Source organism: Lentzea californiensis, from assembly GCF_024648825.1.
GTDB classification, from domain to species: Bacteria; Actinomycetota; Actinomycetes; order Mycobacteriales; family Pseudonocardiaceae; genus Lentzea; species Lentzea californiensis.
The window spans coordinates 288,358-342,909 of record NZ_JANBBE010000009.1 but is presented as its reverse complement, the minus strand read 5'-3'; the positions used below and the strand labels follow the sequence as shown (position 1 = coordinate 342,909).

General features: G+C 70.7%; 61 protein-coding genes (2 of these 61 cut by a window edge). 30 read left to right on the top strand and 31 right to left on the bottom strand.

The features are described 5' to 3' along the window. A protein-coding gene (locus LX88_RS30455) for a hypothetical protein (protein ID WP_258951205.1) crosses the window boundary here: on the top strand, nt 1-64 show its final stretch. The gene continues 110 nt to the left of window position 1, outside the view; only the last 64 of its 174 coding nucleotides appear in the window; the start codon falls outside the window, past its left edge; the stop codon is at nt 62-64. Here the strand turns inward: LX88_RS30455 and LX88_RS30450 are convergent. From LX88_RS30450 to LX88_RS30435, 4 genes are all read right to left on the bottom strand, one after another. Next, a complete protein-coding gene (locus LX88_RS30450; RefSeq protein ID WP_090073606.1) occupies nt 61-336 on the bottom strand; it encodes a hypothetical protein in 276 nt (91 codons plus the stop codon). The genes LX88_RS30455 and LX88_RS30450 overlap by 4 nt on opposite strands. Before the next feature lie 105 nt (nt 337-441). Then, complete coding sequence (locus tag LX88_RS30445) at nt 442-858, bottom strand: DUF6292 family protein (protein ID WP_258951204.1); 417 nt, start codon at nt 856-858, stop codon at nt 442-444. A gap of 265 nt (nt 859-1,123) precedes the next feature. Next, complete coding sequence (locus LX88_RS30440) at nt 1,124-2,509, bottom strand: hypothetical protein (protein ID WP_258951203.1); 1,386 nt, start codon at nt 2,507-2,509, stop codon at nt 1,124-1,126. Nucleotides 2,510-2,521: 12 nt separating this feature from the next. Then, on the bottom strand, nt 2,522-3,505 hold the full coding sequence (locus tag LX88_RS30435) for a TDT family transporter (RefSeq protein ID WP_258951202.1): 984 nt from the start codon (nt 3,503-3,505) through the stop codon (nt 2,522-2,524). Nucleotides 3,506-3,614: 109 nt separating this feature from the next. Here LX88_RS30435 and LX88_RS30430 point away from each other — a divergent pair, with 109 nt between their 5' ends. Both LX88_RS30430 and LX88_RS30425 read left to right on the top strand, forming a co-directional pair. Continuing rightward, nucleotides 3,615-4,544, top strand: coding sequence for a LysR family transcriptional regulator (locus tag LX88_RS30430; protein WP_258951201.1), 930 nt, complete (start codon nt 3,615-3,617; stop codon nt 4,542-4,544). Further along, nucleotides 4,528-4,911, top strand: a complete 384-nt coding sequence (locus tag LX88_RS30425) for an HNH endonuclease (protein WP_258951200.1) — start codon at nt 4,528-4,530, stop codon at nt 4,909-4,911. Before LX88_RS30430 ends, LX88_RS30425 begins: the two co-directional genes overlap by 17 nt. Here the strand turns inward: LX88_RS30425 and LX88_RS30420 are convergent. From LX88_RS30420 to LX88_RS30410, 3 genes are all read right to left on the bottom strand, one after another. Then, nucleotides 4,874-5,788, bottom strand: a complete 915-nt coding sequence (locus tag LX88_RS30420; RefSeq protein ID WP_258951199.1) for a DUF6891 domain-containing protein — start codon at nt 5,786-5,788, stop codon at nt 4,874-4,876. The two genes, LX88_RS30425 and LX88_RS30420, sit on opposite strands and share 38 nt — an antisense overlap. Nucleotides 5,789-5,820: 32 nt before the next feature. Next, nucleotides 5,821-6,267 carry a hypothetical protein gene (locus LX88_RS30415; protein ID WP_258951198.1) on the bottom strand — a complete coding sequence of 149 codons (447 nt, stop codon included), beginning with the start codon at nt 6,265-6,267 and terminating at the stop codon, nt 5,821-5,823. A gap of 76 nt (nt 6,268-6,343) precedes the next feature. Beyond that, nucleotides 6,344-7,261 (bottom strand): COG4315 family predicted lipoprotein, encoded by a 918-nt coding sequence (locus tag LX88_RS30410; RefSeq protein ID WP_258951197.1) that lies wholly within the window; start codon nt 7,259-7,261, stop codon nt 6,344-6,346. Between the two features lie 138 nt (nt 7,262-7,399). Here LX88_RS30410 and LX88_RS30405 point away from each other — a divergent pair, with 138 nt between their 5' ends. From LX88_RS30405 to LX88_RS30390, 4 genes are all read left to right on the top strand, one after another. Then, nucleotides 7,400-8,797 (top strand): protein adenylyltransferase SelO, encoded by a 1,398-nt coding sequence (locus tag LX88_RS30405; RefSeq protein ID WP_258951196.1) that lies wholly within the window; start codon nt 7,400-7,402, stop codon nt 8,795-8,797. After that, nucleotides 8,797-9,192 carry a tRNA (N6-threonylcarbamoyladenosine(37)-N6)-methyltransferase TrmO gene (gene tsaA, locus LX88_RS30400; RefSeq protein ID WP_258951195.1) on the top strand — a complete coding sequence of 132 codons (396 nt, stop codon included), beginning with the start codon at nt 8,797-8,799 and terminating at the stop codon, nt 9,190-9,192. The genes LX88_RS30405 and tsaA overlap by 1 nt, the downstream gene beginning before the upstream one ends. 49 nt (nt 9,193-9,241) lie before the next feature. Then, complete coding sequence (locus tag LX88_RS30395) at nt 9,242-9,409, top strand: hypothetical protein (protein WP_258951194.1); 168 nt, start codon at nt 9,242-9,244, stop codon at nt 9,407-9,409. A 66-nt stretch (nt 9,410-9,475) separates the two neighbouring features. Further along, a complete protein-coding gene (locus LX88_RS30390; RefSeq protein WP_258951193.1) occupies nt 9,476-9,655 on the top strand; it encodes a DUF3040 domain-containing protein in 180 nt (59 codons plus the stop codon). Here LX88_RS30390 and LX88_RS30385 read toward each other — a convergent pair. Genes LX88_RS30385 through LX88_RS30365 form a run of 5 tightly spaced genes read right to left on the bottom strand, consistent with a single transcriptional unit; the run spans nt 9,627 to nt 14,278 of the window. Next, entirely contained in the window at nt 9,627-10,673 is a 1,047-nt protein-coding gene (locus LX88_RS30385; RefSeq protein ID WP_258951192.1) for a pyridoxal-phosphate dependent enzyme, read from the bottom strand. The genes LX88_RS30390 and LX88_RS30385 overlap by 29 nt on opposite strands. Next, the gene (locus tag LX88_RS30380; protein ID WP_258951191.1) at nt 10,670-11,470 is read right to left on the bottom strand and encodes a Rossmann-like domain-containing protein; all 801 of its coding nucleotides are present in this window, start codon (nt 11,468-11,470) and stop codon (nt 10,670-10,672) included. Before LX88_RS30380 ends, LX88_RS30385 begins: the two co-directional genes overlap by 4 nt. Before the next feature lie 12 nt (nt 11,471-11,482). After that, nucleotides 11,483-12,250, bottom strand: coding sequence for an ABC transporter ATP-binding protein (locus LX88_RS30375; RefSeq protein ID WP_258951190.1), 768 nt, complete (start codon nt 12,248-12,250; stop codon nt 11,483-11,485). Further along, nucleotides 12,247-13,308, bottom strand: a complete 1,062-nt coding sequence (locus LX88_RS30370; protein ID WP_258951189.1) for a FecCD family ABC transporter permease — start codon at nt 13,306-13,308, stop codon at nt 12,247-12,249. Before LX88_RS30370 ends, LX88_RS30375 begins: the two co-directional genes overlap by 4 nt. Continuing rightward, on the bottom strand, nt 13,301-14,278 hold the full coding sequence (locus LX88_RS30365; protein WP_258951188.1) for an ABC transporter substrate-binding protein: 978 nt from the start codon (nt 14,276-14,278) through the stop codon (nt 13,301-13,303). The genes LX88_RS30370 and LX88_RS30365 overlap by 8 nt, the downstream gene beginning before the upstream one ends. 115 nt (nt 14,279-14,393) lie before the next feature. On the opposite strand from LX88_RS30365, the gene LX88_RS30360 reads away from it, so the two are divergent. Next, a complete protein-coding gene (locus LX88_RS30360) occupies nt 14,394-15,572 on the top strand; it encodes an MFS transporter (protein WP_258951223.1) in 1,179 nt (392 codons plus the stop codon). A 119-nt stretch (nt 15,573-15,691) separates the two neighbouring features. Here the strand turns inward: LX88_RS30360 and LX88_RS30355 are convergent, their stop codons facing one another. From LX88_RS30355 to LX88_RS30345, 3 genes are read right to left on the bottom strand one after another with little or no spacing between them, the layout of a single operon-like run. After that, nucleotides 15,692-16,246 carry a hemerythrin domain-containing protein gene (locus LX88_RS30355; protein WP_258951187.1) on the bottom strand — a complete coding sequence of 185 codons (555 nt, stop codon included), beginning with the start codon at nt 16,244-16,246 and terminating at the stop codon, nt 15,692-15,694. A 12-nt stretch (nt 16,247-16,258) separates the two neighbouring features. After that, the gene (locus tag LX88_RS30350) at nt 16,259-16,921 is read right to left on the bottom strand and encodes a hypothetical protein (protein ID WP_258951186.1); all 663 of its coding nucleotides are present in this window, start codon (nt 16,919-16,921) and stop codon (nt 16,259-16,261) included. 1 nt (nt 16,922) lies between these two features. After that, a complete protein-coding gene (locus tag LX88_RS30345) occupies nt 16,923-17,249 on the bottom strand; it encodes a plasmid stabilization protein (RefSeq protein ID WP_258951185.1) in 327 nt (108 codons plus the stop codon). 81 nt (nt 17,250-17,330) lie between these two features. Between LX88_RS30345 and LX88_RS30340 the strand changes: the two genes are divergently transcribed. Genes LX88_RS30340 through LX88_RS30330 form a run of 3 tightly spaced genes read left to right on the top strand, consistent with a single transcriptional unit; the run spans nt 17,331 to nt 19,902 of the window. Continuing rightward, nucleotides 17,331-18,515, top strand: coding sequence for a cytochrome P450 (locus LX88_RS30340; RefSeq protein ID WP_258951184.1), 1,185 nt, complete (start codon nt 17,331-17,333; stop codon nt 18,513-18,515). Next, complete coding sequence (locus LX88_RS30335) at nt 18,512-19,306, top strand: SDR family oxidoreductase (RefSeq protein ID WP_258951183.1); 795 nt, start codon at nt 18,512-18,514, stop codon at nt 19,304-19,306. The genes LX88_RS30340 and LX88_RS30335 overlap by 4 nt, the downstream gene beginning before the upstream one ends. Then, entirely contained in the window at nt 19,306-19,902 is a 597-nt protein-coding gene (locus tag LX88_RS30330; RefSeq protein WP_258951182.1) for a flavodoxin family protein, read from the top strand. Before LX88_RS30335 ends, LX88_RS30330 begins: the two co-directional genes overlap by 1 nt. On the opposite strand, the gene LX88_RS30325 is transcribed toward LX88_RS30330, so the two are convergent. Continuing rightward, nucleotides 19,812-20,399 (bottom strand): phosphatase PAP2 family protein, encoded by a 588-nt coding sequence (locus LX88_RS30325; RefSeq protein WP_258951181.1) that lies wholly within the window; start codon nt 20,397-20,399, stop codon nt 19,812-19,814. The genes LX88_RS30330 and LX88_RS30325 overlap by 91 nt on opposite strands. A 5-nt stretch (nt 20,400-20,404) precedes the next feature. Then, nucleotides 20,405-21,412 (bottom strand): NAD-dependent epimerase/dehydratase family protein, encoded by a 1,008-nt coding sequence (locus LX88_RS30320; protein ID WP_258951180.1) that lies wholly within the window; start codon nt 21,410-21,412, stop codon nt 20,405-20,407. Nucleotides 21,413-21,573: 161 nt separating this feature from the next. Between LX88_RS30320 and LX88_RS30315 the strand changes: the two genes are divergently transcribed. From LX88_RS30315 to LX88_RS30305, 3 genes are all read left to right on the top strand, one after another. Then, a complete protein-coding gene (locus LX88_RS30315) occupies nt 21,574-23,829 on the top strand; it encodes a molybdopterin oxidoreductase family protein (protein WP_258951179.1) in 2,256 nt (751 codons plus the stop codon). Continuing rightward, nucleotides 23,829-24,290, top strand: a complete 462-nt coding sequence (locus tag LX88_RS30310; protein ID WP_258951178.1) for a hypothetical protein — start codon at nt 23,829-23,831, stop codon at nt 24,288-24,290. Before LX88_RS30315 ends, LX88_RS30310 begins: the two co-directional genes overlap by 1 nt. 241 nt (nt 24,291-24,531) lie before the next feature. Then, nucleotides 24,532-24,675, top strand: a complete 144-nt coding sequence (locus LX88_RS30305; protein WP_258951177.1) for a hypothetical protein — start codon at nt 24,532-24,534, stop codon at nt 24,673-24,675. Here LX88_RS30305 and LX88_RS30300 read toward each other — a convergent pair. Together LX88_RS30300 and LX88_RS30295 are read right to left on the bottom strand one after the other, a co-directional pair. Further along, nucleotides 24,658-26,895 carry a GH92 family glycosyl hydrolase gene (locus tag LX88_RS30300; protein ID WP_258951176.1) on the bottom strand — a complete coding sequence of 746 codons (2,238 nt, stop codon included), beginning with the start codon at nt 26,893-26,895 and terminating at the stop codon, nt 24,658-24,660. The genes LX88_RS30305 and LX88_RS30300 overlap by 18 nt on opposite strands. A 22-nt stretch (nt 26,896-26,917) precedes the next feature. Beyond that, nucleotides 26,918-27,526 carry a hypothetical protein gene (locus LX88_RS30295; protein WP_258951175.1) on the bottom strand — a complete coding sequence of 203 codons (609 nt, stop codon included), beginning with the start codon at nt 27,524-27,526 and terminating at the stop codon, nt 26,918-26,920. Nucleotides 27,527-27,645: 119 nt separating this feature from the next. On the opposite strand from LX88_RS30295, the gene LX88_RS30290 reads away from it, so the two are divergent. Then, nucleotides 27,646-29,103 (top strand): hypothetical protein, encoded by a 1,458-nt coding sequence (locus LX88_RS30290; protein ID WP_258951174.1) that lies wholly within the window; start codon nt 27,646-27,648, stop codon nt 29,101-29,103. Here the strand turns inward: LX88_RS30290 and LX88_RS30285 are convergent. Both LX88_RS30285 and fusA read right to left on the bottom strand, forming a co-directional pair. Then, a complete protein-coding gene (locus LX88_RS30285) occupies nt 29,093-29,854 on the bottom strand; it encodes an endonuclease/exonuclease/phosphatase family protein (protein ID WP_258951173.1) in 762 nt (253 codons plus the stop codon). The two genes, LX88_RS30290 and LX88_RS30285, sit on opposite strands and share 11 nt — an antisense overlap. A 124-nt stretch (nt 29,855-29,978) precedes the next feature. Further along, a complete protein-coding gene (gene fusA / locus LX88_RS30280; protein ID WP_258951172.1) occupies nt 29,979-31,964 on the bottom strand; it encodes an elongation factor G in 1,986 nt (661 codons plus the stop codon). 283 nt (nt 31,965-32,247) lie between these two features. On the opposite strand from fusA, the gene LX88_RS30275 reads away from it, so the two are divergent. From LX88_RS30275 to LX88_RS30260, 4 genes are all read left to right on the top strand, one after another. Continuing rightward, nucleotides 32,248-32,844, top strand: a complete 597-nt coding sequence (locus tag LX88_RS30275; protein ID WP_258951171.1) for an SGNH/GDSL hydrolase family protein — start codon at nt 32,248-32,250, stop codon at nt 32,842-32,844. Between the two features lie 90 nt (nt 32,845-32,934). Then, entirely contained in the window at nt 32,935-34,086 is a 1,152-nt protein-coding gene (gene xylA / locus LX88_RS30270) for a xylose isomerase (protein ID WP_258951222.1), read from the top strand. A 1-nt stretch (nt 34,087) separates the two neighbouring features. Continuing rightward, nucleotides 34,088-35,512 (top strand): xylulokinase, encoded by a 1,425-nt coding sequence (xylB, locus tag LX88_RS30265; protein ID WP_258951170.1) that lies wholly within the window; start codon nt 34,088-34,090, stop codon nt 35,510-35,512. After that, entirely contained in the window at nt 35,509-36,654 is a 1,146-nt protein-coding gene (locus LX88_RS30260; RefSeq protein WP_258951169.1) for an ROK family protein, read from the top strand. Before xylB ends, LX88_RS30260 begins: the two co-directional genes overlap by 4 nt. Here LX88_RS30260 and LX88_RS30255 read toward each other — a convergent pair. Then, the gene (locus tag LX88_RS30255; RefSeq protein ID WP_258951221.1) at nt 36,611-36,907 is read right to left on the bottom strand and encodes a DUF6223 family protein; all 297 of its coding nucleotides are present in this window, start codon (nt 36,905-36,907) and stop codon (nt 36,611-36,613) included. The two genes, LX88_RS30260 and LX88_RS30255, sit on opposite strands and share 44 nt — an antisense overlap. A gap of 133 nt (nt 36,908-37,040) precedes the next feature. Between LX88_RS30255 and LX88_RS30250 the strand changes: the two genes are divergently transcribed. Together LX88_RS30250 and LX88_RS30245 are read left to right on the top strand one after the other, a co-directional pair. Next, nucleotides 37,041-38,123: a sensor histidine kinase gene (locus tag LX88_RS30250; RefSeq protein WP_258951168.1), complete on the top strand. Its 1,083-nt coding sequence runs from the start codon at nt 37,041-37,043 to the stop codon at nt 38,121-38,123. Beyond that, on the top strand, nt 38,120-38,785 hold the full coding sequence (locus LX88_RS30245; protein ID WP_258951167.1) for a response regulator: 666 nt from the start codon (nt 38,120-38,122) through the stop codon (nt 38,783-38,785). Before LX88_RS30250 ends, LX88_RS30245 begins: the two co-directional genes overlap by 4 nt. On the opposite strand, the gene LX88_RS30240 is transcribed toward LX88_RS30245, so the two are convergent. The 3 genes from LX88_RS30240 to ligA all read right to left on the bottom strand — a co-directional run bounded on the left by LX88_RS30240 (nt 38,740) and on the right by ligA (nt 42,584). Then, nucleotides 38,740-38,892 (bottom strand): hypothetical protein, encoded by a 153-nt coding sequence (locus tag LX88_RS30240; protein WP_258951166.1) that lies wholly within the window; start codon nt 38,890-38,892, stop codon nt 38,740-38,742. The genes LX88_RS30245 and LX88_RS30240 overlap by 46 nt on opposite strands. 26 nt (nt 38,893-38,918) lie before the next feature. Further along, nucleotides 38,919-39,269: a WD40 repeat domain-containing protein gene (locus LX88_RS30235; RefSeq protein WP_258951165.1), complete on the bottom strand. Its 351-nt coding sequence runs from the start codon at nt 39,267-39,269 to the stop codon at nt 38,919-38,921. Between the two features lie 1,320 nt (nt 39,270-40,589). Further along, on the bottom strand, nt 40,590-42,584 hold the full coding sequence (gene ligA / locus LX88_RS30230) for an NAD-dependent DNA ligase LigA (RefSeq protein ID WP_258951164.1): 1,995 nt from the start codon (nt 42,582-42,584) through the stop codon (nt 40,590-40,592). Nucleotides 42,585-42,626: 42 nt separating this feature from the next. Between ligA and LX88_RS30225 the strand changes: the two genes are divergently transcribed. Next, entirely contained in the window at nt 42,627-42,767 is a 141-nt protein-coding gene (locus LX88_RS30225; RefSeq protein ID WP_258951163.1) for a hypothetical protein, read from the top strand. Here LX88_RS30225 and LX88_RS30220 read toward each other — a convergent pair whose 3' ends face one another. Beyond that, a complete protein-coding gene (locus LX88_RS30220; protein ID WP_258951162.1) occupies nt 42,768-43,793 on the bottom strand; it encodes a LacI family DNA-binding transcriptional regulator in 1,026 nt (341 codons plus the stop codon). Nucleotides 43,794-44,154: 361 nt separating this feature from the next. Here LX88_RS30220 and LX88_RS30215 point away from each other — a divergent pair, with 361 nt between their 5' ends. Beyond that, nucleotides 44,155-45,192 (top strand): glycosyl hydrolase, encoded by a 1,038-nt coding sequence (locus LX88_RS30215; protein ID WP_258951161.1) that lies wholly within the window; start codon nt 44,155-44,157, stop codon nt 45,190-45,192. Between the two features lie 116 nt (nt 45,193-45,308). On the opposite strand, the gene LX88_RS30210 is transcribed toward LX88_RS30215, so the two are convergent. Further along, the gene (locus LX88_RS30210; protein ID WP_258951160.1) at nt 45,309-45,539 is read right to left on the bottom strand and encodes a hypothetical protein; all 231 of its coding nucleotides are present in this window, start codon (nt 45,537-45,539) and stop codon (nt 45,309-45,311) included. A 69-nt stretch (nt 45,540-45,608) separates the two neighbouring features. Between LX88_RS30210 and LX88_RS30205 the strand changes: the two genes are divergently transcribed. From LX88_RS30205 to LX88_RS30195, 3 genes are read left to right on the top strand one after another with little or no spacing between them, the layout of a single operon-like run. Beyond that, a complete protein-coding gene (locus LX88_RS30205) occupies nt 45,609-46,616 on the top strand; it encodes a pyridoxal-phosphate dependent enzyme (protein ID WP_258951159.1) in 1,008 nt (335 codons plus the stop codon). Continuing rightward, nucleotides 46,613-47,734 (top strand): ArgE/DapE family deacylase, encoded by a 1,122-nt coding sequence (locus LX88_RS30200; RefSeq protein WP_258951158.1) that lies wholly within the window; start codon nt 46,613-46,615, stop codon nt 47,732-47,734. The genes LX88_RS30205 and LX88_RS30200 overlap by 4 nt, the downstream gene beginning before the upstream one ends. A gap of 59 nt (nt 47,735-47,793) precedes the next feature. Beyond that, nucleotides 47,794-48,039 (top strand): WD40 repeat domain-containing protein, encoded by a 246-nt coding sequence (locus LX88_RS30195; RefSeq protein WP_258951157.1) that lies wholly within the window; start codon nt 47,794-47,796, stop codon nt 48,037-48,039. 14 nt (nt 48,040-48,053) lie between these two features. Here the strand turns inward: LX88_RS30195 and LX88_RS30190 are convergent, their stop codons facing one another. Next, complete coding sequence (locus tag LX88_RS30190) at nt 48,054-48,374, bottom strand: alanine racemase (protein WP_258951156.1); 321 nt, start codon at nt 48,372-48,374, stop codon at nt 48,054-48,056. Next, nucleotides 48,359-48,976, bottom strand: coding sequence for a M15 family metallopeptidase (locus LX88_RS30185; RefSeq protein ID WP_258951155.1), 618 nt, complete (start codon nt 48,974-48,976; stop codon nt 48,359-48,361). Before LX88_RS30185 ends, LX88_RS30190 begins: the two co-directional genes overlap by 16 nt. A 166-nt stretch (nt 48,977-49,142) precedes the next feature. On the opposite strand from LX88_RS30185, the gene LX88_RS30180 reads away from it, so the two are divergent. After that, complete coding sequence (locus LX88_RS30180) at nt 49,143-49,994, top strand: NAD(+)/NADH kinase (RefSeq protein ID WP_258951154.1); 852 nt, start codon at nt 49,143-49,145, stop codon at nt 49,992-49,994. Between the two features lie 84 nt (nt 49,995-50,078). Next, nucleotides 50,079-51,026 carry an alpha/beta fold hydrolase gene (locus LX88_RS30175; RefSeq protein WP_258951153.1) on the top strand — a complete coding sequence of 316 codons (948 nt, stop codon included), beginning with the start codon at nt 50,079-50,081 and terminating at the stop codon, nt 51,024-51,026. Here the strand turns inward: LX88_RS30175 and LX88_RS30170 are convergent. Then, on the bottom strand, nt 51,019-52,305 hold the full coding sequence (locus tag LX88_RS30170) for an MFS transporter (RefSeq protein ID WP_372511444.1): 1,287 nt from the start codon (nt 52,303-52,305) through the stop codon (nt 51,019-51,021). The genes LX88_RS30175 and LX88_RS30170 overlap by 8 nt on opposite strands. A 142-nt stretch (nt 52,306-52,447) precedes the next feature. Between LX88_RS30170 and LX88_RS30165 the strand changes: the two genes are divergently transcribed. Beyond that, nucleotides 52,448-53,119 carry a TetR/AcrR family transcriptional regulator gene (locus LX88_RS30165; RefSeq protein WP_258951151.1) on the top strand — a complete coding sequence of 224 codons (672 nt, stop codon included), beginning with the start codon at nt 52,448-52,450 and terminating at the stop codon, nt 53,117-53,119. Nucleotides 53,120-53,160: 41 nt separating this feature from the next. Then, entirely contained in the window at nt 53,161-53,820 is a 660-nt protein-coding gene (locus LX88_RS30160) for an AAA family ATPase (protein WP_258951150.1), read from the top strand. Here the strand turns inward: LX88_RS30160 and LX88_RS30155 are convergent. Next, a protein-coding gene (locus tag LX88_RS30155; RefSeq protein WP_258951149.1) for a GNAT family N-acetyltransferase crosses the window boundary here: on the bottom strand, nt 53,795-54,552 show its 3' portion. Its footprint extends 34 nt past the window's final position; only the last 758 of its 792 coding nucleotides appear in the window; the start codon falls outside the window, past its right edge; it ends in the stop codon at nt 53,795-53,797. The genes LX88_RS30160 and LX88_RS30155 overlap by 26 nt on opposite strands.

Here is a 54,552-nt window from a genome sequence, read left to right as displayed (position 1 = left end):
GTACCGGGGACGTGACGAGTCAGAGCCTCACGACGAGGGCGGCATGGACCAGCGAAGCCTTTAGGCGCGAGCTGGGACGACGGCCCGCCGTCCAGGCAGGAAGCCCCGCGCCGCGGTCAGCAACGTCCGCGCCTCCATGAGCTCGCCGTACTCCAGGTGCTCATCGGCGGCCGCCACGTGCTCCAACGCCCGCGCGGGCACTCCTGGCGAGTCGTTCACGGCTTTGGCCAGGCACTTCCGCGCCTGCTCGGCCTGGTCGGCGAGATCCCCTCCGGCCGTCGTGCGGAGGAGGACGAGGGCGTCGCAGATCGCCCGGTCGAATGCCTTGGTGTTCATGTGCTCCGCCTTGCGGACAGTCGGGGGTCAGGGGCGCGCCGACTGCTTGACGCGCACCTGACTACCCGCGCTGCCCAACGGTCAAACGAGACTTTTCGGCTTCGGTTACGACAGGAGGCCGGCGCGCTGCACCGGCACGAAGGCGGCGAAGTCGCGGTTGCCCTGCTCCCGCACGTGTTCGTGCAGCACGCGGTCCACCCAGCCGGCCACCACGGCGGGCGCCGGGCGCGGCTCACCACCGAGCCGTGCCACCTCCACCAGCTCGCCCAGCCGGTCCTCGACCGCCACCGACCAGCCGCTCTGCTCGTTCCACACGAGCGCCACGTAGTGGTCGGGGAAGCCTGGCAGGCGCCCGTCCAGAGCCACGTACGCACTGACACGCGGCGTCATCTCGACGCACGAGCTGTCACCGCGCAGACCCAGCTTGGAGACGACCTCGCGGACGTAGCGCTGGACGTCGCGCGCCACCGAGTCGTCGAAGTCGATGTCGAAGGGAAAGTCGAAGCCGAAGTCGATCGTCATGTCGCGGTCCATGCGAGCCGTGCCTCCGTCAGCCGTACACCCAGTTCTGCGCAGGTCGGATACCCGTGCGGGGTGTCGGCAAACGCTTCTCAGGACGTTCGTACGGTGAGGTATCGGTTCAGTCGCGCCACCAGCCGGCTTTCGTCGGCCGCGGAACGCGTTCGTCTCGCGGTGCACCCCTGCTGGAACAGCACTGGAACGCGGGCGAGGTCGCGTTCGGTGGTCGTTGCGCAGGTCGCTGAGCTGCACGTGCGCTACCGGACGATCAGCGAGCCGACCGCTCCAGCTCCGCCGGACTGAGCGGCAGAGGTGGCTCGGCGCCGGCGGGATCCGCTTCGGAGATCACCCAGCCCGGTTCGTCCTGCCACCGCCCCAGCAGCTCGGACGGCACCCAGCCGGTGCCCTGCGAGGTCTCCTCGACGCCGCCGGTGAGACGCAGCAACGCGACCCGGCCCTTCTCGGCGCGGATCTCGACGAAGCGGGGCTCCGCCGAGGCGATCCTGCGCGTGACGCGGGTGAGGCCGGACCTGGTGAGCGGCAGGGTGATCAGCGTGCGCGGCTTGCTCGTGCGCAGCCACTGGCCGTCGCGCAGGAACATCTCCCACTGCTCGGAGCCGTCAGCGGGGCCGCGGAGGAGCGAGTACGCCTTGTCCGGGTTCGTGACCTCGCGCAGGCGCCGGAAGACGGCGAAGTAGAAGTGGCCGCCGATCGGCCGGGCGGCCCGGCGGGCGTTGCGGACGCGCAGGCGCGCGGCCAGGGCGGTGCGCTCGGCACCGGTGAGCGGCAGGGAGAACTCGTGCCGGGGCTTGAGCTTCGGCACGACGTCGTACGCCGAGTCGAGGTCGAGGACGTCGGTCAGCCGGTGGAAGACCGCGTACCCGGCCGTCTCCTGCGCCCGCGCGGTCCGCCGGCGGATGGTGAGGCGCGCCATCGTCTCGACGACGCTCGCCATGGACGTCCGCACGGCGGTCATGCGCGGCTCGCGGGTGGCCTGGGCGAGCAGTCTCGACGGCTGTGGCTCCGGCTCACCGGTGAACGCGAGCTCACCGTGCTCGCCGTCCGGGTCGTCCACCACCTTCGTGACGGCGGCGACCGGCAGGCCGTCCACGAGGACGACGTGGTGGGAGCAGCCCCGGTCCCACTGCGCGTCGACGAGCCGCTTGACGTACGCCGCCTCGGTGAGGCTCAGCGCGATGTACTCCTCGTGCACGTCGAGGCCGGAGTCGATGCGGTGGAGCTTGTCGCTGGGCTCCCACGTCTCGTGCCCGGCGTACTCCTCCTCGACCTGGCCCTCCGGCCGGCGGATCAACCGGTCCACAGTGGTCAGGTCGAGCACGTCCGAGGCCTGCTTGAACGATCCGTAGTACGTGTAGTCGATCAGCTCCGACTCGTACGACCGCGCGCGGACCGTCTTGACCATCTCGGCCAGGAACTCGTTGGCGTGGCCGACGTTCACGTCGCGGGCCTGCCAGTCCGGTTCGGACGGAACGCGGCTCAGCAGGTCCGAGGGCTCCCAGCGCAGGTCGTGCGTGAAGGACTCCTCGACCTCACCGGTCAGCCGCACGACGGCGAACGGAAGCCGTTGCCCGGCAACGTGAACGACGACGTACCGCACGTCCGGACCTTCTTCGCTGGCGCTGTAGTCCCCCATGTCCGGGACACTCTACCGCTGGAACATCGTGCGCACGGCCACGGTGGCCCACGCGAACACCAACGCGCAGTACAACACCACGGCGACTCCGGAGAACATCGCCGACGGCACCCGGACCGCGAGCGCGCTCGTGCCGGTCACCAGCGTGCCGAGCGGGAACACGAAACTCCACCACGTCAACGCGAACGGCAGCCCGCGCCGCGCGGTCCGCACGGTGACGGCCGCCGCGAGCGCGACCCACAGCAGGGCGAAGCCCCACGTGATCGTGCCGTACAACACGCCGAACGCGACCTGACCCGGCAGCACGGGCACGCCCGAGAGCAGGTTCGCCGCGGTGATCGACTGGCCCAGCGGCCCGAGCACGATCCACAGCGTCGGCACGGTCGAGGCCGCGCCCAGGCCGTGCTGCACCAGCCGCTGCCAGATCTGCGGCACGATCACCATCGTCGCGAACAGGCTGACGCCGAACAACGCGTAGCAGCCGAGCACCACGGCCTGCCGCGAGGACCCTTCCGGCAGGTGCTGCGCCAGCAGGGCGCCGGAGGCGGCGGACACCATCGGCGGCACCACGGGCATCAGCCACCCGGCGAACGCGCGTTCGCCGCTGCCGATCATCCGCAACGGCACCAGCACCGACGTCGCCAGCCCGAGCACCGTGCCGATCGTCCACAGCGTCCAGTCGACGGCCAGTGCCGCGGGCAGCCCGATCCAGTCCTTCCCGAGCAGCAGCGCTCCGGTGCCGACGGTCATCAGCGCCATCGGCGGCGCGCCCCAGAACTGGGCCATCACGGGGTCGGCGAGCTGTGCGCGCACCGTCCTCCACGTCCAGCGCCGCAGAGCCGCGGCCACCAGGAACGCCAGGAGCGCGGCGTCCAGCGCCCACACGTACGTGGCGGCGGTGTGCAGGCCGGGCATCGAGGCACCGGCCGTGGCGACGATCCCCGTCCCCATCACGGACGCGAAGAGGTTCGGGCCGAAAGGCGCCGCTCGTCGCACCTCTGGGGCACGGTGTGGTCGAGGTGCGAGAGCGGTCACGACATGACAATCCTCGCGCCGGGCCTGCCTCGGTAGACACCGATCGCCGATGTGGACATAGGCTACCCCTATGCCTCTTCCGCCCAGGGTCGCCGACCTGACCAGCTTCGACCTCCTGCTGAGCGTCGCCGAGCTGGGCAGCATCGGCCGGGCGGCCAAGGCGCACGGCATGTCGCAGCCCAGTGCCAGCGAGCGGCTCAGGACCCTCGAGGCCCGCGTCGGCGTGACGTTGCTGGAACGCACCTCACGCGGCGCGCGGCTCACCACGGCGGGTCAGCTGGTGGCCGGCTGGGCGGCGCAGGTGATCGTCCGGGCGGCGGACCTCGACGCCGGCATCACCAGCCTGCGCGCGGACCGGCAGAGCCACCTCCGGATCGCCGCGAGCCTCACCGTGGCCGAGTACCTGCTGCCCGCGTGGCTGATCGCGCTGCGGTCCGTCAGCCCGGACACGGCGACCGTGCTGTCGGCGGGCAACTCGGTGCACGTCGCCGAGCAGGTCCTGGCCGGGAAGGCCGACCTGGGGTTCGTGGAGAGCACCGACGTGCCGGCGGGCCTGGCGAGCCGCGTCGTCGCCACGGACGAGCTCGTCCTCGTCGTCGCACCCGCGCACCCCTGGGCCAGGCGCCGCCGGGTCGCCGCCGCGAAGGCGGCCGCGACGCCGATGGTCAGCCGGGAGTCCGGTTCGGGCACGCGGCAGGCCTGGGAGCACGCCCTGGGCGTCGCGGGCATCGGCGAGTTCGCGGCGCCGTTGCTGGAGATGTCGTCGACCACGGCGATCAAGGCGGCCGCGATCGGCGGCATCGGCCCTGCCGTGCTCAGCCTCCACACCGTGGCCACGGACATCGCCGCACGCGCGCTCGTCCGCGTCGAGGTCGGCGAGGTGGACCTGCACCGCGACCTGAGGGCGGTCTGGCCGTCCGGCCGGACACCCCGGGGCCCCGCCTCCGACCTGCTGACCATCGCGACGCGTACTCTCACCCACCGTGCCGACCGGCGGTAGCAAACAGGTTCGCGCCGCGCGCAAGCGCAAGAAGCGCATGGCTCGCGTCGTTCACGACCTCACCGACGCGCAGTGGGACGCCCTCAAGACGTCGTGGGGCGGTTGCGCGTACTGCGCGGCTCCGGCCGGTTCGCTGCAGAAGGACTGCGTGCAGGCCATCTCGCGCGGCGGCCGCTACACGCTCGGCAACGTCGTGCCCGCGTGCGGGTCGTGCAACGCCAGCAAGTGCAACGCCGAGGTGACGGGCTGGCTGCGGCGCAAGAAGCTCGACGAGCGCACGTTCCTGGTGCGCCACTACGAGATCTCGAACGAGCTGACCGCTCGCTTCGTCATCCCACCAGACGCCGGCGCCAGTCCAGAGGAGTGATCTTGATGGACCGGCCGGGGTCGCGGTCCCACGTCGTCTGAAGGCCTGCCGCCTCCAGCGCCGCCACCACCTCGTCGCCGATGGCCGTGGTGGTCTCGGCCGTTCCGTCGAACCCGCCGTACAGCAGCGTCAGCCCGTGCCCGGCCGCGGCGGAATCCGTGCACTGGCTGTGGAAGTAGACGAAGCCGCGCGCATCCGGCGCACTCTCGCCGCCGATCTCGTCCTGGCCGCAGTTGCGGCAGCACGTGAAGTTCTCGCGGGCCGTGATGCCGGCCTGCTCCAGCGCGGCGAACGCGCGGGTGAGGCGTTCGGGATCGGTCTCGCCCTGCCACGTGACCTGCTGCGCGACTCGCTCGAGCCACAACCGGTCAACCAGCGCCGCCGCCTGCTCGCGTGACACGGGCCGGCTGTCCTCGGTGACCAGGTACTCCTCCGCGAGCTCGGTGAGCTGAGCACGGGTGGAATAACCGCCGGTCAGCGCCTCGCGGACCCGTTCCTCCAGCTGCGCGCGGGCGTCGTCGCCGAGGTCGAGCGGCGGCACCGCGGGCGCGGGCGGCAGGCCCAGCGACGACCACGTGAGACCGCTGTCCCACCCGGCGTCCTGGCGCGCCCAGCCCGTGAGCGCCGCGATCGTGCCGTCGAGCCCGGCCGTCGCCGTGAAGTGCCGGTCGGCGCCGCCGTCGCGGTGCTCGACCGAGTAGTCGCCGCCGGTCTCGTGCCAGACCTGGGCGAAGACACCGGGCAGGTCGGGCACCCGCTGGACGACCAGGAACCGGTCGTCCGCACCACCGATGCGCCGCACCAGAGCGGCCAGCGCCTCGACGGACACGCGCACGTGCCGCTCCCCGTTCTCCGTCTCCACTTTGATCTCGAGCATGCGGAGACTCTAACGACGGCCCAGGTCCTGTCCTAAGCCGAGTTGCGAACGGCGTTGTACCCCTTGTAGAGCGCGTCCCACGCCTTCTTGCAGCGGGCGTTGAGCTGCCCGTCCTCGCTCACACCGCCGGCCGCGAACCACGGCTCGCACGGCACGATCTCGGTCAGCTGGCGACGCACCTCGCTGATCGCGGCCTGGCCGGCGGGCGGCAGCTTGGCGGACTGCTTCTCGGCCTCGTCGATCACCCCCGTCACGTCCGGCATGACGTGGTTGCAGTTGTCGGCGGGCGCGACGGGTTCGCCGCGCAGCCGGGCGGCGCAGTCCGTGAGCAGGACGCCGATCGCGTCGAGCCGGGGCTGCAGGTCCGGCAGCGGCGAGCCGGTGGCCGAGGTCACGGCCGGGGTGATCCTGGGCAGGGACGACGTCCCGGTGCCGCACCCGATCAGGAGGAAAGCCAGCGCAATGGCGGAGTAGCGCATGCCGAGCAGAGTAGCGAGACGGCGAGGCCGCCAGAGCCGGGGAGGCTCTGGCGGCCCTGCGTTCACCCGATCAGGTTCACGCGCGGATGTAGGACCTCACACCGTTCGGGAAGCCGAGCGCGGTCGTGTCGGCGACGTCGTCGCTCACGACGGCGGACTTGCCCTTGCAGCCCGGCTCGGACCAGATCTTCACGGCGCCGTCCGGGGAGAGCGACTTGAAGCCACCGCGGAGGTCGGCGCACTGGGCCTCGACCTTGACGCCGGTCGCGAAGTTGTCGCCGCTGAAGTCGTCGAAGTTCTTGCCGGTGAAGAAGGTCACCGAGTTCGCGGGCTTGGCGCCGGGGGCCGGCGGGGCGGGCTGGGTGGCGGGAGCCTCGGCGGGAGCGACGGCGCGCTTGCCCTCGGGGTTGATCACGAACCACTTGTTGCCGACGTTCTGGCCCTTGATGTCGCCGGGCTTCTCGTCCTTGTTGAACAGGTAGACCGGGCGGCCTCCGATCGCCACCTGGACCGCGCCGTCCTGACGCTTGACGAAGCCGATGTTCTCCCGCTTGATGCCGGGGAAGAAGAGCTTGGTGCCCTTGGTGACCGTGATCGGCGGCCACGTCTTCGCGCAGTCACCGTTGCAGTTGGACACTCCGCCCTTCACGGGGTCGTCGCTGAACCAGTAGACCGTGAGTCCCTTCCCGTTGACGACGGCGGGCTCCAGACCGCCGGCGTTCGCGACGCGCAGCTCGACCCACTTCTGCTTCACCTCAGGGGAAGCAGCGGCCGGAGCGCGGTCACCGCTGTTCTGGTCGGCCTTGTTGGAGTTCGCCGATCCGCGCAGGAAGTCCACACCGGACTCATCGGTGGACGCCCGCTGCGCCTCCTGGGCCGGTTCCGTTGCGGGAACGGCAGATCCGGACTGCGCGGCACCCTGACCACAGGCCGTCAGAGCGACGACACCGACCGCGAAAAGGGCAGCAACGAGCCCAACTTGCTTGCGACGCATTGTTTTTCTCATTCCTGAGTGGACTTTCGCCAACCTGTTCATCCGCATTCACGTACGGCCTGCCCGGAAGGTTCAACCGGGTTCGAGGTGAGAGCGCGATCACAGTCACCGCGGAGCTCACCCGGTACCGTTGGAGGCGTGAACATCAGCCTGAGCAGCGACTTCGCGAACGCGGTACCGGAGATGGCGGTCTCCTGGGAGGCCGTCCCGGTCGGCGAACCGGAACTCCTGGCACTCAACGAGCCGCTCGCGGCGGAGCTCGGCCTCGATCCCGCCTGGCTGCGTGCTGACGGCCTGCCCTTCCTCGTGAGCGGCAAGGGTGTCGCACAGGCCTATGCCGGTCACCAGTTCGGCGGCTACTCCCCCAGGCTCGGCGACGGCCGCGCGCTCCTGCTGGGTGAACTGACCGACACCGAGGGCCGTCTCCGCGACCTGCACCTGAAGGGCTCCGGCCGCACCCCGTTCGCCCGCGGCGGCGACGGGCTGGCCGCGGTCGGCCCGATGCTGCGGGAGTACGTCGTCAGCGAGGCCATGCACGCCCTGGGCGTCCCCACGACCCGAGCGCTGGCCGTCGTGTCCACCGGCCACGTCGTGCAGCGCGAGGAACCGCTGGCGGGCGCCGTCCTGGCCAGGATCGCCGCCTCGCACCTGCGCGTCGGCAGCTTCCAGTACGCCCGCAACACCGGCGACCTGGACCTGCTGCGCCGCCTCGCCGACCACGCGATCGCCCGCCACCACCCCGGCAGCACCTACCTGGAGCTCTTCGCGCACGTCGTCGCCGCCCAGGCGTCCCTGATCGCCCGGTGGATGCTCGTCGGCTTCATCCACGGCGTGATGAACACCGACAACATGACGATCTCCGGCGAGACCATCGACTACGGCCCGTGCGCGTTCATGGAGGCCTACGACCCGACGACGAAGTACAGCTCCATCGACCACCGCGGCCGTTACGCGTACGGCAACCAGCCGATCATCGCCGAGTGGAACCTCGCCCGCCTCGCCGAAGCCCTCCTGCCGCTGTTCGCCGACGACGAGGACGAGGCCGTCTCGCTCGCCCTCGCGACGCTGCGGACGTTCGACGCGCACTTCGAGGAGGCCTGGACCGGCGGCATGCGGGCGAAGCTCGGCGTGTCCGGTGACGTCAAGCCCCTGCTCGAGGACCTGCTCGCACTGATGCACGAGAACCACGTGGACTTCACGTCGTTCTTCCACCTGCTCGGCAAGGCGGCCAGGGGTGACGCGGAGCCGGCCCGTTCGCTGTTCCTGGACCTCGCGGCCATCGACGCGTGGCTCGCGCGCTGGCGGGAGCTCAAGCCGGACGGCGGGGCGATGGACCGGGTCAACCCCGTCTACGTGCCGCGCAACCACCTCGTGGAGGAGGCGCTGGCGGCCGGGGCGGCCGGGGACATGGGTCCGTTCGACCGTTTGCTGAAAGCGGTTACCTCCCCGTTCGGCGAACGGCCCGGCCTGGAATACTTCGCGGCCCCTGCGCCGCAGGACTTCAGTGCCACCTACCGGACCTACTGCGGGACTTGATGAAGCTGCAGCCGATCGGCCACGTCGAATCGCCCCTCACCGACCGCTCTTCCGCGCCCAAGCAGGCGGACGAGGGAGCGCCGGAGGCCTTGCTCGTGTTCGCGCCCGAGTACGCACGGGCGATGCGGGAACTGGAAGCGGGCCAGGAGGTCCTCGTCCTCACCTGGCTCGACCGCGCCGACAGGTCGGTGCTGGCGGTGCACCCCCGCGACGATCTGGACCGGCCGGAGACCGGCGTGTTCGCCACGCGGTCGCCGGACCGGCCGAACCCCATCGGCCTGCACCACGTCCGGATCACGGCGGTGGACGGCCTCGGGGTGCGGGTGGCGCACCTGGAGGCCATCGACGGCACGCCGATCATCGACGTCAAGCCGGTCCTGGGCCCGGAACGCTGACCTGCCGGCGATCGGTGCGAAGGGTTTGACCGGCGGGTACCCCTCGGTCATGAGCCAACCAGTTCCGCCCGCGGAGCCCGTGCCGACCACGCCGGGCCCGGACCAGCCGCGTCCCACCGGACCCGACCAGCCCCAGCCGCCCGGCCCGGACCCGGACCCCCTGCGCCCGCCTGGGCCGGACCCGGATCCGCTGCCGCCGGAACCGAAGCCGATTTAGAGGTTTGAACAGCGAAGAGCCGGGTACGGGCGGTGTGCCACCGCCGGACCGACTCTGGAGCACGCCATGCTCAGTCGAGAGGAACATCAGCAGCTCATCGACATCGAGGGCCGCTTCCGGGTCTCCGACCCGGACCTGGCCCGCGCGCTGAGCGAAGGTCCCTGCTCGCAGAGGAACCTGCGTCAGCGCGCGGTCGCCGTGCTGGCCGCGCTGGCTTTCAGGAGGCGACCGGGATCGGCCGGCTGACGGCCGCGTTCGGTGGTGCCTCCGCCCGGTTCCAGCGCATCCGGGACCACGGCAGGTCCATGTCGCTCAGCGAGCTGATCTGCCGTGGCCGCAGGTCCTCCGGCGCCGGTGCCTCGGCGTGCCGGGAGTAGGCCGCGTCGACGTAGCGGTGGCCGGTGTCCGGTGCCAGCACGACGACGTGCCGGTCCGGGTCCAGCCGCTGCTCCCACCGGGCCGCCAGGTACGCCGCCCCCGCCGACAGGCCGGCGAAGATCGCGTGTTCGCGCAGCAGGGCGACGCTGCCGGACAGCGCGGCGTCGAAGCCGAACCAGTGCACCGTGTCGTAAAGCGTGTGGTCGACGTTGCCGAACGGGATCGAGCTGCCGATCCCGGCGATGATGATCTCCGGGTCGTGCACGTGCTCGCTGCCGAACGTGACGCTGTCGAACGGTTGCACGCCGACGAGCTCCACCTCGGGCGCGGTCTCGCGCAGGAACGACGTCAGGGCGCCCGTCGACGCACCCGTGCCCACGCCGCCCACGACCGACAGCCTGGAGCAGTCGGCGTGGGAGCGGATGAGGTCGGCGATCGGCCGGTAGCCGCGGTAGTGGACGTCGTCGTGGTACTGGCGCATCCAGTGGTGCCGCGGGTGGTCGCGCAGGATCTCCCGCACCCGTGCCACCCGGCGGCTCTGGTCGAGCTTGAGGCTCGGCGACGGCGGCATAGGTTCCACGGTGGCGCCGAGGATCTCCAGCTGCGTGCGCAACGTCAGGTCCACCGTCGTGGACGCGACGATGTGGCAGTGCAGGCCGTGGCGGTGGCAGGCCAGCGCCAGGGCGTGCGCGTAGATGCCGCTGGAGCTGTCGACCAGCGTGTCCCCGCGGGCGATGGTGCCGCGTTCGAGGAGGTGGCGGACGGCTTCGAGGGCCGAGGCGACCTTCATGGTCTCGAAGCGCAGGCAGAGGGTGCGGGAGTCGAGGCGTACCAGGGCGGGACGGCTGAGCGCGTCGGCGATGTGGTGGTCCACGTCTTCTCTCATGTTCGGGCTCGGTAGCGGTACAGCGCGGTCTCGTCGGCGCTGAACTGCGAGAACGGGAACGGCTCCGCGGACAGCGCCGTCACGCCCTCACCGAGGAAGTGGCGGGCGACCGCGCTCGCGGTCTGGGCGTAGACGATCAGCGGGATCTCCCGCGAACGGCAGGAGCGCAGGATCTCGTCGAACGTGCCGTTGCCGATCGTCATGCCCGTCGCCACGACGGCGTCCGCGACCCCGAGGACGTCCCGCATGTCCGGCGTCACCGGGTCGCCCCACTGCGTCGTGCGCAGCGAGAGGTCGCACGGCAGGCAGTCGGCGCCGCGTTCGCGGATCGCGGCCACCAGCGGGTTCACCACGCCGATCAGCGCGACCTTGGCGCCCGGCGGCACGTCGAGCAGGCCGGCCACGGCGGCGTCGCGGGCACGCGCCCGTTCCTCCGGTGTGCCGGAGGGCAGCAGCACCCGCTCGGCGTCCGAGGTCCGATGTGGACGGACGCTGCCGAGGTAGGCGTCGAGTGCCGCGACCCGCACCGGGGCCGGGGCCTCGGTCAGCAGCGTCGCGACGGGAGCGCCGGAGTAGTTCGCGCACACCGCCGGGTCGGCGTCGCCTTCCGCGAACGCGCACGCGCCGAACGCCGTTCCGACGCGGGCCAGCACGTACTGGTTGCGGTAGGTGGTGCCGCCACCGGCCAGTCTGGTGCCGTGGTGCACCCAGAACACGCTGGTGGCCGCCACCTCCGCGGGATCGGGACCGTGCCGGCCCTCCAGCACCCCTGCTATCAGATCATCCACAGTGGACATTTCTTCCCCCTTTCAGCGGACCGGTTCGCGATACCCGACGGCCAGGTGGCCCAGGCTGTCGCGCCCGATCTCGGCTTCCACGTCGAACACCTCGCGCAGCAACGGCGCGGTCAGCACGTCGGCGGCGGCGCCGTCCGCGACGACCGTGCCGCCGTGCATCAGGACCAGCCGGTCGCAGTAGCGAGCGGCCAGCGCGAGGTCGTGCAATGCCACGACAACGGTCTGCGGCGTGCCGCCCACCAGCTCCATCAGTTCGAGCTGGTGGCGCACGTCCAGGTGGTTCGTCGGCTCGTCCAGCAGCAGCCCGGCCGTGCGTTGCGCCAGCGCCCGCGCCAGGTGGGTGCGCTGCCGTTCACCACCGGACAACTGCTTCCACGGCCGGTCGGCCAGCGCCGTCAGGTCCAGCCGCTCCAACGCGGCGGCGACGATCTCGTGGTCGGCGGCATCGGGACCACGCCAGCGCGACCGGTGCGCGGTCCGGCCGAGCATGGCCACCTCGGACACCCGCAGATCGCTGTCGGTGTCGGCCGTCTGCTCGACGAACGCCATCCTGCGCGCCCGTTCACGGGCGGGCCACGACGCGATCTCCACGCCGTCGTACCGCACCACCCCTGCCGTCGGCGTGCGCAGACCGGCCACGCACCGCAGCAACGACGACTTCCCGGACCCGTTCGGCCCGATCAGCCCGACCGTCTCCCCCGGCTCGACCGCCAGCGTGACGTCCCTGACGATGGTCTTGCCCGGCACACCCCAGCTCAGGTTCTCCACCTCGATCCTCACAGCTCACCCCGCTTGCGCAGCACCAGCAGGAAGAGCGGCACGCCGACCAGCGCGGTGAACACGCCCACCGGCACCTCCAGCGGCGAGAACACCACGCGGGTGAGCGCGTCCGTCCAGACCAGGAACACCGCGCCCACGACCGCGGACAACGGCAGGAGCTTGCGGTGCAACGGCCCCACGAGGAACCGGACACCGTGCGGCACGATCAGCCCGACGAACCCGACCGCGCCCACGGCGGCCACCGCGACCGCGGTCAGCACGGACGTGGTCACCAGCAGCACGGCACGCGTCGTGCGGACGTCGACGCCGAGCGAGGACGCGGTGTCCGTGCCGAACGCGAACCCGTCCAGCGCGGCCGAGCACAGCCACACCACGAGCAGGCCCGCGGCGAGGACGGCCGCGCACACCGCGACGGACGTCCACCGGGCCGACGCGAGCGACCCCAGCAGCCAGTTGGTGACGGCGCGGATGCTGTCGGCGTCACCGGACGACAGCAGGATCAACGACGTGAGCGCCGCGAACAGCTGGCCCACGACCACACCGGTCAGCACGATCCGCGACGAGTCCAGGCCGGTGCGCCTGAGCAACAGCATCAGCAACCCGAACGCCACCAGTGCGCCGATCAACGCGCCGCCGGTCACGCCGAGCTGCGATCCCGCGAACCCCAGCACCACCACGACCACGGCGCCGGTCGAGGCGCCCGACGACACCCCGAGCAGGTACGGATCGGCCAGCGAGTTCCGCGTGACGCTCTGCAGCACCGCGCCGCACACCGCCAGCGCCGCCCCGACGAGCGCCGCGAGCAGGACCCTCGGCAGCCTCAGGTCCCAGATCAACGAGTCGAGCAGGCGCGGCAACGGGAGCACCGGCAGCCCGAGGCGTCCACCCGCGGCCCGGCCGATCTCGGCCCAGCTCGCACCCACCCCGATCCGCACGGCGAGCACCATCGACACCACGAGGACGACCAGGCTCAGCACGACGACGAGCGTGTTCTTCCTGCGCCGCAGAGGTTTCGGGGTCTTGAGGACGACAGGATCGAGAACAGCCGCCTCAGCCACGGCCGGCGATCTCGTCGAGCTTCGCTCCGAAGGCCTTGAGCGCGTCGACCGTGCGCACGGACGGGTCCATCTCGATGCCCGGCAGCTCGATGACCTTGTTCTCGCGCAACGCCTCGAGCTGCGAGACGGCCGGGTGTTCGCGCATCATCGCGAGCTTCTCGGCGGCCTTGTCGCCGGGGTTGCCGCGTTCGGACAGGTCACCGATGACGACCACGTCGGGGTCGCGACGGGCGACCTCCTCCCAGGACACCTCAGGCCACTCCTGGGCCAGGTCGTCGAACACGTTGACCGCACCGGCGATCTTGCTCATCTGGCTGGGCATGCTGTCCCGGCCCGCCACGTACGGGACACCCTTGAACACCGAGTAGACCCAGACGACCTTGACAGGATCCCGTTTGACGGCCTGGACTTCGGCGACGGCCGCGCGCTGGTCGGCCGCCAGCTGGTTCGCCCTGTCCTGGATGCCGAAGATCCTGCCGAAGTTCTCGTAGTCACGGAACAGCCGGTCGAACGGCGCGGTCGTGCCGTCCGGGCAGTTCACCGCGCTCACGAACGTAGGAACACCAAGGGTTTCCAGCTCGTCGCGCGTGCCGGCGCGGTCAGCGGTGAAGAGCTCCTTGAACGACGCCACCACCACGTCCGGGTTCGCCGCTCTCAACGGCTCCGAGGTGAGGACCTTGGGCGAGAGCACCGGGATCTTCGCGTAGGCGTCCGCGAACCTGGGCGACACCTTGGTCTTGACGTTGGCGGTGCCGGCCATGCGGTCCTGCAGTCCCAGCGCCAGCAACGTCTCCGTCGAGTTCTGGTCCAGCGTCACCACCCGCTGTGGCTGGCCGGCGAACGTGAGCTGCTTGCCGCAGCTGTCCACCACCACCGACTGAGCCGCAGGCGCCTGGGCGCCTCCCGGTGTGGCGCAGCCCGCGGCGAGCACCGCGACCAGAGCCAGGCCGAATCGGCCGGGGTGAGACATCGGATCCTCCAGAAGTTCACTCGAACGGTGTGCGTTACTGTAACGACAATCATTTTCATTGCAACCCTGCCGGAAGGTCGACAGCGTGGTCCACGACACAGCGCGCAGCCCGTCGGTGCTGCGCAGCACCACATTTCTCCGCCTCTGGACCGCGACGACCGCATCCGGCATCGCGACCTGGGCGCTGCCGTTCGTGCTGGGTCTGGCAGTCCTGTCGCGATCGATCACGGCCGTGGAACTGGGTGTCCTGCTCGCCGCGCGCACGGCGGGCTTCCTCGCCGCCGTCCCGGTGAGCGGAGTCCTCGCCGACCGCTACGCCCGCCGCCAGGTGGTCCTGTGGTCCGGCCTCGTGTCGGCTCTCGCGGCACCCGTGCTCGCTGCCTTCGTGGGCGACTCAGTGGTGGTCGCGGCGGTCGCGGCGGCGGCGATGGGAGCGGGCCAGGGCGCGTGCAGGCCGGCGTTCCAGGCGCTGACCGCCGAGGTGGTCGAGGGTGACCAGCGCCAGCAGGCCAACGCCGCGATGACGTTGTCGGTGCGGGTCACCACGCTGGTGGCGCCGGGACTGACCGCGTTGCTGGCCCTGGTGCTGAACACGCAGGTGCTCCTGCTCGGCATCGGCGCGCTGTGGCTCGTCGCCGCCCTGGTCCCGCCCGCGGGCACCGGAGTCACGGCACCGGGCAGCGGTTCCGGCTTCGTGGCGGACTTCTGGGAGGGCGTGCGCGAAGCCCGCCGCCACCCGTGGTTCCTGGCCGGGCTCGGCGCGCTGACCGCCGTGATCGCCACCGGCTACTCGGCGACCGGCGTGGTCCTCCCGCTGGTCAGCCGCGACCGCTACGACACCGAGGCCGTGCTCGCCGGGGCACTCACGGCGTACACGCTCGGCGCACTGGCGGGCGCTCTCCTCATCGCGCGCTGGCGACCACGCCACGCGGGCTGGACCGCGCTGTTCGGCCTGGCGCTGTACGGGTTCGCACCGCTGAGCCTGCTGCTGCCGGTGCACCCGTTCGTCGTGATCGCCGCCTACGTCGTCGCGGGACTGGGCATCGAGCTGTTCAACGTGCCGTGGTTCACCGCGACGCAACGCGAGGTCGAGCCCTCGAAGCTCGCCCGCGTGTCCTCTTTGGACTTCCTGATGTCCTACGGCCTCGCACCCGTCGGCCTGGCGCTCATCGCACCGGCGATCTCGTCGTTCGGCGCCCCGGTCGTGCTGGCCGCCTGCGCGGTGATCTGCTTCGTGGCACCGGCACTGGCCGCGCTCGTACCGTCGTCCCGCGACTTCGGGCCGCGCCGATGACGGTGCCCCGCCCGCAGGTCCTGGCGTTGCTCACCGCCTGCGGAGCCTGAGCGCAGACGTGCGGCCTACCCGCGATCGCGAGTAGGCCGCACGACGAGTTCATTCGTACCGGCAGGCGCTCAGGAGGAAGCCGCCTTCTGCAGCTCCTTGCGCAGCTGCTCCTTCGACATGCTCGACACACCGTCGAGTCCGAGGTTCTTGGCCTGCATGAGCAGTTCCTCGCGCGTGGCCTGGCCCGGCATCTCGCCGAGGTGGTCGGCGCGGCTGCGGGCGAACGCCTCGCCGAGCTCGTACCGGCGTTCCGCGCTGAGCCGCTTGCGCATGCCCGGCAGCACCGTCTTCTCCTCTTCCTCCACGTGGTGGTTGATGGAGTCGACGACGTCCTGCAGCGCCTTCTCGTACTGCGGCGAGTCGTAGTCGGTGTCGAGGAGCTTGGCGAGCAGCTGCTCGGCCTCCGCGTGCTCCTCCTGGCTGTGCTCGACCTCGTCGTCCCCGCCCGCGTCCTTGGCGGCCGGGTAGACCTCGCCCTCCTCCGCGCGGCTGTGGGCGACGAGCAGGCCGCAGAGCACCGGGGTGAGCAGCGGCCGCTTCTCCGGGTGGTTCTTCAGCTCGTCGAACAGGCGCTCCACCTCGCGGTGGTCCTGCATGATCAGGTCGACGACGTCGTACTGCATGGTGGTTCTCCTTCAGTTCGGGTGGTTCCTCGGATAGCGCGTGGAGATGGGCGCGACACCGCGCCGTCCGATTCGGCCGAGCGCGACGCCGAAAGCACTGAACACGGCGATCGCGACGGCGACGCTGACGACGATCGACCACGCGAGTGCGAGGCCGAGCAGGCCGGCAGCCGCGCCGGCGATCACGCCGGCGACGAGTCCGTTGACGAGGTTCACGAGGCCCGCGACCCCCAGCGCGGTGCCGATCAGCCGTGGCCGCCTGGCCTTGCGCCAGCCGGTCTGGCCGGCGTCGACCTCGACGCCGAGGGTGTCGTCGTGGAGCTGGCGCACGAACACGTCCCTGGTGGACGGTTCGAGCTCGGCGTAGACGGCCCTGATGCGGTTGATCCCCAAGCCCGCCTGGACGTCCTCGATGGTCAGCTCCACCGTGCGGAACAGGGTTGCCAGCCCGATCAGGAACAGGGCGGTGAAGACGACCAGCAGCAGCGTGAGCAGCACCGTCAGCGGCACCACCTGGGCGACGAACCCGAGGGCGATCATGGACGCGGAGATCGTCGTCAGCAGGTGGCCCGCTCGTCCCGTCGCGTCGGTGATCGTCGCCGTGCGGATCATCTGCAGCGTGTTGTGCTCCATCGTGAGGATCGTCAGGGCCGACGCCTTGTCCACTTCCTGCACGTCAGCGTCCGAGCGCGTCGGCGAGTTCCTTCTTCGTCATGGTGGAACGGCCCTTCACGTTCTTCTTCTTGGCCTCGTTGTAGAGCTGTTCCTTCGTGAGGCCCTTGGGGCGGTTCGTGCCCGATCGCTGCCCGCCGCGCTTCTGCGGTGACATGTCCTTCTTGGACGACTTGCTCGCCGTCCTGGACTCACCGGCCTGTGCGCGGTTCTTGTTCACCGTGCGCGCGGCGATCTCCTTCGCGCGCTTCGGCGAGGCGCCCCGGTCCTCGGCGGAGTCCTTGATGTGCTCGTACTGGCGTTCGCGTTTCGCATTCGATCCCGCGGGCATCACGACCTCCTGACTCGATGCTGGTCCGCGAATACCCCCGGTCAGGACGATTCACACCCGATCGATCGGGTAGCCGGGGTCATGGCGATCTCATCCCGACTGGACACCGCGCGGGTGCTCGCGACGGTGCTGCTGCCCACCCTCGCCAAGGGTGTGATCGTGCGCCGGCCCGGCGTGATGGCGGCCGCCGAGAAGGTCCAGTCCGACACGAGGGCGATAGACACGATGCGGAAGCTGCGCGACCGCTACGGGCCGGAACCGGTGCGCCTGCGCATCACCGGCCGCAGCGTCGCGATGCTGGTCGACCCCACCGACGTGGGCAGGCTGCTCGCCGGGTCGCCGGAGCCGTTCGCGCTGGCCACGAGGGAGAAGAAGGCCGCGTTGAAGCACTTCCAGCCGCACGGGGTGCTCATCTCGGAGGGGCCGGAACGGGATCGGCTGCGCCGGCTCAACGAACGCGCGCTGCGGCCGGAGAACGTGCCCGCGGAGGCGATCGTGCGCGACGAGGCCGACCTGCTCACCCGCCACGTGATGAGCACCGGCGAGCTGACGTGGGAGTCGTTCAACCAGACGTGGTGGCGCATCGCGCGCAGGATCGTCCTCGGCAACGGCGCCCGCGGCGACGACCGGCTCACCGACGACCTGAAGGCGCTGCGCGAGAACGCCAACTGGGCCTTCCTGCACCCGAAGCAGCGGGACCTGCGTGCACGCTTCCAGCGCCGGCTCGACAGGCACCTGGCGCGGCGCGAGGAAGGCAGTCTGGCCGCCCAGCCCGGTGACCTGTCGGGCCAGGTGCCGCACTGGCTGTTCGCGTTCGACGCGGCCGGGATCGTCACGCTGCGGGCGCTGGCCATCGGGGCGCGCGGCGTGAACGGCATCCTGGAGTCCGCGCGCTTGTGGCCGACGACGCCGGTCATCCTGCGGGAGAGCACGATCGCCACCCGCTGGCACGGCACGTGGCTGCCGGAGAACACCGAGTTCGTCGTGTTCACACCGTTCTTCCACCGCGACCCGGACAGGCTGCCGTTCGCCGACCGGTACGCCCCGGAGCTCTGGGACGGCCCGCGCGACCCGGCGATCGTGCCGTTCAGCGCGGGGCCCGGTGAGTGCCCCGGCCGTGACCTGGTGCTGACCACCGCCGCGACGATGCTGGACACGCTGTCCGAACACCTCACGTTCCCGACGTTGAGCGCTCCGCTGCCGGGCACGCTGAACCACTTCGGCATCCGCATGCCGGCGGAGCAGACGGGTACTCGCGTGTCATGAACACTCCCCGTTGCGCCGTGGTGACCGGATCGGACTCGGGCATCGGCAAGGCCGTGGCCGTCGCGCTGGCAGGCGGTGGCGTCGACGTGGGCATCACGTACCACGAGGACGCCGCCGGAGCCGAGGAGACGGCGCGGGAGGTTCGCGCGGCCGGTGTCCGGTGCGCGGTGCGGCAACTGGACCTCACCGACCTGCCGGACGCGGCCGGCGTCGTGGACGAGCTCGCCGGAGAACTGGGCGGCGTCGACGTCCTGGTGAACTGCGCCGGCACCGGGAGCAGCCAGAAGGCGCTGGACATGCCGTTCGACACCTGGCGGTCGGTGCTCTCGGTCGACCTGGACGGCGCGTTCCTGTGCTGCCAGCGCGCGGCCAGGCACATGATCGAGGCCGGGCGCGGCGGCCGGATCATCAACATCACGTCGGTCCACGAGCACCTGCCCCGCGTGGGCGCCGCACCGTACTGCGCCGCGAAGGCCGGGCTCGGCGCGCTCACCGAGGTGCTCGCACTCGAACTGTCCGAACACGGCATCACGGTCAACTCGGTGGCACCGGGCGAGATCTCGACGCCGATGACCGGCCAGGAGGACGTCGACCCGCACACCCAGTCCCGTCCGGGCGTCCCGCTCGGCAGGCCGGGCAGCGCCCACGAGGTCGCCGCCGTGGTGGCGTTCCTGGCCACTCCGGCCGCCAGTTACGTGACCGGCGCGTCGCTCGTCGTGGACGGCGGGATGTCCCTCATGGGGCCGCAGGCGAGCCAGCTGATGACCGACGAGAAGTGGAGGCAGACCTGATGCGTGCCGTGGTGCTCAACTGCACCTTGAAGAAGTCACCGGACCAGTCCAACACCGACCTGCTCGCCCAGGTGGTGATCGACGAGCTGACCGAGAAGGACGTCGAGGTCACCTCGTTCCGGCTGGCCGACCACGAGATCCCGCCCGGCGTCGTGACCGATCTCGGCGGCGGCGACGAGTGGCCGAACATCCACCGGTTGCTGCTCGACGCCGAGATCCTGGTGTTCGCGACCCCGACGTGGGTCGGCCGTCCGTCGTCGCTCGCGCAGCGCGCGCTGGAACGGATGGACGCCATGATCTCCGAGACCGACGACCAGGACCGCCCGGTCGCCTACAACCGGGTCGCGGGCGTGGTGGTGACCGGCAACGAGGACGGCGCGCACCACGTGATCAGCGAGATCTGCGGCGGTCTCGGCGACATCGGCTACACGATCCCCGGCCAGGCCTGGACGTACTGGAACCGCGGCCCCGGCCCCGGCCCGAGCTACTCCGAGACCGACGAGGGTCACGAGTGGTCGGAGAACACCGGCCGCACCATGGCCGCCAACCTGCACGCCGTCGCCCTGGCCCTGGCGGAACGCCCGATCCCGGCCTGAGCCAGCGCCACGAGCGCGCCGATCGCCAAGCCGCCCAGGACGTCCGAGGGCCAGTGCACACGGGTCCTGAGCCGGCTGTAGGCGACCAGCAACACCAGTGGAGTCACGGCGAGGCCGGCCTTCCGGTCAGCCAGCGCGGTGGCGGTGCCGAACGCGGCCGCCGTCACCGCGTGCTTCGACGGGAACGACGACGAGTCCGGGTGTTCCGGCAACGCCTGCCGGGCCGGCATGGTCGCGACCTGGGGCCGGCGTCGGGGCACGGCCAGGCTCACGAGGTGCCCCAGCGGCATGGCGATCATCGCCGCGGTCAGTGCACGCTTCGCAGCTTTTCTCATGCCGGACAACGCGAGCAGCCCGGCGACGGGCAACCACAGGACGCCACCGCGTGCGGTCAGGCTGGCGGCGATGATGATCGGGTGAGGACGCCTGGTGGGCAGCGCCTCGCTGTTGCGCAGCGAGTCCTCGTCCAACTCTTCTAATTCGTCCTCAGCCGTCATGCGGCTCATCTACCCAGAACCGGGCTGGCCGGAACCTCCCGCCCCTGTCCCAGCCCCCGCACGATCGACTCGAGCGCCTCCTGCGCGTCGAACCGCGGCTGCCAGCCGAGTTCCGTCCTGGCGCGCGACGCGTCCAGCAGCGGTGACTTCAGCGCCAGGTCGACCCATCCTGGCGGGGTGGGTTGCAGGCGCAGCCCCCACGTCACACTCGCCAGCGACCGCATCAGCTTCGGCGGAATGGTGACGTGCCGGCCACCGAGCACCTCGGCCAGTGCGCGGGGAGTGATGACGGGGTCGGCGACCAGGTTGATCCCGCCGTGCGGCCGCTGGTCCAGGATTCGGACCAGCCCGTCGGCGACGTCGTCGGCGTGCACGAACTGCAGCACCAGGTCGCGCGGGATCGGCAGGACGGGAATCCGGTGCCGGAACAGGGCTTTCGGCACCAGGCCGCCGAGGAAGTAGTCGTGGATCTCGGACCCGGCGTCGGACTGCAGGATCAGGCCGGGCCGCGGCCGGGAGATGAGCAGGTCGGCCTCGAACTTGTTCAGCATGTGCTCCACGGCGGCCTTGTGCCTGCTGTAGAAGGACGAGGTCACACCGTCGACCGGCCACGACTCGTCGACGCGGCGGTCCTTGCTGCCGGGTGAGTACGCCCCGACCGACGACATGTGGACCAGGTGCGGCACACCGGCCTTCACCGCCGCGCTGAAGACCTGGGCGGACCCCGCCACGTTCGTCCGGTACAGCTGGCGCTCGTCCCGCGAGGGCTGGATGAGCCAGGCCAGGTGCACGACGGCGTCGGCCTTCTCGAACACGGTGCGCAGCACTTCCTCCGCGCCGGCTCGGCCGATCTCGACCGGCGTCCAGGGCACGCCGCGGTAGGGCGGCGCGTCCGCGGGCGGGCGCCGCGAGATGCCGTGCACCTCGACGTCCGGCTCCTCGGCCAGCCTGCGCAAGAGCGCCGTTCCCACGTTGCCACTCGCTCCGGTGACGACGATCCTGCGTCCTGGCATGGTTCCTCCGCGTCTCGGCCTGTACTGCCGGATACCCGTTCAGGTGACGTGGAGAACCGTCTTCGGACCGATTCGGGTGAGTTTTCGGACAACGTTCGTCACACCGGACAAAGCGGCACGAGCGCTTGTTTCATCAGAACGACGCCGGGTATTGGCCCTGAGTGGATCGCATCGCCGACGTATGGGGATCACGCACTCCGCACGGACGTGGGACGCACTGGCCGGTCCGGGTCGACCAGCGGCTCGCGGACGGCGTCGCGGAGTCTGATGTGGACCGCTGGGTCCAGTCGGCGTGCGTGCTGTGCAGCAACGGGTGCGGCTGCGACATCGCGGTCAAGGACGGCCGGATCGTCGGTGTGCGCGGACGCGCGGACGACATCGTCAACCGCGGCAGGCTCGGCCCGAAAGGCCTTCACGGTTCGTGGCAGGCACATGGCAAGGACCGGCTCACCACGCCGTTGATCCGTCGGAACGGCGAGCTGCGCGAAACCGACTGGGACACCGCGATGACCACGATCGTCCGGCGTTCCCAGGACCTCCTCGCCGAGAGCGGACCGCTGTCGCACGGCTTCTACACCAGCGGGCAGCTGTTCCTGGAGGAGTACTACACGCTCGGCGTGATCGGCAAAGCCGGCCTCGGCACCCCGCACATGGACGGCAACACCCGGCTCTGCACCGCGACGGCCGCGGCGGCGCTGAAGGAGACGTTCGGTTCGGACGGCCAGCCCGCCTGTCACGCGGACATCGACCTCTGCGACGCCCTGTTCCTGTTCGGGCACAACATGGCCGCCACCCAGACCGTGATGTGGGCGCGGGTGCTCGACCGGGTGAAGGGACCCGGCAGGCCTCGGCTGGTCGTCGTCGACCCCCGGCGCACGCCGACCGCCGAGGCCGCCGACGTGCACCTGGCACCGTTGCCCGGCACGAACCTGGCGTTGCTGAACGGCCTGGTGCGCGCGGTGATCGAGCACGGCTGGCTGGACCGCGAGTACGTCGACCGGCACACCCTCGGCTTCGAGGAGCTCAAAGCCACCGTCGAGCCGTACACACCGGAGCACGTGGCCGGGATCTGCCGCATCTCCCCCGCCGACCTGATGCGGGCGGCGGAGATCTTCGGGACCTCCGAACGGGTGCTGTCGACCGTGCTGCAGGGCTTCTACCAGTCCCACCAGGCGACCGCGGCGTCGTGCCAGGTCAACAACCTGCACCTGCTGCGCGGCCAGATCGGCGGGCCCGGCAGCGGTGTGCTGCAGATGAACGGCCAGCCGACCGCGCAGAACACCCGCGAGTGCGGCGCCGACGGCGACCTGCCCGGGTTCCGCAACTGGGACAACCCCGAGCACGTCGAGGAACTCGCGCGGCTGTGGAACGTCGATCCGCTGACCATTCCGCACTGGGCGCCTCCGACGCACGCGATGCAGATCTGGCGGTACGCCGAGCAGGGGTCGATCAGGTTCCTCTGGATCTCCGCGACCAACCCCGCCGTCTCGCTGCCCGAACTCGGTCGCATCAGGGAGATCCTGCGCAGGGAGGACCTGTTCGTCGTCGCGCAGGACGCGTTCCGCACCGAGACGACCGAACTGGCGGACGTCGTGCTGCCGGCCGCGCTGTGGGGCGAGAAGCAGGGCACGTTCACGAACCTGTCGCGGGTGGTGCACCTGTCCGAGCAGGCCGTCGCACCGCCCGCGGGCGCCCGCAGCGACCTCGACATCTTCCTGGACTACGCGCACCGCATGGGTTTCCGCGACCGCGACGGCGATCCGCTGATCAAGTGGAAGGACGCGGAGGGCGCGTTCGACGCGTGGCGCGAGTGCAGTCGCGGCAGGCCGTGCGACTACAGCGAACTGTCGTACGAACGGTTGCGCGGCGGCAGTGGAATCCCCTGGGGTGGCGAAAGGCTCTACGCAGACGGCGTTTTCCCGACCGATGCCGACTATTGCGAGGACTACGGCCACGACCTGCTCACCGGCGCGTCGACCACGCCGGCCGACTACCGGGCCCGGCGGCCGGACGGGCGGGCGTTCCTGAAGGCCGCCGAGTACACGCCCGCACAGGAGCAACCGGACGACGAGTACCCGTTCCTCTGCACCACCGGCCGCTCGGTCTACCACTTCCACACCCGCACCAAGACCAGTCGTGCCCCGGAACTGCAGAAGGCGGCACCGGATCCGTGGGTCGAACTCTCCGCGGGCGACGCGACCGGACTCGGCCTGAGCGACGGGGATGTCGTCCGGGTCGAGTCCGCACGGGGCTTCGTCGAGGTGCCGGTCCGCATCGGACGGTGCCGCGACGGCGTGGTGTTCCTGCCGTTCCACTACGGCTTCCAGGCGGCCAACGAGCTGACGCCGACCGAGTGGGACCCGGTCTCCAAGCAGCCCCTGTTCAAGATCAGCACCGTGCGGATCAGGAGGGTCTGATGCACCTCGCCACCTACCTGGGGTTGCTGCACACCTCGCTGGGCACGCTCGCCGACGCGTTCCGCGAGGTCGCGAAAGGTCACGGCGACGAGCCGGACGTCGAGCGCACCTGCGAGGTGCTCGCCTCGCGGATCGACGCCCAGGCCGAGAAGCTGTCGCCGATCGTCGACCGGTACGGCGAGCACCGCGAGACCGAGCCGGAACGCCTGCACACCGCGGAGTTCGAGCAGACCCGCACCGGCGGCGTCGGCCTGCTGCGCGACCTGCAGGACCTGTACGCGTTGTCGTCGTTCACCGACATCACCTGGACCGTCGTCGGCCAGGCGGCGCAGGGCCTGCGCGACAAGGAGCTCATGGACGTCGTGAGTGCCTGCGAGCAGGACACGGCACGGCAGCTGGCGTGGTTGAAGACGCGGATCAAGCAGAGCGCTCCGCAGGCGCTGATCGTGGCGAAGGGCTGACACGCTGACCAAACCGGAGACGCTGGGGCTGTCGTCCACCGCGGTCGGCCTGCTCGCCACCGCGTACCTGATCGGCTCCGGCCTCACCGCGTTCCCCCTCGGCAACGACACCGGCTTGCTTGGTTGAGCGGGATGCAGGGGCCGAGCGTGCCGAGGACCGCGCCCGCCCAGCAGGTGCCGTTGACGGCGATGCGGCCATCGAGGTCGGCTGTTCATCGGTCACCTGGCCGGCGCGGTGGTCATGATCGCCGGTGGGCTGGTCGCGCGGTTCCTCGCGGTGGACGCGGAGAACAAGTCCGTGGAGGACATCGCTCTGCCGCTGTCCGCGACCGCGCGACGCGGCCACACCCGTGCCGAGGGGGCCGGGTCACCCTTCAAGACGTGAGACGAGCACTCCTCCGTGCTGGACGAACGCCTCGGGCAACCAAGGCTGGTCGATCTTGCGGCCGTTCCACCGCGTCTCCTGCACGTGGACGCCCGGTGTGCCGGTCGCGAGGACCGTGATGTTCTTCGCGGTGATCCGGGCCTTCGGGAACATCGGGCTGGAGACGTGCAGTTCGGCGCTGCTCGGCGTGCGCGGGTACAGGCCGAGCGCGGCGAAGACGTACCAGGCCGACATGGTGCCGAGGTCGTCGTTGCCGGGCAGCCCGGACGGACCGGTGCGGTAGACCAGCCCCGCCATCGCCCGCACCGTCTCCTGGGTCTTGCGCGGCTGCCCGAGCTCGTTGTAGATCCACGGCGTGTGGATGCCCGGCTCGTTCGTCGGGTCGTACCGCAGCGCGTCGCCGCCCGTCGCCCACGAGCCGTCCGGGCGCTTGAAGAACCCGTCCAGCCTGGAGGCCGCGACGTCCTTGCCGCCCATGGCCTCGGCCAGGCCCTGGACGTCGTGCGGCACCATCCACGTGTAGGTGGCGCTGCTGCCCTGCGCGAAGCCCTGGTCGGAGGCCGGGTTGAACGGGGTCACCCAGGTGCCGTCGGCCTTGCGGGCCTGCTGGTGACCGGTGACGGGGTTGAACGTGTTGCGCCACCAGCCCGCGCGCTCCTCCATCTCCTCGCTGGGACGGCCGAGCCTGCGGCCCAGGTCGGCGAGCGCCTGGTCGGCGACCGAGTCCTCGAGGGTCTCGGCGGCGCCTCCCCAGCAGTGGCAGGTGTCGTGCGGGGCGTAGCCGAGGCGCATGTACTCGGCGAGGTTCGGGCGCTGGCCCTCGCACTGGCCGGGGCAGCCCTTGTCGGACAGGCCGTCCGGATGCGGGACGGTCGCCTGCCGCAGCAGTGACTCGTAGGCCGCGCGCACGTCGAAGTTCTTGGCTCCCATGGCGTACATGCCCGCGATGGCCGGTGCGGACGGGTCGCCTGTCATGACGTGCGTCGGTCCGGTGATGTGGACCCAGCGGTCCCACACGCCGCCGTTCTCGCGCGAGGTCTGTAGCAACGACTGGGCGTACCCGCTCGCGACGTCCGGTGCCAGCAGGGCGAGCAGCTGGGTCTGGGCGCGGTACTGGTCCCAGCCGGAGAAGTTGCCGTAGCGGGTGCTCTGGCCGACGTCGCTGATCACGTTGGGCTGCAGGAAGGTGTGGTAGAGCGCGGTGTAGAAGATCGTGCGCTCGTCGGCGGTGCCGCCGTCGACCTCGACCGCGCGCAGCTGCTTCGCCCAGGCCTTCTTCGCTTCCTTCGCCACGTCGGCGACGGTCGCGCGCTTGGGGATCTCCGTCGCGAGGTTGCGCTTGGCGGCGTCGAGGCTGGTGTAGGAGATGCCGACGCGCATCCGCACCTGTTTGCCCGCAAAGGACACATACCCGCCGGAACCCTTGCCTGCGCGCGCACTTCCGGTCAGGTAGCCCTCGCCGCCGCTCGCGGTGGTGCTGCCGGGCCTGAGCTCGCTGTTCACCCAGGTGCCGTGAGCCGAGATCGGCCGGTCGAACGACGCCGTGAAGTGCAGGCGGTAGTAGGTCTTCTGGTTGTTCGTGCCGCCGTTCGCGCGCCGGCCGCAGAACGCCCCGGTGAGCACCGAACCCGAGACGGAGTTCGTCGTCGGGTCGATCGTGATGTCGGCGTCCTCGCTGCCGTTGAGCGAGTTCGAGGTGCGGAACAGCAGCGAACCGTTGACGGGGAAGGTGAACTCGCCGACGCCCGCGCGGGTCGTCACGGAGAGGTCCGCCGTGGCACCGGACTTCAGGCCCACCCGGTAGCGGCCGGCCTCGGCCTTCTCGTCGGCGTGGGAGAAGTCGCTCGCGAAGATCTGGTCCTTGGTGTCCGCCGTCGGCGACGACGTGATGTCACCGACGTGCGGCATGATCGGGATGTCCCCGGCGGCACCGGGATGGCAGCCGGCACCGTTGACGTGCGTGAGGCTGAACCCGCGCACCCTCGTCGCGTCGTAGGCGTAGCCGTTGGCGGCGCCCGTGTTCGTCTGGTCGCCGCGCGTCGACGTCGGACTCCACGAGATCATCCCGAACGGCCGCACCGCGCCCGGATAGGTGTTGCCGCCGCCCGCGGAGCCGATCAGCGGGTCGACGTAGCGGGTGTCGTCTCTCACCGCCGCGCTCGCGGGAGTCGCCAGCGCGGCGGTGAGGACAGTGACCAGGAAGACCGGGAGCGCTCTCACATCTCGGGACAGTAACCGGAATTCAGTAAACGCAGGGTGGCCGGTAGCCGTCGACTTTCAGGCTCTGGAATTCCAGGTCGTTCTTCGTGTTGCCGACGAACACCAGGCCACGGGCGTCGTCGAGGGCCTCGGCGAGCGGGTAGGACGGCTTGCCGAGCGCGGGCAGGTATGTCCAGTTCTTCGTCTTGAAGCTGAAGAACCGCTTCACGAGCCTGCCGCCCGTGGACGGGATCTTCGTGACCCACTTGTCGCCGCCACTCCAGAACTCCGCGGGTCGCAGCTGGACGTGGAGGTCGTTGGTGGCGCGGTAGGTCATCCAGAAGCCGTGCGAGCCGGACAGGTCCGCCTCGGCCTCGAACTCGTTGCCCAGCCACACGACCATCACAGCCCAGTCGTCGGCCAGGAACTTGATCTTCGCCGTGTGCCCGTGCCGTCCCTTGGGCACGAGGATGCTGCCGGTCGCGGGCTCCGTGGCACCTTCACCACTGGCGATCCACTGCTGCAACCGGTCGATGGACGGGGTGGCGCACTCGCGGCCGCGCGAGGCGTTCGCGACCGCCGTCGAGCTGAGCGTGAACAGCACCGCGCACGCGATCACCGCGACGCGGCCGAACGTCGATTTCAAGCGCATCTGGCGGACCGTAGCGGAAATTGGTTTAAACCATTTCCGTTCACCGTTGACAGGGTCTCACTCGGCCTACCCTGGACAGCGGATTGTGAGGGCCTCCCGCCAGGGTCACAGTGAGCCTCGTGCAGCCCGCCAGATGCATCGCATCCATAGGTGTCGTAACGGTTTTCGCCCTCCAGCTCACTGCCCCGGCCGGTGCGTCGGCCGGCTGCTCCCCCGTCGTCGACGAGCGGTCGTTCGCCACGGCTCCCCAGCTCCTCGATCTCAACGCCACCGTCGCCGGGTTCGGCGTCCGCGCCACCGGCAGCCCCGCGCACAACCGCCTGATCTCCTGGCTGGAACGCCGCGTGGACAGCCTGCCGGGCGTGTCCGTGCGGTCCGAGCCCTTCGCCGTCCAGCGCTGGCAACCCGGTCCCGGTCTCCTGCTCTCCGGCGGCGCCGTGCCGGTCGCCGGGGCGATCCCCTACTCCGCTCCCGGCCTGCGTTCCGGCGACCTGGTCCGCCTGCCCGCCGGCACCCCGATCACCGCCGCGAACGCCGGCGGGAAGGTCGTCCTGCGCGACTTCCCCGCCCTCGACCGCGGCTACCTCGCCGAACCGCTGCTGGACGCGGACATGGTCGACGCGGGCAAGGCCGGTGCCGCCGGGGTCGTCGTCGCCTTCCCGTTCCCGCACGAGCAGGTGAAGGGCTACTGGGACCCGCACCTCGGCACCCACTACCGCGTGCCGGGCGTGTTCGTCGGCTCCGACGCGGCCGCGAGGCTCGTACCGGGCACCAGGACGACCATCGGCGTGCTCGCCGCGCGCGTCCCGGCCGTCACGCGCTCGCTGGTCGCGACGCTGCCCGGCCTGAGCAGCGAGCGGATCGTCCTCGACACCAACACCGACGGCGTGGGATGGGTGCAGGAGAACGGCACCGTGGCGCTGCTGGCGCTGGCCGAGCACTTCGCGCGCCTGCCGCTGCGCTGCCGGCCGCGCACCCTCGAGTTCGTCTTCGCGACCGGCCACCTGCACCGCCCGGCGGAGGGCAGCGAGTTCCGCGCCCGCGCGCTCGACGCCGAGTACGACTCCAGTTCCGTCGCCTTCGCGTTCGTGCTGGAACACCTCGGAACGCGGGAGTTCCTGCCTCGCGACGGTTCTCTCCGGCCGACGGGACTGGCCGAGCCGTCCGGCTGGTTCGCGGGCAGCCCGGTGCTGGCGCGGACGGCGGCGACGGCGCTGGCCGGGCGTGCGGTCGACCGCACCTTCGTCCTGCCGGGCAGTGACCCGCCGGTGCCGGGCCGGGTGCCGCCGCAGTGCTCGTTCGGCGGCATCGGCACGCACTTCCACTCGCACCTGGTCCCGACCATGGCGATGATCTCCGGGCCGTGGACGCTCTGGGCACCGTCGTTCGGCGCTCTGGCCGTCGACCACGACCGCATGCGACGCCAAGTGCTGGCCGCGGGTGACGCGATCACGGCGCTGGCCCCGGTGCCGCGGGATCAGATCGCTGGGCCGTACCTCGACCTGCGGCGGGCGCGGGCGGCCGGTGCGCCGACCTGTTCCCACGACCTGCCGCCCGAGTGGGCCCCTAGATCCTGATGAGCGCTTGGACGGCGAGGTGGTCGGAGGGGTACTGGCCGTTCAGCTGGAAGGTGTTGATCGCGGCGGCCTCGACGGTCACGCCGCGGGTGAGGATCCAGTCGATGCGCGGGCCGTCCGGGACCAGCGGGCCGTACCCGTGGAACGTCCCGTGCGCCGGGGTGGTCCGCGGGCCCGTGAGCCACGTGTCGGCCAGCCCGGCCGTCAGGGTGGCGTAGGCCGGCGAGCCGGGGACGTCGTTGAAGTCGCCGGTGAGCACGACCGGCAGCGTCTGCGCCTGGAGCCGGTCGCGGACGAACTCGGCGCTGCACAGCCGGGCGTTCGCGGACTCGTGGTCGAAGTGCGTGTTGACGGCCACGAACTGCTTGCCGGTCTGGCGGTCCGCGAACCGGACCCACGTGACCATGCGGACCACGTTGTTGCCCCACGACCGGGAACCCACGACGTCCGGGGTGGCGGAGAGCCAGTGGTGGTCGAACTCCAGCGGTTCCAGCCGGAGCGTGTCGAAGAAGATCGCCATGAACTCGTCGTGGCTGCCGCCGGCGCGGCCGAGGCCGATCCAGTCGTAGTGGTCCGGCAGGTCGTGCGCGATGTCGTTCAGCTGTCCGTACAGGCCTTCTTGCGTGCCGAGCAACGCAGGCCGTTCCTTGAGCAGGAACTGGGCCATGACCGGGCGTCTGACCGCCCACGAGTTCGGCTCGGCGGTGGAGGCGTACCGGAGGTTGAAGGACATGACGCTCAGTGGGTCCACTCGGCCGATCATGGCACAGGCCCGCCCTGTGTCAGGGCGGGCCTGTGCTCACCTGCGTTGAATCACACAAGATGGAAGCGAATGTTGGGCGAGTCGACGAAAAGCATGTCGACTCGCCCAACATTCACGCCGGCGCATAACCGGCCGGGGTGGCGGTGAAGCTGCCACGGCCTTGCGTTCGGCTGCGCAACCTCGTCACATAGCCGAACATCTCCGCCAAAGGCACGCTCGCCGTCACGACCGTCGCACCGGGCCTAGCCTCCGAACCGACGATCCTGCCCCGGCGCGTCGCCAGATCACCCAGCACGCCACCGAGGTACTCCTCCGGCACGGTGACCGTGACCTCGGCGATCGGTTCGAGCAACGTCATGGCGCCGGCCTTCAGCGCCTCGCGCAGCCCGAGCCGGCCCGCCGTGCGGAACGCCATCTCCGACGAGTCCTTGACGTGCGTGGACCCGTCGGTGAGCGTCACCCGCACACCGGTCACCGGGTGGCCGAGAGGTCCCTCGGCCAGCGCGTCCCGGCAGCCCTGTTCGACCGCGCGGACGAACTCCTGCGGCACGCGCCCGCCGGTGACGGCCGAGCGGAACTCGAAGCCGGACTCCAGCGGCTCGGTGCCGAGCACGACGTGGGCGAACTGTCCCTGCCCTCCGTCCTGCTTGACGTGCCGGTAGACGAATCCCGTGACGCCCGTGCCCACGGTCTCGCGGTACGAGACGCGCGGCCGTCCCATAGTGAGCTCGATGCGGTGCAGCGTGCGCGCCTTCTCCACCGAGACCTCCAGGTGCAGCTCGCCCTGGCCGGACAGCACCGTCTGGCCGGTCTCCGGGTCCGTCCCGAACCGCAGGGACGGGTCCTCGTCGACCAGGTGCGCCAGCGCCTCGGTCAGCCGCGCGTTGTCCGCGCTGGTCCGCGTTTCCACGGCCACGGACACCACGGGGTCGGCCGACACCGCGGGTTCGAGCAGCAACGGAGCCGTTGGCGCGCACAGGGTCGTCCCCGTGCGTGCCGACTTCAGCCCCACCACCGCGACGATGTCACCGGCGACGGCCTGGTCGACCGGCGTGTGCCGGTCGGCCTGGACGCGCAGGATCCGGCCGATGCGCTCGGCGCGGCCGCCCACCTGGACCGTCTCTCCCTTGTGGAGGGTGCCCGAGTAGACGCGGACGTACGCGAGCCGTCCGGTGGCGGTGGCGTTCACCTTGAACACCAGCGCCGCGAACGGTGCGTCCGGATCCGGCTGCCGTTCCTGGCCGTCGACGCCCCGCACCGGCGGAACGTCCACAGGGGACGGCAGGTACGCGATCACCGCGTCCAGCAACGGTTCGATGCCGCGGTTGCGGTACGCCGAGCCGCACAGCACAACGGTCGCCTGACCGCGCTGGGTCAGTTCGCGCAGAGCGTTTCGCAACGTCTGCTCGGACAGGCCCTGTGCGAAGAACTCCTCCAATGCGTCGGGATGCAGTTCCGCCACCGCCTCCTCCAGGAGGCGGCGACGTCGTTGTGCCTCTGCCAGCAGCGTTTCCGGCACAGGTCCCTCGGTCATGCCGTCGCCCCAGGTCAGCGCGCGCATGCGCACCAGGTCCACGACGCCGCGGAACCCGTCCTCCACGCCGATCGGCAGCTGCACGACGAGCGGCACGGTGTGCAGCCGCGTGCGGATCGACTCGACGACGGTGTCGAGGTCCGCGCCCGCCCGGTCGAGCTTGTTGACGAACGCGATCCTGGGCACGCCGTACCGATCCGCCTGCCTCCACACCGATTCGCTCTGCGGCTCCACTCCGGCCACGCCGTCGAACACCGCGACCGCCCCGTCCAGCACGCGCAGGGACCGTTCGACCTCGTCGGCGAAGTCGACGTGCCCAGGCGTGTCGATGAGGTTGACGCGATGCCCGTCCCACGTGCAGGTCACGGCCGCGGCGAAGATCGTGATGCCGCGATCGCGTTCCTGCGGGTCGAAGTCGGTGACGGTGGTGCCGTCGTGGACCTCGCCGCGCTTGTGGGTGCTGCCGGTGGCGAACAGGACGCGTTCGGTGAGCGTGGTCTTGCCCGCGTCGACGTGAGCGAGGATGCCGAGGTTGCGGACAGCGTTCAACGTGGTCGTGCGCATGGTCTTCTGCCTTTGTCTTCAAGGACTTACGGGGTCAGCGCGATGACCCGGCGAACTCCGCGGAGGAGTTCGTCAGACAGTCCGGCGCCCGGCGCGCAGCAGGCGACCGGGGTGCGAGGACACGAGGATCACGTCGAAACGGGACGGGAGGACGACGGCGGCGGTACGCACGGCCGGTCTCCTCTCGCCTCGGTGATGATGATCGTGGAGTGTAGACACATGAGTGGTGCCTCACAACGCATTTGACGCGGAACACCTCCACGACGCCCTTCGTTCAACGGACATGCGCCTGTGTTTGCTCGGCGACTCGATCGCCGCCGGAGTGGGCAGCACGCGCCGGGAGGACACGCTCGGCCCGTTGCTCGCCGAACGCCTGCGAAAGGCGGGACATCGGATCGACCTCGGAGTGCACGCGTTCGCCGGTGCCCGCTCGGCCGATCTGCGCGCCCAGGTGCGCACCGCGGTGGCGAGTGGAGCCGACGTCGCGGTGGTGGTCATCGGCGCGAACGACCTGACCAGGTTCGTCCCCGCGCAGGTCGGCGCCCAGCAGTTGCACGACGCCGTCGCGGACCTGCGCGCGGCAGGCGTCGAGGTCGTCGTCGCCACGGCACCGGACCTGAGCATCGTCTCGCACGTGCCGCCCGCGTTGCGCGACGTCGTGTCGGCCGTGAGCCGCGACTACGCCCAGGTTCAGCAGCAGGCCGTCATCCGGGCCGGCGGAGTCGTCGCCCACGTCGAACGCGCCGTCACGCCGCAGTTCGCCGCGAACCCCTCGTTCTTCGCCGCCGACCGCTTCCACCCGTCCGCCGCCGGCTACCGCGCGATCGCCGAGGCTCTGGCACCCGCGGTCGAGGCCGCCGCGGACCGCCGACGTGTCTGAGCGATTACGACCATGCGTCTCTGACGTTGCGATCAACGCCGTGGCGTCGTACTGTCCGCACTAAGTTCAAGCATTGAACGAATGAGGTGGATGATGAGCACGCCCACTCCGGCGGACAAGTTCTCCTTCGGTCTCTGGACCGTGGGCTGGCAGGGCCGTGACCCGTTCGGCGAGGCCACGCGGCCCGAGCTCGACGTGGTCGAGGCGGTGCACCGGCTCGCCGAGCTCGGGGCCTACGGCCTGACGTTCCACGACGACGACCTGTTCGGCTTCGAGGCGACGCACCGCGACCAGCAGATCAGCCGGTTGCAGGGCGCGCTCGCCGACACCGGGCTCGTCATCCCGATGGTGACGACGAACCTGTTCAGCCACCCGGTCTTCAAGGACGGCGGCTTCACCAGCAACGACCGCGGCGTGCGGCGGTTCGCGCTGCAGAAGGTGCTGCGCAACGTCGAGCTGGCGGCGGAGCTCGGCGCCAAGACCTTCGTGCTGTGGGGCGGCCGTGAGGGCTCCGAGTACGACGTGGCCAAGGACGTGCGGGCGGCGCTCGACCGCTACCGCGAGGCGATGAACCTGCTGACGCAGTTCGTCACCGACCGCGGCTACGACATCCGGTTCGCGCTCGAGCCGAAGCCGAACGAGCCGCGCGGCGACATCCTGCTGCCGACGGTCGGCCACGCGCTGGCGTTCATCACGTCGCTCGACAAGCCGGAGCTGGTCGGCCTCAACCCCGAGGTCGGGCACGAGCAGATGGCCGGGCTCAACTTCGTGCACGGCATCGCGCAGGCGCTGTGGCACGACAAGCTGTTCCACATCGACCTCAACGGGCAGCGCAGCATCAAGTACGACCAGGACCTGGTGTTCGGGCACGGTGACCTGATGAACGCGTTCGCGCTGGTCGACCTGCTGGAGACCGCCGGTTACGAAGGCCCGCGGCACTTCGACTACAAGCCGTCGCGGACCGAGGACATCACGGGCGTCTGGGACTCGGCCAAGGCGAACATGGCCACGTACCTGCTGCTCCGCGACCGTGCTCAGGCATTCCGCGCGGACCCGGAGGTGCAGGAGGCGCTGCGGACGGCGGGCGTCGCGGAGCTCTCGCAGCCCACGCTCAACGCCGGCGAGTCCTACGACGACCTGATCAAGGACACGGGCTTCGACCCCGACCAGGCGGGCGAACGCGGCTTCGGCTTCGTCCGTCTCAACCAGCTCGCCCTCGAGCACCTCACGGGAGCGCGCTGACATGACGCTCGTCGCCGGCGTCGACTCCTCGACGCAGTCGTGCAAGGTCGTGGTTCGCGACGCGGAGACCGGCAGGCTCGTCCGGGAGGGCCGCGCGGCTCACCCGGACGGCACCGAGGTGCACCCCTCGCACTGGTGGTCGGCTCTGCAGTCCGCGCTCGCCGACGCCGGCGGTCTGTCCGACGTCGCGGCGCTGAGCGTCGGCGGACAGCAGCACGGCATGGTCTGCCTCGACGAGGACGGCGAGGTCGTGCGCGAGGCGCTGCTGTGGAACGACACCCGTTCCGCGGCAGCCGCGGCCTCGCTGACCGACGAGCTGGGCGCTTCGGAGTGGGCGGCACGGATCGGCCTCGTGCCGGTCGCGTCGTTCACGATCACGAAGCTGCGCTGGCTCGCCCAGCACGAACCGGCCAACGCCAAGCGCACTGCCGCCGTCTGCCTCCCGCACGACTGGCTGACGTGGCGGCTGCGCGGCACCGGTTCGCTCTCCGACCTGGTCACCGACCGTTCGGACGCGTCCGGCACCGGCTACTTCGACTCGGTGTCGAACGAGTACGTGCCTGACCTGCTCTCACTCGCGCTCGGTCGCTCCGACGTGGTGCTGCCGCAGGTCCTGGGCCCTGCCGAGTGGCGAGACGGACCGTCTCGTCTCGTCTCGGGTACGGGAGGCCGGCGAGACGAGACGGTTCGTCTCGGCGCGGGTGCCGGCGACAACGCGGCGGCCATGCTCGGGGTGGGCGGCGGCACCGACGTCGTGGTGTCGCTCGGCACCTCCGGCGTCGTCACCGCGACCAGCGAGGTGCGTGCGGCGGACGCTTCCGGCATCGTCGCGGGGTTCGCCGACGCGACGGGCCGCTACCTCCCGCTGGCCTGCACCCTGAACGCCGCCCGAGTCCTGGACGCGACCGCCCGCATGCTGGGCGTCGACCTCGCCAGGCTCAGCGACCTCGCGCTGTCCGCCAAGCCGGGCGCCGAGGGCGTCGTGCTGGTTCCGTACCTCGAAGGCGAGCGGACGCCGAACCTGCCGGACGCGACGGGTGCGTTGCACGGACTGACGCTCACCAACGCGACCCCGGCCAACATCGCGCGTGCGGCCGTCGAAGGCATGCTGTGCGGTCTTGCCGTGGGCCTCGACGCGCTCGCTGAGCAAGGTGCGGACGTCACGGGCGTGCGGCTCGTTGGTGGAGCGGCGGTTTCTCCTGCGGTGCGGGAGATCGCGCCGATGGTGTTCGGTGTACCCGTGACTGTGCCCGCGCCGGACGAGTACGTGGCGAACGGTGCGGCACGGCAGGCCGCGTGGACGCTCACGGGCGGGACGACGCCGCCGGAGTGGACGTTGGCGGAAAGCACGCGGTACGAGGCAGAGGCGGTGCCGGAGATCCGGGCGCGGTACGGGGACGCGGCACAGCGATACTTGAGTCGATGACCACCGTCGACCACCTGCGGCAGGTTCGCCTCGGCAACCTGCGCACGGTGCTGCTCGCCCTCGTCGACCGGCCCGGTTCGCGCGCCGACCTCGCGGCGCGCACCGGGCTGACCAAAGCCACCCTCTCCAACCTCACCGAACCGTTGCTGGCGGGCGGGATCCTGGTGGAGGAACCCGCCACGCTCGTGGGCATGGGCAGGCCGTCCAAGCCGTTGCGCTTCCACCCCGCCGGGCCGGTGGCGGTCGGGGCGGAGATCAACGTCAGCCACCTCGCCGTCGAGACCCTCGGCCTCGACGGCGAGACGCTCGAACGCCGTCTCGTGCCCGCCGACATGCGCAAGGCGACAGCGGACGAGGTGCTCGACCGGATCGCCGGACTGATCCGCGAGGTCACCGCCGGCTCCGGGCGCAGGCTGCTCGGGGCAGGGCTCGCGATACCCGGTGTCGTGCACGACGGCACCATCGTCCGGGCGCCCAACCTGCCCGAGCTCGTCGGCACGCGGCTGGCCGAGGGGCTGGGCGAACGAACCGGTCTCGACGTCCAGGTCGACAACGAGGCGAACCTCGCCGCGCTCGCCCACCTGTGGCCGCGGCACCTGGCGGGCGAGGACTTCGTGCACGTGACGGCGGACGTCGGCATCGGCGCGGGCGTCGTGCTGAACGGCGAGGTCTACCGCGGGGTCAGCGGGTTCGCGGGCGAGCTCGGGCACGTCGTGATCGAGCGCAACGGCATCCTCTGCACGTGCGGCAGCCGCGGTTGTGTCGAGCGGTACGCGGGGCTCGACGTCATCCTGCGCGAGGCGGGACGGCGGCGGCTCGACTCGTTGCGCAAGGCACTCGAAGCGGGCGACCCGAAGGCTGTGGACGCCGTGCGGAAGGCCGGAGAGGCGCTCGGGGTCGGCATCGCGACGCTGATGAACCTCTTCGACGTCCCGACCGTCGTACTCGGCGGCAGCTACGCCGTGCTGTACGACCACCTCCGCGAGGCCGTTCAGTCCGAAATGGACGGCAGGGTGCTCGCGGGAGGCGAACGGCACAGCCGGCTACTCGCCTCGCCCCTCGGCGAGTTCGCGGTGGTACGGGGCGCGGCCGGACTGATCACGAGGCGCGCTGTGCAGCAGCCCGAGCGGCTCTTCGCATAGCCAGACCGCCCAGCACCACACCGGCCACGCCGACCGCGAGCGACACGTAGCCGCCGACGATGCCGTAGCCGGTGCCGGGCCCGCCCTTCGCCATCACCACGACCGCGACACCGACCACCGCCCCGGCCGCGCCCAGCACGACGGCCCACAGGCCGCGCCGGGTGAGCGCCAGCAGTCCGATCGCACCGAGGACGACACCGATCAGCGACAACGTGCGACCGGCGGACATCTCATAAGCAGCGGATAGCAACATGGGCACCAGCCAACCCCCGGACGGCCCTCAGGTCGTCGTGCGGGCGCAGACACCCAAGTACTGCGGGCGCAGTAGTCCGACAATCCTCCCGGCGAACGATCTACCAGCGCGAACAGAGGTTTAAGGTGCACGGATGAGCACTCGCTGGCTGGACTGGGCGATCGCCGCGGGAGTGGCGGCGAGCCTCGTCGTGGCCGGCCACCCGGCCACCGGCCCGGGCTACGCGCTGCTCGCCGCCGGCGGACTGGCGCTCGCCGCACGCAGGCGGGCGCCGAGAACAGTGCTCGCGGCGACCGGACTCCTCGCACTCGGCTACCAGGCCACCGGCGCGGACGTGCCGGTGATCGCCTTCCTGTTCGCCGTCTACTCGACGATGCGGGCGGGCCACCGCGTGTTCACGCTCGCCGGCTCCGTCCTGATGCTCGCCACGCTCCCCCTCGCCGCGCTCGTCTCGCCGCGCGACCTCACCACGTACGAGGCGTTCGCCCAGACCCGCGACGTCCTGCAGATCGCGTGGCTGATCGCCGCCGCGGCCGCCGGTGAGGCACTCAGGCAGGCCGAGCGCCGAGCAGACGAAGCCGAGCGCACCAAAGAGGAGACGGCGCGCAGGCGGGCCAACGAGGAACGCCTGCACATCGCCCGTGAACTGCACGACTCGCTGACCCACCAGATCTCGGTGATCAAGCTGCAGGCCGAGGTCGCCGTCCACCTCGCCCGGAAACGCGGTGAGGACGTGCCCGAACCCCTCCTGGTGATCCGCGACGCCGGCCGGGAGGCCGCCAGGGAACTCCGCGCGACGCTCGAAGCCCTGCGGGACGACGACAAGAACCCGCCGCACGGCATCAAGGACGTCCCCGAACTGGTCGAACGCGCCAGAGCCACCGGCCTCGACGCCCGGCTCACGATCGAAGGCCGCCACGACGACGTCCCGGCGGCGGTGGAGCGCACGGCGTACCGAATCGTGCAGGAGTCGCTCACGAACATCGCTCGCCACGCCGCCGCCGCGACCGCGCGGGTCCACATCGACTACCGCCAGGACACGGTGGTCATCGAGGTGGACGACGACGGCACGGCGGTACCCGGCAAGGCGGAACCGGGAGTCGGGCTGCTCGGCATGCGCGAACGCGTCACCGCGCTGGGCGGCAACCTCCAGGCGGCGCACCGAGTCGAAGGCGGTTTCCGCGTGCAGGCCGAGCTTCCCGTGGCACAGCCGTGATCCGCGTCCTGCTGGTCGACGACCAGCCGTTGATCCGCAGCGGTTTCCGCGCCCTGCTGAACGCCGAGGACGACATCGAGGTCGTCGCCGAGGCCGGAACCGGCCGGGAAGGCCTCGAGCAGGCCCGGAAACACCTCCCGGACATCGCCCTGATCGACGTCCAGATGCCCGAGATGGACGGCATCGAGGCCACCAGGCACATCGCCGCCGACCCGTCCCTGGCGAGCACGCACGTCGTGATCCTCACCAACTACGGCCTGGACGAGTACGTCTTCCACGCCCTGAAGGCGGGCGCGGCCGGGTTCCTCGTCAAGGACGTCCAGCCGGAGGACTTCCTGCACGCCGTCCGGGTCGCGGCCCGTGGCGACGCCCTCCTGGCACCGTCGATCACCCGCAGGCTGATCGACCGGTACGTGAGCCAGCCGCTGCGGCAGGACCCGAGCCTCACCCACCTCACCACCAGGGAACGCGAAGCCGTCACGCTCGTCGCCCGCGGCCTGTCGAACGACGAGATCGCCGCTAGCATGGTGATCAGCCCGCTCACGGCGAAGACGCACGTCAACCGCGCGATGACGAAACTGCACGCCCGGGATCGCGCTCAGCTCGTGGTGATCGCCTACGAGTCGGGCCTGGTGGTCCCGCAGACCTCCGAACGCGGGTAGCCCTCGGCGCAGATGCGGTTCTCGGCGTCTGCGACGGACAACGACCAGCGGATGATCCGCGCGTCGTTGGCGCCGGTCACCAGCTCGTCCTCCCGCGTGAACGCCACGGCCCGCACCGGCCCGGTGTGCCCGGTCAGAGTGGTGCCCGAGCGGGTACCGAGGCCCCCGCACCACGACCGCGTCGTCCTCTCCCCCCGGACGCCAGCGCGGCGCCGGACGGGCTGAACGCCAGCGCCACCACCGGCGCGAAATGGCCGGTCAGCGTCATCGGCTCGGCACCCGTGGCCACGTCCCACACCTTCACCGTCCGGTTGGCGCCCGCCGTCGCGAACCTGGTGCCGTCCAGGCTGATCGCGACGTCACGCACGTCGCCCTGGCCCGTGCTGACCCGCCGTTCCACTCTGTCGCCTGCCAGGTCCCACAGCATCGCGCCCGCCCGCGGGTCGGTGGAGATGAGCAGGCGGCCGTCCGGGGTGAACTCCACGGCGCTCGCGATGTGCGGCCCGCCGGAGAACGCACCCTGCTCCAGCTCCAGCAGGCTCCACCGGAACCGGCCGAGCGACGTCCCAGATCGAGATGGTGTGGTCGCGGGTCAGCGCGGCAGCCGGGTGCCGTCCGGGCTGAACGACACCGACTCCACCCGGTCGGAGTGACCGTCCAAAGTGGCCAGTGCGGCGCCGTCGAGACGGCGGTGGCACCGCGTCCAGCAGCAGCTTCACCTGCACAACGACCTTCACGAAGCAGACCCTACAGTGGCCTGGGTCACCTCAAAGGGGTCGAAACCAGACATTCGCAGGGGTCGTAGCGTCGTCTACAGCCTGCACGCGCACTTGGTCTTTCCCCCGGAGTACCAGCGAACCAGGGTTCAGTGGAATCCCGGCACAGCGGTGAGCGACCCCACAGCCCATTCCGGAAACACTCCGGGCACCACGGCCGTTATACGTGTTGGTCGGTGCGGTCCGTGTCCCCCGGGCCTCACCTCATCGCCTTCGCGGAAGACCGCACAACCGGTACCGCGTCGAGCAACTCGCCGAGAGGCGACCGATCGCATCGGCCTTCCCGAACTCGCCCTCGAGCCGTCACTCTCCCCCGACGGACGGCTCGAGGGCGTCCGGTCGGCGCGGACCTCTCCTGCCGCGCCGACCACCCGTTCTTCTCGATCTTCTTGCCCAGCAGGAAGATCGAGGTGGCGGACGGTGACCGGCCACACAGATCCTCCTGGAACACAACGGATCCCCTCGCCGTTGTACAGGGTGGTCGGTGCGGAACGAGTCCCCGGGCCCCAACACAAAGCCTTCGCGGAATACCGTTCGGCAGGAACCGCGTCGTGCACACCGCCGAGAGGCGACCGCCGCACCGACCAACAGACCACGCCCTCAAGCCGCACACCCCCTCGGCGACTTGAGGGCCTTCCCACCACTGCATTTCCTTTACGCCGCACCGCTGAACCAGGCGGTCGGCGTGGAACGGGCCGCAAGGCGCAACAGACCAAGGCCCTCGAGCCGTACACCCCCAGACGGCCCGAGGGCCCTTCCCTCCCTCGCAATTCCATTGCACAGCAACAACACCCGGTGAGCGAGCACACAGATCACCAGGAAACACAACGGAACCCCGCGCCGTTGTACGAGACGGTCGGTGCGGACCGAGTCCCCGGGCCCCACCACAGAAGCCCTCGCGGCACACCGCTCACCCGGAACCGCGTCGTGCACACCGCCGAGAGGCGACCGCCGCACCGGCCACCTCAACTCGCCCCCAGGCTGCCGTCCTCCCCCAGGCAGCGTGGGGGCTTCCCGCATTCGTAGGGTCAGGCGACTCCGGCGGCGATCAGCTTCGTCCAGATCTCGCCCTGGTCGACCACCTCGACGCCGAGCTTCTCGGCCTTCGTGAGCTTGCTGGCGCCGACGCCCTCGCCCGTGATGAGCAGGTCGGTGGTGGCCGAGACCGAGGAGGCGGCGGTGGCGCCGGCTCGTTCGCACATCTTCTGGAACGTCGGGCGGGTGACCTTCTCGCCGGAGCGCGGGTCGCTGATCGAGCCCGTGATCACGACGGACTTGCCTTCCAGGGGTGCGCCGGCGACCACGACCGGGGGCAGGTCCTCTTCTCGCACCTCCAGGGAGACGCCGCGTTCCCGCAGGCGTTCGATCTCCGGGCGAAGGCGGGCCAGGTGGAAGTTGATCGACTCGGCGACCTTCTGGCCGATGTCCTCCACGGCCACGAGCTTCTCGACGCCCGCGTCGGCCACCGCTTCCAGGGAGCCGAAGCCCGCGCGGCACAGGCGGGCCGCGGTGCCTTCGGAGGCCATCGGGATCGAGAGGCCGATCAACGCTCGGCGCAGGCCCACGGAGCGGCTGCGGTCGATGGACTCGATCATGCGGGTCGCGGAGACCTCGCCCACCCGGTCGAACTCCAGCAGGCGTTCCTTGGTGAGCGTGTAGAAGTCGGACGGGTTCACCAGGTCGCCGGTCTCGGCGAGGCGCTCGATCCACACCTGGCCGATGGCGTCGATGTCCGCCGCGGCGCGGGACGACCAGTGGATCAGGCGGCGCACGGTCTGGGCGGGGCAGACCGCGTTCGTGCAGAACAGCTCGCGGCTGTTTCCCTGCTCGGTCAGCGGTTGCGCGCACGACGGGCACTCCGACGGCGGGACGATCTCCTGCTCGGAGCCGGTGCGCTTCGACTCGTCGAGCACACCCGCGACGAACGGGATCACGTCGCCCGCGCGGCGGACCAGGACCGTGTCACCGATCTTGATGCCGCGCGAGCGGATGACCTCCTGGTTGGCCAGCGTCGCGCGGGTGACGGTGGTGCCGCCGACGAACACGGGCTCGAGCCACGCGACCGGGGCGATCTTGCCGGTCTTGCCCACGTCCCACACGACGTCCTTGAGCACCGTCGTCTTCTCCTCGGCGGCGAACTTGTACGCGATGGCGCCGCGCGGGGACGACGAACGGGTGCCGGCGGCGGCGAACGCGTCGCGGTTCGCCAGGCGCAGCACGGCGCCGTCGAGGTCGTAGTCGAGCGTGTTGCGGGCCTGCTCGATGCCACCGATCAGCTCCTGGGCCTCGGCCGCGGTGGAGCAGTGCTTCATCTCCGCGACGCTGAAGCCGAGCTTGCGCAGACCCGCGTCGAGGTCGGAGTCGGCGCTCTCCGGCTCGGTCGTCAGGTCGAACGCGAAGAACTGCATGCGCCGGCCCTCGACCGCCTTCGGGTCCTTGGCGCGCAACGTGCCCGCGGCCGCGTTGCGCGGGTTGATCAACGGCTTGTCCGGGTGTGCCGCGTTGTACGTGTCGAACGTCGAGCGCAGCATCACGCACTCACCACGTACCTCGACCCGCCCCGGCGCCTCGACCCTGTCCGGCACGCCGTCGCACAACGCGCGCGTGAGGAACGTGACGTCGTCGCCCGTCGTGCCATCCCCACGGGTGACCGCGCGCGCAAGGCGCCCGTTCTCGTACACCAGCGCCAGCGACAGGCCGTCGAGCTTCGGCATGACCACCACGGGCTGACCGGGGAACCGCGAGAAGAACGACTCGACCTGTTCGGGCTTGTTCGCCTTCTCCAGCGACAGCATCGGCCGTGAGTGCCGCACCGGCGCGTGCAGCACCGACGGCGCCCCCACGTGGTCGAGCGGGTTGTCCTTCGGCGCGAGCTTCGGGTGCTTCGCGACCAGGGCGCGGAACTCGTCCTCGATCGCGTCGTACTCCGCGTCCGCCACCAGCGGTTCACCCTGGTAGTACGCGTCACGCAGCTCGACGATCCGGCCGGCGAGCTCCTGAATCCGATCCCCAGCAGCACTCATGGAGGGGACGTTACCGGGCACCACCGACAAAAATGGACGGTCGTGCCTGGAGCCCCGCTCGAGTCGCGGTGGAGTCCGGTCGAACGCCGCTCCACATCGGACAGCGACGAGGTCGGGGAGCCGTGTGCCCGCGTGGCCACCCGCGTCATCGAGCTGACCGGGCAGACCGCCGACAACCTGTGATCAGCGGTGCGGAGGTGCCGTGCTCGAACGCGGGACGAGCCGGGGAGCCGGCACCTGCACTCCGCGCTGCTCGGCGTCGCCGTTCTTCCCCACCACGTCGAGCAGCAGTCGTGCGACGCGGGCACCGTAGGCGGTGACGTCGCGCGCGAGCGCGGTGATCGCCGGCCGGATCACCTGGCACAGCTGCGAGTCGTCCCAGGCGATGATCGACAGGTCCTCGGGTACCGAGAGCCGCATCTCGTCGGCGACCGACATCCCCGCGACGGCCATGATGCTGTTGTCGTAGAGGATCGCCGTCGGGCGTCCGGGCGAGCTGAGCAGCCTGCGCGTGGCCTGTGCGCCTTCGAGTCCGGTGTAGTCCGTGTGCACGATGTCGATCGAGTCGAGCTCGTAGGTGGCGCTCGCCTCCGTGAAGGCCTCGTCGCGGCGCCGCGTGTGCAGCAGGTCGGGCAGGCCGGCGATCCGTCCGATCCGGCGGTGGCCCAGCGCGGCCAGGTAGCCGACGGTCTCGGCGGTCGCGGCGGCGTCGTCCGCCCAGACGTGCGGGAGTGATCCCACGTCGGCGGGGCCGCCGACCACGACGGCGGGCAGCGCGAGCCCCTCCAGCAGGGCGATCCGGGGGTCGTCGCCGCGCAGGTCGACCACGATGATCCCGTCGACCCGGCGTTCGCCCCACCAGGACCGGTAGACCTCGAGCTCGGCGTCCACGCCCGCGACCACCTGCATCATCAGCGCGTAACCCGACACCGCCAGCACCGACTCTATGCCGCTGACCAGTTCCATGAAGAACGGTTCCACGCCGAGGGTCGTGGCGGGCCGCGGGATCGCCATGCCGATCACGTTGGTGGTGCCGCCGGACAGCACGCGCGCCGCGCTGTTGCGGTGCCATCCGATCTCATCGGCGGCGTCGAGGATGCGTTGCCGGGTCCGGTCGGAGACCCCGGGCCGGCCGTTGAGGGCGAACGACGCGGCGCTGATCGAGACTCCCGCGCGTTGCGCGACATCGGAGATCGTCGGCCGCTTCACGCGAACCCTCCTCGGCTCGAAGGGTCCAACATAGCAGCGCACATGATCAAGCGGCCGGGGACATGCTGTTCCCCCACAACAACTAAAGCGTTTGATTGAATTGCCGCGTGGCCACGACTCCGGGAGCGCTCACGGCGGACATCCGTGCTCGCGTTCCCCTCGGCCCGCCCCGCAGTCGTCGACCACACCGCTGAACCGGTTCCGGGTTCCTCTGCTAAAACGCTCTATAGACATCTGCGGCGTAGCGCCTCTATCTTGAGGCATGAAGGCAGCTTAAGCGTTTTAGTTCATCACCCGGCTCGCCGCCGCAGCCGCCACGTAGTCCCACTCAACGCAGAGCGGGTTTGACGAGGAGGAGCCAGTGCGACACACCACCACCGCGCTTCAACGGCGCGGGGCACAGCGGTTCGGCGCTGTACTGGCCGCTGCGCTGACCTTCCTGGGCGTCGTCGTCGCAGTCTCACCGCAGGCGCAGGCGTTCCCCAGGTCGTCGCGGCAGAACGTGATCAACTACCTCAGCTCGATCACCGGCAGGAACGTCGTGTCCGGCCAGCACAACAAAGAGCCGGCGAACAATCCCGGCCAGTACACCCAGCAGGTCAAGGACATCACCGGCCAGTACCCCGGCCTGTGGGGCGGTGACCTGATGTTCAGGCCCGAGGACGTGGCGAACCGGCAGCGCGTGGTCGACCAGGCCAAGACCGAGTGGGCCAACGGCTCCCTCGTCGCGCTGACCTGGCACGTCTGCACGCCGACCGGCGGCAGCACCTGCCAGTTCGAGGGCGGCGTGAAGACGCAGATCAGCCAGGCCCAGTTCACCCAGGTGGTCACCGACGGCACGGCGCTCAGCAACGCGTGGAAGCGCCGCCTGGACGAGGCGGTGCCGTACCTGCGGCAACTCAAGGACGCGGGTGTGCCGGTGCTGTTCCGCCCGTTGCACGAGATGAACGAAGCCTGGAACTGGTGGGGCAACCGGCCGGGGCCGGAGGGTGGCGCGAAGCTCTACCGCATCACTCACGACCACCTGGTGTCCAAGGGGCTCGACAACCTGATCTGGGTGTGGAACGTCCAGGACAACCCCACGGCCGACTGGGCCTCGTACTACCCCGGCGCTCAGTACGTCGACGTGGTCTCGCTGGACGTCTGGTACAAGGGACTCCCCAGCTCCGGCGACTACCAGCAGATCCAGAACATCGCCGGCGGCAAGCCCATCGCGCTCGCCGAGACCGGCAAGGTGCCGAACGCCGCGTTCCTGAACAGCCAGACCCGCTGGAGCTACTTCATGGTGTGGTCGGAACAACTGCGCGGCAACAACACCCCGGCGGAGGTCCAGGCGGGCTACTTCCACCCGCGCACGCTGAACCAAGGCGAGTTCACCATTCCCGGAGGCGCACCGTGACCGGCTCGAGGTGCCGGGCAGCAGTCAGCTCGACGTAGACACGCGCGGGGCGCCTACCGGTGAAGGCCTCGTCGTGACGGGTTCAGGTGTGGTGATCGAATCCGGCACGGCGAGGCTCAGTCGCGCGGCCCGCGCAACTCCAGCACCACCCGCAGCACGTGCTCGACGGCCGCCGGGAACACCGCTCCCCGCAGTTCGCCGCGGTGCACCAGGGTCTGCCCGGCGAACTCGACCATCCGCTCCGGCCCCACCCGCCGCACCACGAGCGCGGCGACCTCCTCCAGGTCGAGGCCGGGGTTGTCGAGACGCACCAGCGCGAACTCGACGATCAGCTCCTCGTCGCTCACCGGAGTACCTCCTCACCGCAACTCGTCGGATTCTTCCACCGGTACACGTCGAGAACATGTGCTGGACCGATGATCCGGACCACCCGCACGCTGTCCCGCATGAAGTTCTCGCGGCCAGAGGCCCGCAGCTGGCGATGTCCTCCCGCGCCCACCGGGGCACGGGACTTCCACGCCGGGCTGCCCGGCTACGCACCCACTCCGCTGACCGGACTGCCGGTCCTCGCCGCGGAACTCGGGATCGGCCGCCTGTTCGTCAAGGACGAATCCTCCCGGCTCGGCCTGCCCGCTTTCAAGGCTCTCGGCGCTTCCTGGGCCGTTCACCGCGTTCTCGAGCGGCGAACGGGCCGGGTCACGCTCACCACCGCGACCGACGGCAACCACGGCCGGGCGGTCGCGCGCATGGCCCGGTTGCGCGGCCAGCGCGCCCACGTCTTCGTGCCGCACACGGTGCCCGAACCGGCGATCGAGGCCATCCGGGCCGAGAACGCCCAGGTCACGGTGGTCGAGGGCACGTACGACGACGCGGTCGCCAGAGCCGCCGAGGCGGACGGGGTCCTGGTTCAGGACATGGGCCGGCCAGGCTACGAGGAGGTCCCGGCCTGGATCGTCGAGGGGTACGGCACGCTCTGCCACGAGATCGACGAGCAGCTCGACCGCGAACCGGACCTGGTCGTCGTCCCGGTCGGCGTCGGCTCGTTCGCGCAGGCTGTGATCACCCACTACCGCGGCCACGGCTCCCGCACGAGGCTCCTCTCCGTCGAACCGGACAGCGCCGCCTGCGTCCTCGAAAGCCTGAAAGCCGGTGAACTCAGGACCGTGCCCACCGGCGACACGATCATGGCCGGGCTCAACTGCGGCACGCCGTCCGCCACCTCCTGGCCGTATCTGCAGAATGGCCTGGACACCGCCGTGGCCATCTCCGAATCCGAATGCATTAAAGCGATGCAGGACCTCCACGCGCAGAACGTCCACTCAGGACCGTGCGGCGCCGCTCCACTCGCCGGACTGCGTGCCATGCGTGGCGAATTCGGCCACCTCGACACCGTCGTTCTCATCAGCACCGAAGGATGCTCGTGAACCCACGCGACCTGCTGGCCCAACTCGTCTCCATCGACTCGGTCAACCCCGACCTCGTCCCCGGCGGCAACGGCGAACACGAGATCGCCGGCTTCATCGCCACCTGGTTCCACGCCCACGGCTTCGAGGTCCACCGCCTGGAACGACGTCCGGGCAGACCGTCGCTGGTCGCCGTCAGGAAGGGCACCGGCGGCGGGAAGTCCCTGATGCTCAACGGCCACGTCGACACGGTCGGCCTCGCGGGCTACGACGGCGACCCGCTGCACCCGCGCATCGAGAACGGCAGGATGTTCGGCCGCGGCACGTTCGACATGAAGGGCGGCATCGCGGCCATGATGGTCGCCGCCGCGAAAGCCACCGAACGCCCGCTGCGCGGTGACGTCATCGTCGCGTGCGTGGCCGACGAGGAACACGGCAGCTTCGGCACGGAAGAAGTGCTCGAACGCTTCACCGCCGACGCCGCCATCGTCACCGAGCCGAGCCACCTCGAAGTCACCCTGGCGCACAAGGGTTTCGTCTGGTTCGACGTCGAGGTCGAAGGCAGGGCCGCCCACGGCTCACGTCCCGAACTGGGCATCGACGCCATCGCCAAGGCCGGCCACTTCCTCGTGGCGCTGGAACGGCTGGGCCAAGACCTCAGCACAGGCCCGAAACATCACCTGCTCGGCACCGGCACGGTCCACGCGTCGTTGATCAGCGGCGGCGAGGAGGCCTCGACCTACCCGTCGTCCTGCAGGATCACCCTCGAACGCCGCACGGTCCCGGGAGAGTCCCCGCAGCAGACGGAGGACGAGCTGCGCACGATCCTCGACCACCTGACCGCGACCGTCCCGGACTTCACCGCGACGCTCACCCGAGGCCTCGCCAGGGACCCGTTCGAGGCCGACCCCGAAGCCGAGATCGTCCGCACCCTCGTCGCGAACCTCGGCGGGCCACCGGTCATCCGCGCGGAGCCGTTCTGGACCGACTGCGCCCTGCTGGACCGCGCCGGCATCCCCTGCCTGCTGTTCGGCGTCGACGGTGCGGGCGCGCACGCGGCCACCGAGTACGTCGAGCTGGCGTCCCTGGACCGGCTCACCGAGGTCCTGACCGGCACGATCACCGCCTTCTGCCACTAGGTTCTTTCCCTCCCGACGGCACGCTGCTCGCCACCGGCGACACCGGCTTCGCCGTCCACGTGTGGGATGCCGCGACCGGTGCTCTCAGCGCCGAGCTCACCGGCCACACCGACATCGTGCACGCCGTCGCGTTCTCCCCCGACGGCGCGACCCTGGCCAGTGCGGGCGCCGGCCACGACGTCCGGCTGTGGCGCAGGGACGACCTCACCCCGCCCTGCCCGCGTCGACCGTCGTCAGATCGACGACCGCGGCAGCTTCACCTCGTCATTCATGATGTTTCCCCCTTCCCTCGCCACCTGTTGTAGCGGGAGGGGGTTCTTCACGGTCGAGGCCGCGAGCTGAAGGAACAACGGTGAACAACCGCGATCCGCGCCGCATGACCCGGAACGTCCACACCGGACTCCCGCAACCGCACGCCCTCCGCCAGCGAGGTGACCCCGATCCACGTGGCACCGGCGGCCACCGCCGTTCGCGCGACGTCGCCGAGCCCGTGCCCGAACCCGTCGGCCTTCACCACCGCCATCACGGCGCCACGGGCCCACGAGACGAACCGTCTCGTGTTGTCGGCCACCGCGGTGAGGTCGACCTGCAGCACCGGCTCGGAGGCCGCGTGGCGCAGGCTCGTCACGCGCGCGCCCACGCAGGCACCTCCACCGGTCCGTAGACGGCGTGGTCCGCGCCGGTCAGCAACGCCCAGTAGCGGTCGCCGTAGGACCAGTGCCACCACTCGGTCGGGTAGTTGATCAGGCCGGCGGCGGCCAGCGCACCGGCCAGCACCGTCCGGTTGTGGCGGGCCTCGTCGTCGACCGGCGCACCGAAGAAGCACGCGCCGTCGCTCTCCTCTGGAGTGGCGGCGACCTCCGTGCCCATCCACAGCTCCGCACCCGGCCTCGTGACCAGCGTCAGGTCCACGGCCGCGCCCGCGACGTGCGGCGCGACGGCCAGCGGTGCCACGAACCGGCTGGACAACCGGTCGAGCTCGACCCCGTCGGCGGTGGGGTGCAGCTCGCGCAGTTCGGCCTTATAACGCTCGATGATCGCGCTCTGACCGTCGATGGTGCGGTGCCCCTCGACCACCCGCAGGTCCACACCGGACGGAAGCAGCGCGCGGGCCACGTCGAGCCGCCGCGCGAGCCCTTCGCGCACCAGCACGCCAGGCGCGTAGTCCAACGGCACCAGAGGATCCCCGTTGTCAAGGACGCGGACGGCGCGCACGACCGGATCGGCCAGCAAGATGGTCATGCAGCCAACCTAGGAACGTACGTCCACGTAGGACTCCTCCTCCAGGCCACGCCCTCCCGCCGAACGACCGAATCGGAGGCGTGGACATCAGCCGTTCGGACGAGGGACGCACGGCGCGCGCGATTTCGGCAGACTGGTGTCGTGACCCGACTGAGGACGATCTGACGTGCACGCCGCCGGCCTGGTGCTGCACCCGCGGCGGGACTCCGCCGCCGCCGTCGAGGCGGTCCTCGGCTGGGCGGCCAAACGCGGTGTCGAGATCCTCGGCATCTCCGACGAGATCCAGCGCCTGCGCTGCGAGGCCACCCCGGTCACCGCGGAGGAACTGGGCCGCCGCGCCGACCTGCTGGTGAGCCTCGGCGGCGACGGCACGATGCTGCGCGCCATGCGCATGGCCGACGGCGAACGAGCCCCGGTCCTCGGCGTCAACCTGGGCAAACTCGGCTTCCTGGCCGAGGTCGACGTCCCGGACCTGCCTGCGGCCCTGAGCGCCATCGACGCCCACGACTTCACCGTCGAACCCCGCCTCGCCGTCGACGCGCGCTTCAACGACCAGGAGGTCACCGCGTTCAACGACGTCGCCGTGGTCCGCATCCCCGGCGAGGGCAGTGCCCGCGTCGCCGTGCGGGTGGCCGGCCAGCCGTTCGTCAGCTACGCCGCCGACGCCGTCATCGTCGCCACCCCGACCGGTTCCACCGCCTACAGCTTCTCCGCGGGCGGCCCGATCACCAGCCCGTCCGTCGAGGCCCTGCTCGTCACCCCGGCCGCCCCGCACTCCGCCTACAGCCGCGGCGTCGTGCTGTCGGTGAACGACGAGGTCGACCTCGACCTGCTGCCGTCCAGCGGCCGCCTGGCCGTGGAGGTGGACGGCATGGTCGCCGGATACGTCGAGCCGGGCCAGCGGGTGTCGCTGCGCGGCCGTGCCGGTGCCGCGCGGGTGGTGCGGCTCGGGATGACGACGTTCTACCAGCGGGCACGGCGCAAGCTGCGGCTCACCGACTCCGCCGAACTCGGCTGACGCACCTCCTCCCCCCACCTCCACCCGTGTTCGAGCGCCGCTTGTTCGGATGTCCGCGCCGAGCAACGGATGGGGGCAAGGGACATGGAGCTGAACAGGCGCAGGGTGTTCGCGCTGGGTGCGGGTGCCGCGCTCGCCGCGGGCACCGGGACCGCCGGTGCCGACGCCGGGGGGACGGCACCCGAGCCGAACCTCCCCGGCTTCAAGCACAACTACGCGCAGGTCAACGGGGTGCGGCTGCACTACGTCACCGGCGGGCGGGGCGAGCCGCTGCTCCTGCTGCCGGGGTGGCCGCAGACCTGGTGGCTGTACAACAAGATCATGCCCGCGCTCGCGACGAAGTTCCGCGTCATCGCGGTCGACATGCGCGGTCAGGGCGGGTCGGACAAGCCGGCGGGCGGGTTCGACAAGAAGACGATGGCGACCGACATCCACGAGCTCGTCAAGAAGCTCGGGTACGACCAGGTCAACGTCGTCGGGCACGACCTGGGCAGCATGGTCGCGTTCGCCTTCGCGGCCAACTTCCCCGCCGCGACGAAGAAGGTCGCGTTCATGGACGTGCTGCACCCCGACGAGAGCTTCTACCAGATCCCGCTGCTGCCCCCGCCGGGCGGATTCAGCCTCTGGTGGTTCGCGTTCAACCAGGTCATGGGCCTGCCCGAGCAACTGCTGGCCGGCCGGTTCCGCTACCTGATCGACTGGCTGTTCGCGAACACCGCGTTCACGCCGTCCGCCATCGACGAGCGCTCGAGGCGGATCTACGCGCAGAACTACAACTCGCCGGAGGCCATCCGCGCGAGCAACGGCTGGTACCAGGCGTTCCACCAGGACATCGCGGACGGCAAGACGTACGCCAAGCTGACCCCGCCGGTGCTCGGCCTGGCCTCGGTCTCGTCCTACGACCAGTTCCTGGGCGCGCTGCCGAACGTCGCGAACCAGTTCGAGGTCGTGGGCGTCGACGGGTCCGGCCACTGGCTCGCCGAGGAGCAGCCGGACACCGTCGCCCGCGAGATCACGCGGTTCTTCAGCTGACCGGACGTGCCGAGGGGATGAACGCCGCGACCACGACTGCCAGCAGCGCGGTCGCGGCGCCCAGGCCCATGATGAGCTGGAAGCTGAACGGCACGCCCACCTGCGTGAGCACGACGCCCGCCACCGCGCTCGACACCGACGTGCCGATCGCGCGCATCAGGGTGTTGAGGCTGTTGGCCGCGGCCGTCTCCGACGCCGGCACGGCACCCATGATCAGGGCGGGCATCGCGCCGTAGCCCAGGCCGATGCCCGCGCCGATGACGGCCGAGACCACGACGAGCTGCCACACCGCGGTCAGCATGAAAACCCCTGCGCTGTAACCGATTGCGACCACGAGAGCGCCGAGGATCAGCGTGACGCGAGGGCCGCGTGCGTTCGAGATCTTCGCGGACAGCGGTGCCGTCGCCATCATCACCAGCCCGGAGGGCACCAGCACCAGGCCGGTGACGAGCAACGACTGCCCGAGTCCGTGGCCGGTCGAGGCCGGGAGCTGCAGGACCTGGGGCAGCACCAGCGACTGCGCGAACATGGCGAACGCGAACACCGCCGAGGCGATGTTGGTGAGCAGCACCTGACGCCGGGCGGTGGTGCGCAGGTCGACCAGCGGCTGCGGCGACCGCAGCTCCCACCAGCCCCACAGCCCGAGCACGACGGCCGCGACGACGAACAGGCCCGTGGTGGTGGCGCCGCTCCAGGTGGACGCCTTCGACACGCCGAGCAGCAGGCAGATCAACGCGACCGACAGTCCCAGCGCGCCGAGGAAGTCGAACCGCCCGCCACCGCGAACCGGCGACTCCGGCACGACGACCAGGACCGCGACCAGCACCAGCACACCGGCGGCGGCCGACGTCCAGAACAGCATGTGCCAGTCGCTCTGCTCCACGAGGAACGCCGCCGCGGGCAGGCCGAGCGCGCCGCCGACGCCCAGCGAGGCGCTCATCAGCGCCGTCGCCCCGGCCAGCCGTTCCAGCGGCAGTTCGTCGCGCATGATGCTGATGCCGAGCGGGATGACGCCGACCGCCAGTCCCTGCACCACCCGGCCGATGATCAACGGCACCAGCGAGTAGCTCAGCGCGGCGATCACCGAGCCCGCGACCAGCATGAGCAGGCTGACCAGCAGCATGCGGCGCTTGCCGTACATGTCGCCGAGCCGGCCGATGACGGGGGTCGCGACCGCGCTGGCCAGCAGGGTCGACGTGATCACCCAGGCGGTGTCGCCGGGCGAGGAGTCCAGCAGTGCGGGGAACCTCGGCAGGAGTGGGATGACCAGCGTCTGCATCAGCGACACCGTGATGCCGCCCAGCGCCAGGACGGCCACGACGACGTTCGGACGGGTCACCGGCGGCGTTTCTTCGAGGAGCACGTCCCCGAGTCTAAGTCAGTCACTTGACTTAACATCGGGTGGTGCAAGGATGTCCCGGATGTCCGAAGCGGAGGTGACGGTGAACAAGGTGGACGGCCAGTCCAAAACGGAGCGCGCGCACGCCACCCGCGAGCTGATCCTCACGGCGGCCGAGCGGCTGTTCGCCGAGCACGGCGTCGTGGCCGTCTCGAACCGCCAGGTCAGCGAAGCGGCCGGCCAGGGCAACAACACCGCCGTCGGCTACCACTTCGGCACCAAGGCCGACCTCGTGAGGGCCATCGCGCGCAAGCACCTCGCGCACGTCGAGGAGATCAGGCAGCGGATGGTCTCCGACCTGGGCGACTCCCCCGGCCTGCGCGACTGGCTCGACTGCCTCGTACGACCGGTCACCGAGCACCTCGAGGCGGTCGGCAGCCCCACCTGGTTCGCCCGGTTCGGCGCGCAGGTCATGACCGACCCGACGCTGCGGCCGATCATCGTGGAGGAGACGCGCTCGTCGCCGTCCCAGGTGCGCATCCTGGCGGGCCTGAACGCCTGCCTCGCCGACCTCCCGGACGACGTGCGGGCCGAACGCCACGACATGGCGCGCCAGCTGCTCGTCCACATGATCGCCGAACGTGAGCGCGCTCTCGCTGACGGCACTCCGACCCCGCGAGCGAGCTGGCCCGAGGCCGCGACCGGACTGGTCGACGCGCTCGCCGGGCTGTGGCACGCTCCCGTCAGCGACTAACCCCTTTCGAGGACACCGTCCTGACCTGCCACCCTGGTGCGGTGCTGCTCAAGCTGACCGGGTCCAGCTGTTCGGGCAAGACCACGCTCGCCCTCTCCGTGGGCGACCGGCTGGGGCGGCTCGCCGTGCACGACTTCGACGAGGCCGGCGTGCCCGAGGGCGCCGATCGCCAGTGGCGCCAGCGCACGACCGAGATGTGGGTGTGCCGTGCGCTGGAGTACCAGGACCGCGGAGTCGACCTCCTGCTCACCGGGCAATCCCCGCTGGGAGAGGTCCTGGCCGCTCCCAGCGCCCCGTTGCTGGACGGCATCGCGGTGTGCCTGGTCGACGTGTCCGACGAGGTCCGGCGCAGCAGGCTCACCGCGCGCGACGCGGGCCGGTGGGACGCGCCGGCGGTGGACGCTTTCCTCGGCTGGGCCGCCTGGCACCGCGAGCACGCCAGGGATCCCCGGCACCTGCCCGGCGCCCTCGTCCCCGGCGGCTGGCCTGACATGGTCTGGCACCGGTGGACCGGGTGGACTGCCGGCGACCAGAGGTGGCGCACCCACCTGCTCGACACCACGGACCGGGCCGTCCCGGAGTCCGCGGACCAGGTCGAGCACTGGGTGGTCCAGCAGCGCGACGCGCTCCGATCCGGGCGTCTCCCCCTCTCGCGGGGCTGGGCAGATCACGCGACTAGCCCTTCAGCGCGTAGAACCTGATCGGCGAGTTCGGCTCGAACCCGATCCGCGGGTAGACCGGTGCTCCGGCGACCGTGGCGTGCAGCGTGGCGCGGGTGATCCCGGTCGCCCGCCACGCTTCGTACAGCGCCTTGCGCGTCACCGCCTCGCCATAGCCCCGGCGCTCCGATCCGCGCTCGGTCGCGACCAGCACCACGAACAGCCGCCCGGCCGTCTCGACCGCTCCCGCGCACGTCACCGGCACGCCGTCCCGAAGGCCCAGGTACGCGTGCACCCCGCTCTTCCACAACGCCGACCCGCCGATGCCGTCACGGCCGGCCTCCAGGCCGAACCCGTACGCCCGGGAGTTGATGTCCGCGTACACCTGCAGCTGCTCGTCGGTCGTCACCCGCTCGAACGTCAGCTCCGGGTGCGAGGGCCCGGGGATCGGCAGCAGGTCACCCGCCATCCCGGTGCCGGGGAACGCGTACGCCAATCCGGCGCGGTCGGCCAGCGCGTCGAGGTCCGCATCCTCCACCAGGTCCTCGAACACCCACAGGAAACCGAACTCCTGCTTCGTCCGCATGACGTCCGCGGCCTCGGCGAAGCGCTGCGCGAGCAGGTCGGCGCCGATGCCCGGCTCGGTGAACGTCACGCAGTTCCAGAAGGGGAACTTGCAGTCCGCCCACCGCACCGCGACACCGGGGAGATCACGCACGTCGGCGTCCGGGTTCTGATCCAGCACCATGGCGCGCCACCCCGCGGTGAGCTGTT

Coding starts and splice junctions, on each gene's coding strand:
- LX88_RS30450 (WP_090073606.1), bottom strand. CDS start 336: ATGAACACCAAGGCATTCGACCGGGCGATCTGCGACGCCCTCGTCCTC.
- LX88_RS30445 (WP_258951204.1), bottom strand. CDS start 858: ATGACGATCGACTTCGGCTTCGACTTTCCCTTCGACATCGACTTCGAC.
- LX88_RS30440 (WP_258951203.1), bottom strand. CDS start 2,509: ATGGGGGACTACAGCGCCAGCGAAGAAGGTCCGGACGTGCGGTACGTC.
- LX88_RS30430 (WP_258951201.1), top strand. CDS start 3,615: ATGCCTCTTCCGCCCAGGGTCGCCGACCTGACCAGCTTCGACCTCCTG.
- LX88_RS30420 (WP_258951199.1), bottom strand. CDS start 5,788: ATGCTCGAGATCAAAGTGGAGACGGAGAACGGGGAGCGGCACGTGCGC.
- LX88_RS30415 (WP_258951198.1), bottom strand. CDS start 6,267: ATGCGCTACTCCGCCATTGCGCTGGCTTTCCTCCTGATCGGGTGCGGC.
- LX88_RS30410 (WP_258951197.1), bottom strand. CDS start 7,261: ATGCGTCGCAAGCAAGTTGGGCTCGTTGCTGCCCTTTTCGCGGTCGGT.
- tsaA (WP_258951195.1), top strand. CDS start 8,797: ATGAAGCTGCAGCCGATCGGCCACGTCGAATCGCCCCTCACCGACCGC.
- LX88_RS30395 (WP_258951194.1), top strand. CDS start 9,242: ATGAGCCAACCAGTTCCGCCCGCGGAGCCCGTGCCGACCACGCCGGGC.
- LX88_RS30390 (WP_258951193.1), top strand. CDS start 9,476: ATGCTCAGTCGAGAGGAACATCAGCAGCTCATCGACATCGAGGGCCGC.
- LX88_RS30385 (WP_258951192.1), bottom strand. CDS start 10,673: ATGAGAGAAGACGTGGACCACCACATCGCCGACGCGCTCAGCCGTCCC.
- LX88_RS30380 (WP_258951191.1), bottom strand. CDS start 11,470: ATGTCCACTGTGGATGATCTGATAGCAGGGGTGCTGGAGGGCCGGCAC.
- LX88_RS30365 (WP_258951188.1), bottom strand. CDS start 14,278: ATGTCTCACCCCGGCCGATTCGGCCTGGCTCTGGTCGCGGTGCTCGCC.
- LX88_RS30355 (WP_258951187.1), bottom strand. CDS start 16,246: ATGCAGTACGACGTCGTCGACCTGATCATGCAGGACCACCGCGAGGTG.
- LX88_RS30345 (WP_258951185.1), bottom strand. CDS start 17,249: ATGCCCGCGGGATCGAATGCGAAACGCGAACGCCAGTACGAGCACATC.
- LX88_RS30340 (WP_258951184.1), top strand. CDS start 17,331: ATGGCGATCTCATCCCGACTGGACACCGCGCGGGTGCTCGCGACGGTG.
- LX88_RS30335 (WP_258951183.1), top strand. CDS start 18,512: ATGAACACTCCCCGTTGCGCCGTGGTGACCGGATCGGACTCGGGCATC.
- LX88_RS30330 (WP_258951182.1), top strand. CDS start 19,306: ATGCGTGCCGTGGTGCTCAACTGCACCTTGAAGAAGTCACCGGACCAG.
- LX88_RS30325 (WP_258951181.1), bottom strand. CDS start 20,399: ATGACGGCTGAGGACGAATTAGAAGAGTTGGACGAGGACTCGCTGCGC.
- LX88_RS30320 (WP_258951180.1), bottom strand. CDS start 21,412: ATGCCAGGACGCAGGATCGTCGTCACCGGAGCGAGTGGCAACGTGGGA.
- LX88_RS30310 (WP_258951178.1), top strand. CDS start 23,829: ATGCACCTCGCCACCTACCTGGGGTTGCTGCACACCTCGCTGGGCACG.
- LX88_RS30305 (WP_258951177.1), top strand. CDS start 24,532: ATGATCGCCGGTGGGCTGGTCGCGCGGTTCCTCGCGGTGGACGCGGAG.
- LX88_RS30295 (WP_258951175.1), bottom strand. CDS start 27,526: ATGCGCTTGAAATCGACGTTCGGCCGCGTCGCGGTGATCGCGTGCGCG.
- fusA (WP_258951172.1), bottom strand. CDS start 31,964: ATGCGCACGACCACGTTGAACGCTGTCCGCAACCTCGGCATCCTCGCT.
- LX88_RS30275 (WP_258951171.1), top strand. CDS start 32,248: ATGCGCCTGTGTTTGCTCGGCGACTCGATCGCCGCCGGAGTGGGCAGC.
- xylA (WP_258951222.1), top strand. CDS start 32,935: ATGATGAGCACGCCCACTCCGGCGGACAAGTTCTCCTTCGGTCTCTGG.
- xylB (WP_258951170.1), top strand. CDS start 34,088: ATGACGCTCGTCGCCGGCGTCGACTCCTCGACGCAGTCGTGCAAGGTC.
- LX88_RS30260 (WP_258951169.1), top strand. CDS start 35,509: ATGACCACCGTCGACCACCTGCGGCAGGTTCGCCTCGGCAACCTGCGC.
- LX88_RS30255 (WP_258951221.1), bottom strand. CDS start 36,907: ATGTTGCTATCCGCTGCTTATGAGATGTCCGCCGGTCGCACGTTGTCG.
- LX88_RS30250 (WP_258951168.1), top strand. CDS start 37,041: ATGAGCACTCGCTGGCTGGACTGGGCGATCGCCGCGGGAGTGGCGGCG.
- ligA (WP_258951164.1), bottom strand. CDS start 42,584: ATGAGTGCTGCTGGGGATCGGATTCAGGAGCTCGCCGGCCGGATCGTC.
- LX88_RS30205 (WP_258951159.1), top strand. CDS start 45,609: ATGATCCGGACCACCCGCACGCTGTCCCGCATGAAGTTCTCGCGGCCA.
- LX88_RS30185 (WP_258951155.1), bottom strand. CDS start 48,976: ATGACCATCTTGCTGGCCGATCCGGTCGTGCGCGCCGTCCGCGTCCTT.
- LX88_RS30175 (WP_258951153.1), top strand. CDS start 50,079: ATGGAGCTGAACAGGCGCAGGGTGTTCGCGCTGGGTGCGGGTGCCGCG.
- LX88_RS30170 (WP_372511444.1), bottom strand. CDS start 52,305: ATGCAGACGCTGGTCATCCCACTCCTGCCGAGGTTCCCCGCACTGCTG.
- LX88_RS30165 (WP_258951151.1), top strand. CDS start 52,448: ATGTCCGAAGCGGAGGTGACGGTGAACAAGGTGGACGGCCAGTCCAAA.